A 55,565-nucleotide genomic window follows, 5' to 3' on the forward strand; every position below is an offset into this window, starting at 1 on the left:
GGCGGTGGCGGTGGCAGTAGCAGTGGCGGCGGTGGCGGCGGTGGCGGCGGTCACAGCTTCTAATCCCAAAGACCTGCCTTTTGCCGTTTTATACCGCTATTTCATAACCTGTAGGACCTGCCACCGGCAAATTCCTGCAGATGTCCGGAAATAGCAAAAATCCCATGGAGAATATTTCTGTTTTCCATGGGATTCTTTTTGACGTTTTTTATATTGATATTTTTTATACTGCTTTCTTTTCTAAATTTTTCATGATATTTAATTCACGCAGTGCATAGAAAATGGCAACGACAGCTGCAGCTGCATCTGCGATTGGTCCTGCATACATTACTCCGTCGATTCCCATAAACAAAGGGAAAATAAGAATCAGCGGCAGTAAAAACAGCACCTGCCTGGTCAGTGATACAACAATACCAAGTCTGGCTTTTCCAATGGATGTAAAGAAACTAGAAGACATTGGCTGGATTCCATTGATAAATGTCATAAACATAAAAATTCTGAAATACCGCTCTGCGAACTGGAAATATTCTGTACTTCCATCACCAAATACCGCCACCAGCTGATGTGGAAATATCTGAAACACAATAAAAAAAACAACACCCACCAGCACGGATATCTCAAAGGCACGCCAAAATGTTTTTCTTACTCTCCCAAAACTTCCCGCTCCATAATTAAAGCCCCAGATTGGCTGGCAGCCCTGGGAAATTCCAATACAGATTGCCATAAATACCATATTTACTTTTGAGATAATTCCAACGCAGGCAAGGGGGATATCTGTTCCATATACAGACATTTCTCCGTAATGACGCAACGTATTATTCATGGTAATCTGCACGATTGCCATGGCTATCTGGTTGATGCAGGAAGCCATTCCCAATGCTGCAATCGCTTTCATATATTTCACCCTTGGACGAAGCATGGAAAACCAAAGTTCCATTTTTCGGAATTTTACAAAATATATAATAACAAGCAGACCTGATACAAACTGTCCGATTACAGTCGCCCATGCGGCTCCTTTGATTCCCCAGTTAAATGTAAAAATAAATAACGGATCTAAAATCGTGTTGATAATTGCGCCCACAAGCATGCAGGTCATGGAATAGGTCGGGCTTCTGTCCGCACGAATCAGATGCGTTCCACCGGTTGTAGATACCAGAAACGGGATTCCAAAAGCTGTAATAAATGTATAATCCTGTGCATATGGCAGCACATCCGGTGTTACACCAAATAAATACAGCAGCGGATTTAAAAAAAGCAATACGATTGCTGCAATTATCACTCCACAGATAAACAGAAGACCCAGTCCTGTTCCTGCAATCTTATTTGCTTCTTCTACATTTCCTTTTCCGGTCTCCAGATTATAATTGGATGCACTTCCGATTCCAAGTAACAATGCCGTTGCCGTGCAGATAATGGATACCGGAAATGCAATATTTGTTGCGGCATTTCCAAGCATGCCAACGCCCTGTCCGATAAATATCTGATCTACTATATTATAAAGGGAACTTACCAGCATGCTGATGATTGCCGGTATTGCAAAGCGGACAATCAGTTTCCCGATTTTTTCTTCCGCCAGCGGATTCTTCGTAGTTTCTACTGTGTGTTCCATCACGGTCTCCTTTCTTTCTCCGGCGAAGGGGAAAGCTTATAACTTAATATATATAATCAATTGGTTATTCAGCAATTAACTGTTTTTTAACGGAAAATGCCAACAGTTCTTAGGTGCATGTTTTTCTTGATTGTAAACTGTCTTTTGCCTGCTTTGACTGGAATACTGTACTGTCCGCTGGATACGGATGCCACATAAGTCCTGCAAGGGGCACTAGGGAATTTCGATTTGCAATCTGCCCAGTCTGGCAACCGGCACAAATTCACATCCATGTTCATCTGTGCCTCGCTGGTACATCCCTGTACCAGCGTTGCCTGTTGCCAGACGAAATTCCAAGTGCCCCTAACAGTCCTTAAAATGCATCCGTATTTCAGCGAACGGTGCAGTATTACTGTCAAACATGGAAAAGACTGTTTTCATAGCAAAAAGAAAAACATGTACTTTAGAACTGTGGGATTTTCCAGTCCCAAACAGGCAATTGCTGAATAACCAATGATTTTGTATTATCTTATAAGCTTTCCCCATCACCTGCATAAAGCATTTCATACCGAACGATTGTAACACCCATTTTCTCCGAAGTCAAACCAGCGGTGGAAAAGATTTCACATGAAAAATATGTCTTTTACAACCATACCCAAAGAATGGTATACTTAGCATAGATATGGAGGTCGTATGATACAGACAGATAAATTGGTACAATTCTATTGTGCCCAGTATAAAACCTTTGCGAAAAAGAAGCATAAAAAAGCGATACCGGAAACAGGTCCCTATCCGAAGCGGATGCAGCGGCTTTCCAAGGAACTGCTGGCTATCCATTCTCCGAAGATAAAACAGCCGCAGCTGGAGAATTATCACCGTCAGCTCCGTAATCTTGCCTATTTTGTTTATCGGGATGCCAATCCCATTTATATTATGCAGTTTGAGACTTATCTTGTTGCTGAGCTGGTCCGTCTTGATATCAGTTCCCTGCGGGACGAGGAACCGGAATTAATTACAGAGCGTTTCTTAAACTTTTTATATCAGGAAATGCCCCTTGCAATCTGCCGGCGCACCTTAAAGGATTTGTGCCATCAGTATGGACAATTTGGAATGCGTCATCAGATTGTCGGGATGGTTCCGTTGAAACCGGAAACAGAATTTCCACAGACCAGAGGCATGCAGCGGCATTTTATCCTGCATGTTGGTCCTACCAACTGTGGCAAAACTTATCACGCATTAGAGCGTTTAAAAGAGGCTTCGTGCGGAGTCTATCTTGGTCCTTTGCGTCTTCTGGCGCTGGAAATCTATGAGAAAATGAAAGATGCTGGCATTGCCTGTACGATGCTTACCGGAGAAGAATGCATTCCGGAGGAAAACAGCCGGATTACTTCTTCTACCATTGAAATGTTAGACATGGAACAGCACTATGATATTGCCGTTATTGATGAAGCACAGATGATTGCAGACCGTGACCGTGGGCACTCCTGGACCCGCGCTATTCTGGGGGTAAAAGCAGATGAAATCCATATCTGCATGAGTCCTGCTGCCGAGGAAGTTGTTACCCACCTCATAGCCCTTTGCGAGGATACCTTTGAGGTTCGCCACTATGAACGGAAAACTGCACTGGTCTGTGAGCAAGAGGCATTTGTTTTTCCGGATGATGTCACAGAAGGTGATGCACTAATCACTTTTACCAAGCGTGCTGTCTTAGACATTGCCGGACGATTAGAACGTGAGGGAATTCGTGCCAGTGTCATCTACGGCAGTCTTCCACCGGAAATCCGCAGAAGACAGATTCGTCTTTTCTTAAGCCACGAAACAAAAGTAGTGGTTTCCACCGATGCCATCGGTATGGGACTGAATCTTCCGGTACGAAGAATTGTTTTTATCCAGACAGAAAAGTATGACGGCATTTCCACCCGCCCGCTTAATATTCCGGAGATACGGCAGATTGCCGGACGTGCCGGACGGTTTGGCATGTATGACACCGGTTATGTCAATGCCATGGGCGAGGATGCCAGAAATTATATTGCCAAACGTTTTGACCAGCCGGAACCAGTTATTAAGAAGGTAAGCCTTGGTTTCCCACATATCCTTTTAGATATGGACGAGCCATTAAATGCCATTTTAAAAATATGGAAATCCGTAGAGCCCTCTGCTCCTTTTGAGAAAATCAGCATTGACGAAATTCTCTTTCTATATGATAAGGCATATAAAGCCCGTAAAGAAATCGATGGGTTTGAGGATAAACATACCCTCTACCGGATGCTGACCTGCTCCATTGATATCAAAAACCGGGATATCGTTGATTTGTGGCTCTATTACTGTAAAACCTATACTGCTGATGTCTCCCTTCATTTTCCATCACTGATTATGTGTAATGACAAGGGACTGATGCGTTACGAAACTTTTTATAAAATGCTGGACTTGTACCATCAGTTTTCCACCAGAATGGGAAAAATTTCTGATAGCGAGCGATTAAACCGGGAACGGGAAAAGACAGAAGATACAATTATGAAGCTTCTTGCCAAAGATAAGAAGGATTATATCCGCACCTGTAAATACTGCGGCGTAACGCTGCCGGTAGGTTATCCGTTCCGGGTCTGTGAGAAGTGTTATGGACATAGGCCCTATAAAAAAATCTGATAACAGGAGGTAATCATTATGTTTCTTTCCATTGAATCCAAACACCCAAAATTTTATCAGGTCTTCCGGATTTTCATCGTATTTTTTGCATCGATTCTGTATGCATGGAACCTGCGTTGTTTTGCGAAAACTGCCGGATTATTTCCGGGCGGTTTTTCCGGAGTGTCCCTGCTCTTACAGAAAATCGGGCTGACCTTTTTCCATATTGATATTCCATATACCTTTTTCAACGTGGTTTTAAATATTTTCCCAATCTATATCGGTTTCCGGTTCCTTGGGAAAAAATTTACCTGGTACTCGATTCTTACGATTTTCTTATCCAGTATTTTCGTAGACCTGCTGCCGGCTTATGTATTTACACAGGATGTTCTTTTAATCAGTGTGTTCGGTGGTCTTTTAAACGGATTTGCCATCTGCCTGTGCTTAAACGTTGGAACTACTACCGGTGGAACCGATTTTATCAGTATTTATCTTTCCTCCCAGAAGGGAATTGATGCATGGAATTATATTCTCCTTGGCAATGTCATTATCCTTGCCATTGCAGGTGCTCTCTTTGGCTGGTCTATTGCACTTTATTCCATTATTTACCAGTTCTGCAGCACCCAGGTAATTCAGATGCTTTATAAGCGTTACAAGAAAGAGACTCTGTTTATTATTTCCGATAAATCCAATGAAATTTATCATGCGATCCGGGAAACCACCAACCATGATGCCACCCTCTTTCAGGGCATTGGCTGTTATGAAGAAAAAGAAAAGACGCTTATCTACTCCGTCATTAATACGGAGGCTAAGCGCCAGTTAATTCCTATGATACGTTCCATCGACCCACACGCATTTATCAATATTGTAAAGACGGAGGAATTGGAAGGCCGGTTTCACAATACTCCAAATGATTAATGCATCATCTGGTATACAAAACTACTTTTTCTGATACCGGTCATAAATTTTCTCCGGTGTCATCAACGAAACTTCATCGATGAAAACATTTCGGAATGTCATGGTACCGCCCTGACATTCCTTTGTTTTTTCTGCAGCTGCCTCGCCGCACAATCCGATAAAACTGCAGCAGGCTGCTGCCGCTTCTATGGTTGCTTCTGTTCCAAGAAATGCGCCCAGCATAACCGATGACATACAACCGCTTCCGGTAATATGTGCCATCATTTCATGGCCTCTTCTGCATTCAAAGACTTCTCCGCCATCCGTAATCACATCCACTGCACCGGATGCAATCAGTATGGTCTTCTGTGCTTTCGCATACTGTTTCATGCTTTCCACATCAACAGACTTATCCGATGCATCCACACCGGTTACGGTATTGCAGTCCTTTAACAGTGCACGAATCTCAGAATAATTTCCCCGAATGCAGGTCGGGTGAATTTCTTTTATCAAAGTCTGGCATTGCATCCGCCGGTAAGTAGAACCGGAAATTCCTACCGGGTCTAATACAATGGCATGTCCCATTTCATCCGCTTTCTTTCCGGCTTTTTCCATGGCTTCAAAATCCGCAATGGCTCCAAGATTACAGACTAATGCGGCTGCCCCTTCTGTTATCTCTTCCACTTCCAGCGGATGATGTGCCATGGTCGGCGATGCGCCTGCTGCCAGCAGAATATTGGCACAGTCATTGACGGTCACCGCATTGGTTATACAGTGAATGACCGGACGTTTCTTTTTTATCTCATGATGCAGTTCTACAATTTTTCCGGCTTCTAATTCCATATTCTAGTTCTCCAGACTGTCTTTCATTTTTGCTAACATTCCTGATTTCTTTAAAGGAATGGTAATAATCATTGCAATAATGGTTCCTCCACAGGTACTGATTAAGAATGGTACTACAAAAGTAAATAATGCAGCTGCTGTATTTCCCATTACCAGATAAGCAACCGGATAAGAAAGCATTCCACCGATAATTCCGGTTCCTACTACCTCACCGATATATGCAAATGGGAGTTTCTTTCCATATTTATAAAGGAGTCCGCCAAGAAGTGCTCCACACATACTTCCCGGAAATGCCAGTGGACTTCCCAATGCTAAAAGGTTACGGATTAAGGATGCAATAAATGCCTGGGCAAGTCCCCACCAAGGTCCTACCAGAACAGCACACAGTACGTTTACAAGATGCTGTACCGGGGCACACTTTGAGCCGAATACCGGAAATGAAAACAGGCTTCCTACGACTGCGATTGCTGCAAAAATTGCGGTTACGGTTAATTTCTTTAAGTTTGATTTGTGATTCATTTTGTCCTCTCTTCTGTTCCCATCCGAGAGGACGGGAACCTCTTAGTTTTTCTTTACTGCTTCTGCAACTTTTTCCACAATCACGCAGAGAATGACGGTAACCACCATATCCGGAAGTGTATTTCCAACCGGAGTATCAATGTGCATCAGCACACGGTAAAGCACAAATCCGATAAGCCAGACACCAAGATTACGCCACTGAAATGCCATGTCTTTTGCATTGGCTTTCTTTAAAATAAAGTAATCTGCAATCTGTACGGCAATCATCGGAGCAAAGACAGAACCGATAAGATATAAGAAATTTGTAATGTTATCCATTGGATATACAATTGCTGCAACAGTTCCGATTACCGTTACAATAATTGCTGCCCATTTCTCATTGATTTTCTCAGAAATGGATACACTGGAAACACCTGCAGAATAAGCATCCAAGAAAGTCGTTGTTACTGTTGAGAAAATGATAATCACAAGTCCTACGATACCAAATCCGGTCTTTAACATAATCTGTGCAATATCATATTCACCGGTAATAAGTGCTGCACCCATACCAATGACATACATGAAAATACTGACCAGACTGTATACAACAACGCTGACTGCGGTTGCTGCAAATGGTTTTTCTGCTTCTCTTGTATAATCACTGATTAATGGCAACCAGGAAAGTGGCATTGCTACCGCAAGCTCTACGGCTGCGCCAAAGGTAAGGCTTCCATCATCCACGATTGCCGGAATGGCTCCATTTCCAATAAAAATCACTTTAAACAATACCAGTGACAGGATAAATAATGCGGTCATTGCAATGGTATTGAGCTTTCCAAGATTGGTAAGTCCAATCAGAATCCAAAGGATAATGAGGACTCCGATAATAGCTGCCCAGAACCAGTTTGCTACCGGAATGACACCATTGGCTGCCAGTGCGCCATCATAAATCATTATGGCTGTCCATCCTACCAGCTGCAATACATTCAACGCTGCAAAAAGAAGGCTTCCCTTCTCTCCAAAGCTCATTTTTACGGTTTCCATAGCACTTCTTCGTTCTCTTGCACCAATCATCCCTGCTGCAAACATCATCAGTCCACCGATTAAGTGTCCTAATAAGATAGCTGCCATGGCTTTTCCAAATCCAAGCGGTGCAAAATAAGTTCCGGTTAAAATTTCAGCAATGGATACACCGGCTCCAAACCAGATTAATCCATTACTGAATACAGATGTCTTCTTCTCATTCATTGGTATATTCTCCTTCTATTGCAAATGCGTGATTCATCGGGCCGCTTCCCTTTCCCAGATTCAACATGGCTGCCAGTGCGCCGGATATGTAATTCTTTGCGTACTGCACGGATGTTTCCAGGCTGCGTCCCTTGGCAAGATTAGATGCTATGGCAGATGATAAGGTACAACCGGTTCCGTGGGTGTTTGGATTGTCAATTCTCTTTCCGTGGAACCATACCGGCTCTTTGTCCTTCTGCCAGAGCAAATCATTGGCATCATTTAACTGATGTCCGCCTTTTAACAGCACGGCACAACCGAAGGTTTTACAAATGATTTCTGCTGCTTTTTCCATATCTGCTTCTGTCTTTATCTCCATACCGGAAAGCACTTCCGCTTCCGGGATATTTGGAGTTATAACAGTTGCCAGAGGCAATAATTTAGTTTTCAATGTACCGATAGCGTCATCGCTGATGAGCTTTGCTCCGCTGGTCGCTACCATAACAGGATCCACGACTATATTTTTTGCGTGGTACGCTGTCAGTTTGTCCGCAATTGTCTCTATCAGAGCACTGGAAGAGACCATTCCGGTCTTCACTGCATCCGGATATATATCCGTAAAAATACGATCCAGCTCCTCTGCCAAAAATTCTGGAGTTACCTCCATAATGTCTGTTACGCCGGTTGTATTCTGGGCAGTAAGTGCCGTGATCGCACTCATGGCGTATACGCCATTGACGGTCATCGTCTTAATATCTGCCTGGATGCCGGCGCCTCCACTGGAATCACTTCCAGCGATTGTTAATGCTGTGTTCATACATTTGTCTCCTTTGCATTAATTTTGTATAGCGACCTAAGGTGGTGCCCCCAATCTGCCGCTGAATTGTTCAGATGAATCATTTTCTGATACGGGCTTCGGCTTGTCCTGAAATACCTTGTTCAAAAAAAGAATCCTCTGAAATTTATATAAGTAAGACTTTTTTATGTCCTATCTTATGCATGATTTTTTACTACCATATTTACTTTTTGCAACAGTTCTTTCGTTCCCTCTTCGATGTCCTCACATGCGAAGATTCCACTTACAACTGCTGCTCCTGCAATTTCGCATCCTTTTAATTTCAGGATGTTATCGTGGTTGATGCCGCCAATTGCGACTACGGGGATGGTGACGCTCTGACAGATTTCCTGCAGCAGGGTTAGTTCCATCGGCTTTGCATCAGTCTTGGTGCTGCTGCCAAATACGGCTCCGCTTCCTAAGTAATCTGCACCGGCTTTTTCTGCTGCTTGTGCCTGTTCTATTGTTTTCGCAGTCACTCCGATGATTTTATCTGTTCCAAGAATTTTTCTTGCACGGGTCAGCTCCATATCGGACTGCCCCACATGCACACCATCGGCTCCTATCCTTTCTGCCAGTTCCACATTATCATTGATGATCAATGGTACCCTATAACGGTGGCAGAGTTCCAAAAGGCTTCTGCCTTCTGCTTCGAATTCCGGCTCAGATAATTCTTTTTCCCGAAGCTGCACTAAAGTAACTCCGCCCTTTAATGCTTTTTCCACCTGCTCATATAAGGTCTCTCCCTTAAGCCAGCTACGGTCGGTAATGGCATAAAGAAGAAGCTGTTCTCTTGTAATATTCATATGTGATTTCTCCTCACTACCCGCAAAAACAAAAGTGCAGGACCTCTGTAAAAAAGATTCCTGCACACTAAGTAATCGCACCTGCGTTTCGTTATCTCCCTACGTTGGCATTATCCAAATCAGGTTCTGGGTTAAAGCTTCTGCTTACTCTCAGCCCGCCTGTGCGAGCACCCCGTTTTTCAACGATTTTCATTATACACATTCCCCACAAAAAAGCAAGCTATGTTTTCCATAAAATACCTTGAAAACCACAAAAAAATGGCTTAGAATTAGTTTAGCTTATTACATCATTGTACGAAAGAGAAGGATTAAGAATATCTATGAATTATGATGAAAATGTTTTTAAAGCCAAGGCCAATATCAAAGCCCGCAGAATCTGGCTTGTATTTTCCCTGCTGCTGACCGCTAACTATGGTGCCGATATGTCCAACGGTCTCTATCCATCGAAGCAGTATCTCTATTTTGTTCTGCTCTGCTGGATTCCATTTTTTATTGGAGAATTATTTCTAAAAATCAAAGGCAAAACTACTGACATCTATCGCTATATACTGGTGCTTGGTTACGGTATCTTTTATACTTATCTTTTATGTACCACAGCATCCCCAATTGCATTTACCTACATTCTGCCGGTAACCAGTCTTTTAATTATTTTTAAAGACCGGAAATTCATGCTGCAGTGCGGTATTGCAAATACTATCAGCGTAGCGATCAGTATTATTTACCGCTATATGGTATTAAGCTGCACCACTGCTACTGACGTAAAAAATTATCAGCTGCAGATATCCTGCCTGATTCTGTGCTATATCTGTTATATCATGTCCATCCGCCATTTAAACGAGGCTGACGGTGCACTGACAGACAGTATCAAGGATGATTTACATCGTGTGGTAAATACCGTAGAAAAGGTGAAAACTGCCAGCAATAACGTTATGGACGGTATCACCGTTGTCCGGGAACTGGCTAATGAAAATAAACACGGTTCTGACGTTGTCTTAAAAGGAATGAACAATCTGACCAACAACAATCAGGAATTACAGAACCGTACGACTTCTTCCCTTGATATGACAACTGACATCAATTCCCAGGTAGAACATGTCGGCTCCATGATTCAGGAAATGGTTTCTCTTACCAATGAATCCATTCATCATGCACAGGTCAGTTCTGCTGACTTGGAGAGTCTTGTTACAACTGCAGGAACCATGTCCAGACTTTCCAATGAAGTAGAACAGGTTCTGACAGAATTTACCTCTGAATTCGAAAAAGTAAAATCCGAAACCGGAACCATTGACAACATCTCCGGTCAGACCAATCTCCTTGCCTTAAATGCTTCCATTGAAGCTGCAAGAGCCGGAGAAGCAGGAAAAGGATTTGCTGTTGTTGCTGAGGAAATCCGTACCTTGAGCACTGAAACCAAGGCTTCTTCCAAACAGATCCAGGATGCGCTGATGCGTTTGGATGAAATCTCCGGCAAGATGACAAAATCCATTGAAGAGACCTTAAAACTTATTCAGCTTACTCTTGAGAAAGTCACACTGACCGGTGAAAATGTGAATAAAATTACCGCTGACTCATCTCAGATGGGTGAGCATATACAGGTCATTGACAATGCAATCAAAGAAGTGGAAACATCAAACCGCCAGTTAGTAGAAAATATGAAGTATATTTCTGAAATTGTCGATACCATGACACTCTGCATTCATGATTCTGATGATATCAGTCAGCGTATGGTAAGTAAATATGATGAAAGTGCTAACAATATTAACAGCATAGAAAATGAAATCCAGGCATTGATGTGCAAGCTTGGAATCGGCGGCTTCATGGGTATTGAGGATATCAACCCTGGTATGAAAGCAACCATCCGCCTGACGGAAAACCCTGACCATGTTTTCCATGGTGAAGTTCTGAAACAGTATTCCAACCAGATTATACTTTCTCTGGAAGAAAAGCTTTCTTTTCGTAACAACAAATCCTGTTCCATCCAGATTACTGTTGGGAATGTGCTTTACTGCTGGGATAATGTCTCCGTCCATGTAGATAAAACAACCTCTGATTTCGTCGTAGAAATCACCGGCAGTCCAAATATTTTAAACCGACGGAAATATCCTCGTGCCGACCTTTCCAATTTCTGTAATATTACAGTTAAGAACACCGGAGAAACCTTCCAGGGACGTATGGAAAATATCAGTGCCAACGGATTTGCTTTCCTTTGCGATGCACCGTTCTTTGCAGATAGCAAAGGGACTGATATTCTCTTAAATATCCTTTCCTTTGATTTACCGGATCAAGCTGCTTTGGAAGGTCATATTATCCGAAGTTCCGACGACGAAGGCATGTATATCGTCGGCTGCCAGATGCCGGAAGACAATATGGCAATTAAAGATTATGTAGATCAGTTGTTAGGATAAAACTATTTCAAGATATTTTTTAAGATATCGCTGCTTGCGAAAGAAGAAAACTCATAGCAGATTCCGTTTGGAATTTACTATGAGTTTTCTTTTTGGTCTGTATTTTGTATCCGTAATCTCCGTCTTTATTTTCCTGCTTCATTTAATGCTGCAGGATAAATGCTTCGATCTCCGATAAATCTTTGGAAATCAGCAGACGGTTAAAATCTTCTTTTGCTGCAAAGCCTGAGCTCTGCATTTCTTCGAAAAATGCTTTCAGTGGCTGATAGAAGCCATCAATATCATAAAGAATACATGGATTCTCATTGATGTGAAGACGCTGCAGGGATATGATATCCGATAACTCGTCTAAGGTTCCCGGACCACCCGGCAGTGCGATGTAAACATCTGCTAACTCTATCATTTTCGCTTTCCGCTCCGCCATATCTTTCGTATCTATGTACTCTGTCAAAAACTGGTGTCTGCGGTTTTGAATGGATTCCACCTGTGGCAGTACACCGATTACTTTTCCACCATTGGATAATACGGAATTGGCTATGGTTCCCATCAATCCGCCCCGGGCTCCACCGTATACCAGTGTGTGTCCGTTCTCTGCAATCCACATGCCAAGGGCTACTGCACCGATGGTATATGCTTCCTTACTTCCTGCGGATGAACCGCAATATACTGCTATATTCATATGCTCTCCTCTGCTACTTTTCCTGACGTTCTACTTCCATATTTTTAGGCAATACAAGATTTAAAATAATGGCAGTAAGGAATACAACTGCTACACAGTTTTCTGCAAAGATAGAACGGATAATGCCTGGGAAGATTGCAAATAAATCCGGCAGCTGGGTAAAGCCTAATCCGATACTTAAGGACAGTGCCGATATGGTAATATTTCTCTGGGAAAATCCACATTTTCCAATCATCTGCAGTCCACTGATTACAATAGTTCCGAACATCATAATTGTACATCCGCCCAGAACTGCACTTGGCAGTGTGGCAAGTACTGCACCTACTACCGGGAAAATTCCTGCCAGGATCATAATTATGGCCCCCGTTGCAATGACAAAACGGTTTACAACCTTGGTCATGGCAACCAGACCTACATTCTGGCTGAAGGATGTAATCGGCATACAGCCAAATACCGAAGATAATGCACTGACAAATCCATCACAGGCAAGTGAGCCCGCAGTCTCTTTCTGGGTGACATCACGGTTTAAGCCGGATGATGCCAGTGCCGAGGTATCTCCAATTGTCTCGGTTGCTGACACTAAGAATATCAAAACAAATGCGATAATAGCATCTGCATGAAATTCCATTTTAAATGGCATCAGATGCGGCAGTGCCAGAAGGCTTGTATCGGAAAGTGCTGAAAAATCTACCACACCCATACACAATGCCACAATATAACCTACAATCAGTCCAAACAGTACGGATAACTGTTTGAAATAGGATTTTGCTACAATATTAAATACGATACAGCATACCAGTGTCACAGTTCCAAGTATCCAGTTGGTTGCAGATCCGAAATCTGCACTGCTGCTGCCACCACCAAAGGAATCTGCACCTACTTCAAGCAGGGAAAATCCAATTGCTGTTACAACGGTAGCTGCTACAATCGGTGTTACCAGTTTCATCCAGTATTTGGACAAAAGTCCAAGGATACCTTCTACGATACCTCCAACAAGAACCGCTCCCATGATTGCTCCATAGCCATACTGTCCGCCAATGACACAGGCAATGGATACAAAGGTAAAGGAAATTCCCATGACAATCGGAAGTCTCGAACCGATTCTCCAGATTGGGAATAACTGAATCAATGTTCCGATTCCGGCAATCATCATTGCACTCTGAATAATCATTGCCGTATTCTTTGCATCCATTCCGCAGGCCCCTGCCACAATCAGAATCGGTGCAATATTGGCTACAAACATAGCTAAAATATGCTGCAAGCCAAATGGAATTGCATTTAAAACCGGCACTTTGCCATCCAGCGAATAAATATTATCTACGCTGGCTTTCTGACCTGCTGCCATACCATCTTTTGTGTTTTTTCTTTCTGAAAAACTCATTTTCTTTTTTCCTCCGTTATCTATTTCCGCAATAGCATTCCCGCTATCTTTTTTATCTTATGACGGAACAAAGGGGAGGTCAACTGCTTTTTACAATTTCCAGCCTGCTGCCTGAAGCTGTGTCTTTGCCATATGCCGGTAAACGCCATCCTTTGCTGTAAGTTCTTCCGGCGCACCCTCTTCGGCTACCACTCCATCTTTTAATACCACAATCTTATCTGCATCTGACACCGTACGCATGCGGTGTGCAATAATCATAACCGTCTTATCCTGAATCAACCGGGACAATGCCTCCTGAATCAGTGTTTCATTATCTACGTCTAAGGATGCGGTCGCTTCATCTAAGAATATAATCGGCGCATCCTTTAAAAATGCTCTTGCAATAGAAATTCTCTGACGTTCTCCGCCGGATAATTCGGAACCGTTTTCCCCAATCATGGTATGCCAGCCTTCCGGCAGTTTATCTGCAAATTCATCACAGTGTGCCAATTTTGCTGCCGCAATGACTTCCTCATCTGTTGCATCGGAACGTCCAATACGGATATTTTCCATAATCGTATTGTTAAAAAGTGTAACATCCTGAAAGACAATGGAATAAAGAGACATCAGTGTTTCTGGGTCAATCTTTGAAATGTCCATGCCGCCTACCGTAATCGTTCCCTTATCGATATCCCAGAATCTTGAGGCAAGTCTTGAGACCGTGGTCTTACCGCCGCCGGATGGTCCGATTAATGCTGTGACTTCGCCCTGTTTTGCGGTAAAAGTAACATCTTTCAGCACACTTTCCTTACTGTCATAGGAAAATCCCACATGTGAAAATGCAATATCATATCCGTCATATTTCATCTCGGTGCTTCCACTCTGTACCGAATGGGATAAAATTTCATCCAGCCGCTCGCACTGCACATCCACACTGATTATGGCGGCAAGGTTCTGCAGGGAAATCTGCATCGGGTCATAAAGTCTTGATACCAGTAATAAGAACATAAAGAAAGTCAGTAAATCAATACTTCCTTTCGAAAGTAAAATTCCGCCAACCAATGCTACCGTCGCAATTCCAAGCTTTAAAATCATCTGGGCACCGGATACAAAAACAGCATTTCCAAGTTCTGCCGCCACTGCATGTTTTTCTACTGCTTTAATTTTCTTCTCAAGTCCAGCCATATAATTTTCCTGCGCATCATTTGCCCATAAATCCCGGACCGTCTCTAAGCATTCCTGAATGCCATCTGTGCAGACCATTTTCAGTTTCATCTGTTTTCTGCTAAGATATCTTAAAAATTTTCTGGCACTCAGTACAATGAGGAATGATACCGGAAGTACCCACAGTGCAGCCAGTGCCATCCGCCAGTCAAAAAAGAATAAGCTGACAGCAATCATTGCGGTGGAAACACAGGCTCCAAAAAGCTCCGGAATATAGTGGGAGGATGCCGTTTCTATCGTGGCACAGTCCGCCATAATGGTGCTGGTCAAATCGGATAAATCCTTTTTGCCAAAGAAAGATAATGGAATCTTTCTTAATTTTTCTGCCAGCGTAATTCTTCGCACACCACTTTCCACATAGGTGGCAAGGAAGGTGCAGTTATACTGGATATACGTTGTCACTGCAATCAGAACCAGACAGAGAATACTTCCCACAAGGTAGAACACGCCTCTGCCGCTCAAGTTATCATTCAGATAATCCTCCACCAGAAAATACAGCAGTCCCACCGGAAACATCAACACAATATTGGAAACGGTTGCTGTCAGAAATGCCTTTATCATGTCATTTGCACCCTGCTCTGAAAGTGCATATTTATGTTGTAATTTTTCTTTCCAGCTCATATTACGCACCTACCTTCCACTGTACCGATTTGTTGTATTCTTCCCACATATGGGCATATACACCATTTTTCTGAAGTAACGTCTCATGGGTTCCCTCTTCTGCAATACTGCCATCCTTTAAAACGCAAATCCGGTCTGCGTCTACAATAGAGGACAGACGATGGGCAATCATAATTACGGTCTTGCCCTTAGACAGTCTGGAAAACGCTTCCTGCACCTTTGCTTCATTATCCGGGTCTGCAAAGGCTGTTGCTTCATCCAAAATCAGAATCGGTGCATTCTTTAACATGGCTCTTGCAATGGAAAACCGCTGGGCTTCTCCACCGGATACATAGGTTCCGCTGCTTCCGATTACTGTATCAATTCCATCTGGAAGCTTCGCAATAATATCTTCACACTGGGCTTCCTTTAACGCCTGCATGACTTCTTCTCTGGTTGCCTCCTTCTTTCCCATGCGGACATTTTCCAAAATGGAAGTTTTTAATAATTTGCTGTCCTGAAATACAAAAGACACCATATCCATTAACTGCCTGGAAGAGATTTCCTTCACATCCTTATTTCCAATCAGGATGCGTCCTTCCGTAGTATCAAAGAATCGTGCCACAAGGCTTGCCAGCGTCGTCTTTCCGCCGCCGGACGGTCCTACAAATGCCACATGCTCGCCCTCTTTGATGGCAAGATTAATCTGATGCAGTGCATCTCTTCCGGCATCTTCATAACGGAAGGATACATTTTCAAAGGTAATGGAGTTGTTCTCCGGCTCCTGTGCATGGGCGGTTTCCGGTAACGGTTTCTTTTCTAAAATACTTTCGATACGGGAAATTGCATCTGCTACAATCAGCTGATTTTCACTGGAATACATAATTTTATTCATGGTCACAGTGATAATCGGCGTAATGATAATATAGAATAAAAGATTTAATAAAAAGGTATTATCGGCTCCATTTCGTGTAAAGAAAAAGGTTGCTGCAATCAGCACTGCAAATACCGCATTGATAACGGTTGTATACACCGTCATTGGTATCCGCATTTCCTTCGTGTACGCAATCGTCCATTTTTCATATTTCCTGATAGAGGCCTGAAAGCGTTTGAATGAAAATACCGACTGTCCGAAAGTCTTTACTACCGGGATTCCACGGACATATTCCACTGCTTCGCTGGACATTTCGTCCAATGCATTCTGATATTCTTCCATCTTATCTTTCATACGCTGTCCGGTCATGGTTCCCATAATCAAAAATGCTGCCACCACAGGAATCAGGCTCAAAAGACCAAGCCGGAAATCAAATACCATAAGCAATACCAAAAGACCTGCCGGTGTTGCGATGGCTCCTGCCTGATCCGGTAACTGGTGCGCCAGATAGGTCTCTGTTGCTGCGCTGGATTCATTGACGATTTTACGGATTTTGCCGGTTCCGTCTTTATCTAAAAATCCCATTGGCAGTGTCAGGATATGCCGCATCAGGCTGGTGCGGATATTTGCCTGGACGCGGAATGCTGCCAGATGGGAACACATCAGTGCAAACACATAAACCAGCATGGATAAAATGGCAAATCCAACGGCTGCCCAGCCATATTCTTTTAAATGAGCTGCTTTGCCAAAATCCGGTGCCACAGAAAGCACTTCTTTCATAATTCTCCAGATGTAATAAAATGGTACCAAAGCCAGCCATGCGCTGACTACCGATAAAATCCAGGATGCTATAGTCAGATAACGGAATTTACCGGCATAGGCAAAAAGCTTTGATAAGGAACTTTCCTTTTTCACTTTTTCTTCTCCTCCTTTAAAAATAATTGATTCTTTCTTCTTATTGAAACGAAAACTGTTTTAAAAACTGCTCCCGGTGTGCTGCTGTCACATATTTTCACAGCCAAGTGCCACCTCACTGTTGGTATTCAGGCAGAAGAACTGACTTCTTGGATTCTGGAATGCACCTTTTTGATATTTCCATTGCATAGTGTCGTCTAATATGAATTAGGTTTAACTAACCAGCACTTTTAAGAAAAGACTGCTTCCTGCTGTTACAAGATAAGCAGTCTTACTATCTTTTACACTTCGAATTTTAAAATGGTATTCCAGCCTGCATAGTTGAATTTTTCCAGCATATGAACGTATTTCTGTGCAGTTTCTTTCTCCATCTTATGACGCACAACTTCAAACATGCTGTCAAATAATGCCCTTGTCATAATATGGATGAATTCTCCCGTCACTTCATTTTCCTCATCATTCTGAAAATGAATAACCTCCATGAACTTGTAGGTATATTCTGCCTCTACTTCTGCCAACTCTTCTACAAAATTCTGGAACTTCGTTCCATAGGACGCCTCCAGCAATAACTGAAATGCGGTAAAATTATCATAGATGTAATCCAGCATTTCATCCATTCCGGATATTACATAGTCATCCATTTCTTTCGGCTGCCGCTCCGGCTCTACTGCATGAAATTCTTCCTGCGTCTTCACAAAAAGATTCATCATATACTCTGCCACCGGTCCTACAATTGCTGCAAACAGCCCTTCTTTGTCTTTAAATCTGGAATAAATAGAACCTGTGGTTGTTCCCGCTTTCGCCGCAATGGTGCGAAGCGATGCATCGGAATAACCCTTTTCTAAAAATTCTTCCGTTGCGCAGGAAAGTATTCTTTCCGATACGCCTTCGATTGGTTTAGTCACTGATGCCTCCGTTTCATTTATAACAGTGTTATATAACACTGTTATAAATATAATTAGTTTTGGGTGAGATGTCAAGGGGTTTTTCGTTACCTTACCCTCTTAAAATACTGTATCAGTATATTCTTAATGTAATTATACCTTCTGGCATAAGAATTTTCCACCCGGAGTAACTCAAATCCATGTGCCCGGCAAATTGCATTTTTCTTCTCGTCTCTCGCCCGTACAATGGCATTTTCTTTATGTTCTTTTCCGTCTAACTCAATGGCGAGTATCGGCATGTCCTGTCCCCGGTATCCTTTTTCATATACCACAAAGTCAAATCTTCCGGTATAAAAAAGGTCGTCATAGGATTCATTTTCCTGAAATACGTGTGCAATGCTGACTTCTCTCTGCACAACGCAGCGGTTATTTGTATTCAGCACATTATCTAGTGCATGATTTAATGTGGTTAAAAATGCAGCCTCTGTCTGCGTGCTGTACGGCTTGATTCCCAATGCCCTGGAAGAAGTCTCTCTTGCTGTCACCTGCGCCTCACCGTTGGTCTGGACATAATCTACCAGCTCATAAATATCATCATCCCCAGCGGAATGCAAACGCTTCAGTTCCTTGATATCCGACAATATTACCAACTGGTCTTTTGCCCGGGAGGTTGCCACATTAATCAGTTCTTTATTATTTTTCAGCCAGTCATAAGTTCCCTGATAAGTCTGCTGGGTGATTGCCAGCGAAAAAAGCACAACATCTTTTTCATCTCCCTGAAATGCATGAACCGTTCCGCAGGGAATATTTTCCATCCCATTGTCTTTCAACGCCTTGTTAATCAGCTCTTTCTGATTGGTAAACGGAGTAATGATACCAATGCTCTTATCCGGATGTTCTTTGATAAACGAAATAATCTCTTCCACTTCCTGCGGCGCTGTATTCTTATAGTTGGTGGTATTTGCTGGAATATTCTTAAAAATCAGCGGATTAGCTTCTTTATCTGGACTATTGATAATCAGCTTGTTGTTATAATATTTTTTATTATTAAATGAAATAATTTTCTTATTGCAGCGGTAATGGTGGCTGAGCAGAATTTCCTCGCTGACTGCATCACATGCCAGATAGGTCTTATAAATGGAATTCTTTATATAATCATACTCATCTGTCACTCCATAAATCCGCTTAAGCTTCTCATTATCTATGGGATTCAGCAGAATTACCGGGCTCAACTGCTGCGGGTCACCTACTAACATAAGACTTCTGCCCCGGATAATCGGCACTAATGACATGGCAATATTTCCCTGGCTTGCCTCATCCATGATGACCATATCAAAATAAGTTCCCGGCTCACCAATCTTATGTGCCGATATGGATGTAGTTGCAATAATCGGGAAAATTCTCTGGAACTTCTTCAAATTTTCTTCCTGACGGATATAGGTATTAAACTGCTTGACTTTCTTTTCCTCATCCGGACAGTTTACAATCTCCATCAAATCCTGATTTTTCGGTTCCTTCAGACGCTGAATATATTTTGCAGACGTATAGTAGAGATATTTCTTAAACAGCTCCTCATCTTCCACTACAAGTTTCAATGCTTCTTCATCTGTAATCTCACCAATTTCTGCTAATTTTTTCCGTACCTCCTGAAGCTGAACACCCTGCAATTCTGTCTGAAAAGTCAGATGCTGATTAGTCTCTATCATTTTAAGAATCGCTTCTTCCCGCTCCTTTAATTCGATTCTCTCTTCATGTCTCTGTAAGAGCTTGGTCAGCTTCTCCGTCCTTCTCGTCTTATCATCCTTATTCTTCTCAAGGGTACTGTCAAATATGGAAATATCCTTTGTCCGCTTATACAAATCCCGAATATCGTCCAGTGCCTGCAGCACACATTTATCATTCCCAAGGCGGATAATTGGAAATGGTATCATCCCCTTATTCCGGTAAGGAATGGACTTTAATTTATCGCACACGCCATCGATGGGATGATTGTTATAAGATGCAAATAAGACCGTTTTCTCATTAAAGAAAGCAGTCACCATGGTATTTACGATGGTATTTGTTTTGCCGGTTCCCGGCGGTCCCTGGATATATGCCAGCGGATATTTCATGGCATTATGAATTGCCAGTAACTGGTCCAGATTGATTTTCCGGTCTAAAAGTGTTATCGGATAATTTTTCCTTCGGTCTACCTGTTTTAACAGTTCTCCGAAAAATGCTTTTATCGGAATGGTCACTTCATCTTTTTCATACATTTTATGAATTGCTTCATACTCCTGATGAAGATCCACCAGCAAATCCCTGCCGATTGCAATTACATATGGCATATCATCCACGCCGTTTATCTGGGGATTGGACTTCGTTATTTTATCTTTTATCAGTTCCTGATTCTTTTCAAAATCATTTAAAAGTTCATAGTCATCTGCATCTAAAAATTTCCGGATTCCAAATTTTGCTTCCGGCTTATTCTTCTCCAATGCAAACTCCATGCAGACGGTTATTTCTTCATCCTGCCTTAAGGTCTTCTTCTGCACATCCAGCCGCAGCTTTCGGTATACCAGCACATATACGCCTTTGGGCGTATGTATACTTAATACATTTATTGCCAGCTGCTTCATTTTCTTCTTGGAAGCGGCATCCTTTGCTCCATATTGAAACTTTGATACAATCTGCCTAAACTGCTCCGGTGTGAGCTTATAAGTCCCCTGCCATTCACCATCCAGATGCTCAATGAGTGCATAATCTGTTTTGTAAGGTACAGAATCCATTTTATTGCAGTCAACAAGATAATTGAGCACCTTCAGATTTGCAATATTATCAAAGATTCTCCGGTATTTTCCCTGATTATATGTAATATCATCTATCAGCTCCTGCTTTGTTTCAAAATAAGAGCCTTCTATTACTGCCGATGACAGTATGGATTCAATATAAATGTAAAGGCTCATTGTGGTATACTGCCCCAAATGCAGTCCCATTACATGCATGGATTTCCGGATAGGGTCTATCTCCATAATTCCAATCCAATATTTTGTTACTTCATCTTTTCCGTTTCTGTACTCTATACTGAGCCATTTTCTCTCATGAATGGCCCGGAAGATATCTCTGCAAATTGTGTTCATGGTTTATAATTGTTTGTTTTGTAATGTTTCGGGTCGATAGGTTGCTTTGCTTCAAGTATGGCTGAAATCTTGGTGGGTAGTTCATAGCAGGGTCTTGGGAAGCGTTTTGGAATAGAGGCGGCGGGAACTTTATATGGAAAATAAATCAGTTCTTTAGCATCAAGAATTTGTTCATAAACTATTCTTTCAGAAGTTTTATTTCATTTCTGTCAAAAAGTTTTCAACAAATATTCTTTCATCTTCTCCTTTTGAACATAATTAATTTCACTCCTGCATATGCTGCACTCCCTTTCTATCATATCTATATATTCATCTACATTCATATTTCTTGCTATAAATGCGTTTCTTACAATTCCTTTTATATCATCCTGATTTTGCACCTTATGCGACAACTCATTTATCTTAATTAAAATATATATTCCAAAAATATCCGCACGTAAATAACTTTTTTCCCTCATAAATGCTATAACAACCAATACATGCATGCCTGTTAACAAAAGACATCTAAGTGAAATCTCTAATTTTTCAGGAAAACTAGTTTGTCCTGCAAATGTTTTGTATTTCATATATTGGAGCCACTCGGCAATAGTCTGGCATTCTAATAATTCATCATGCTTTGACACTTCATTTATAATTGCTATTTGTGACGCCATATCATAATCATCTTGATATATACAATACATCACCTCATCTGAATTAGTAACACTGCTTTTTATTGTCCAAATATAAAACGCATCTAATATCCCGTCTTTACAAACAGTATTAAATAAATTTCCATTTGGACTGGCGTCAATATACTCCATCAACTTTGTATACATTTTCTTTTCAAACCGATGCCCTATGTTTGTATTTTTTATCTTCTGTATCACTGCTTCTTCATCACTTTTCATATCACCATGATAATTCCATAATACTCTTAACATCTTTATATTAAAAAATTCCCACTCCAATCGGAATCTATACAAAGAATAATACATAACAATATATGTAAATAAATATGTACAATTTTGTTTGCTTAACTGTTTTAATATTTCTTCTATATCAATTTTATTATAATAATCAATTCTATCTCTTATTATTTCTGTCAAATAGTCATTAAAATTTTCTTCATTTATGATTGTTCCAAATAAATCAATAACATCTTTTTGTTTTCTTTTCTCCTTAAATATATCGTTTACTTCCATTGTAATAAAACTTTTAAGGCACTCGTCACAATATGATGCATATAATTCTTGTCTATTACATATTTCTATATATAAGCGATGTATCAATGATTGTCTTCTTTCATCATCCATTTTTATATATATTTCTAATAATACTTCCTTCCACCCACTGGCATCAAATATACTATTATTCTCGTTCAACGACAAACTAATATACTTATTATAATTAATTTGATCATATCCTTCTAATTCAGCTCTCGAAATATTTTGTTTACATACATCCAGATAAAAATTCATAATTTTTTCTATATTTTCCTTATCTACCCGAAAATATTTTTCATCTATAATCTCTTGTAATAGAGATACTTCCTTTTTTGTATTATATATCCAATTTTTTTGATTTTTGAATTCTATATTATATTTTTTTCCCAAAGAGAATTCATGTTCTTTTTGTTTCCTATAATCTTCAAAAATAAACGAAATCAATTTGTCATATTTCTCTTGTAATCCATAATTATCATCATCTTTAATGGCATAATATAAACATCTAAAGTCTTTACGTAATAATTCTATATTTGTATATTTAATTCTATCTTTTACTGTTTTTTTCAAAAAAATTCTATTAATATCCTCCATCACAAACTCTTGCGTTTTTGCATCAGATAACATTTTTATTACTAGTACACTTTTCGTGCATTGATAAAAAATAATTACAAATAAAACAAAATATGTAATTGCAAATCCAAACCAAATAAAATTCATTATACTAATGGTTTTTATAGGAAGAACTGCCCTATAAATCGTTATAAAAGGCTTATACAAAATTTCCAATATAACTATAATGCCAAAACCTTTTTTTGATATAAAATTATTAAAAACTTTTATCTTTTTCTTTACAAAAAATTCTTTTATATTAATCCCTAAATACCTATTTATTCCTATTTCACTTCCCTGATATGACGCCACAAATTGGTAAAATGTTAGTAATATTCCATATATTGTAATTTGTCCAATTACTATGGTCAAAAAAGTTGCTTTATCAACATTTAAATTATTGTTCAAAATATATTCCCTTATTATTTGTACCCAATATTCTATTTTATCCATTGTACCTCCAATGCAATTCTAGTAGTATCTAAAACCAATTATGACTTTTTGAAATTTTTCTCTAATTGTTTTTTTCAAATTTTAAATACAAAAAAGCCCACAAAAAAGCCAACACCTTAAGCATTGTCTCTTTTGTGAACTTCTAAATTTTTTCTTATTATAATATCTGCTCTCATTTCTCATAACTCACTCTCCCAAATATGATATAGATATTATGCGACTATTTTTTACAAATTGCAACCCTTTTATTGACAAATTGTCTGATTTTTCTATCTATAAATAATATTTTACTACTGGATTCATCAATAAATATCAACGTGTAAAATTCTCTTGGCAAGTTCAATTGCGATATATAATTTGTCCACGTCATGATTTGCTGCCGCCAGCCCAGTTGCATCATAAATTGCCTGATCCAGCACATCGCCCGTAACCAGAAAATCATATAAATCCCAACCATAAAAATCACAGACTGCCTGAACTCCAGCCAATTCCATCTCCACTGCAATGCATCCTTCCTTTTTCCTTGCATCAAGCTTCGCTTTAGTTTCCCGATATATTGCATCCGTTGTCCAGACTTTTCCTGCCACATTAGGAAGTCCTAAATTGTCAAATATGGATTTCACAATCCGATAATTTCTGATTTTTATATAATTTGACGGTTTTGCATAGTGATAACTCATTCCCTCTTTCCTGTAACTTTCCGTTAGAATAACAAACTTTCCAGTTGTCTTATCTCTATCCAGTGAACCTGCTGAACCAAACATAATAAACCTGCTTGCACCCGTCAGCCAATTTGCATCTATCACATCACTCCCTGCCATTGCAGAACCTATATGGCTTAAGTATGCGGCAATTTTCATATTATCTATTTCAAAAACATATACCTTTGTAATTCCATTGCAGCACTTTATTGTACCAGCCTGCTCATGTGCATATGTTTTCAGCATATAGTCAAATATCTGCCCCGAAAAAACAATAATACACTTATCACACAACTGCCTTTTCTCCCCATAAAAATCCTCCGGTCTAATTTGCCTCTGAATTATCAAATGCCTCTGTTATCATTTTTCTGGCTCCTTAGGTCACTCTGCCTCATGATTTTTTACAAGTTTTTGTATACTCAACTAAAGTCATTTTTTCGTTTATAACTGTTTCATCGCCGACTCTGACAAATCCACATTTTTCATATAAATAGCAATTTTTTTCTTCTTGCTTAATAGTATCTAACCGCCATTCTATTGTATCAGAAGAATACATTTCAAATAATCGTTCTATTACAGCACTTGCTATTCCTTTATTTTGAAATTGTGGAATAACAAAAATAGGGGAAATCCACTTTACATTTCTCCCATTATGCCATTTAACTCTTACACCACCTACTCTCTTACCATTAAACAAAATAAAATAGAAATCCGAATTGTCTTCAATTATCTTCTGTGTTATTTTTTCAAGACTTTCTTTTGCCGGGCTTGTAATATCATCCCGATATTTTTCATATAACGCTATAAATGCTTCTACCTGCAATTTACGCAAACCTTCTGCTTCTCCACTTGTTATGAGTTCCAATTCTATTACATCATTCATTTTTTATCTCTCCTTCTTGTAAACCTATTTCCAACAGTTCTTTACAAATGCTCTTTCACCTACAAAACCTGCCACCGGCAGCTCCTTCCAGATGCCTGGTAGCATAAAAAAAATCGCACTAAACCCTCAAAGTCCAGTGCGATATTTCCAATCTAAGATATAAAATGTGTTAAATCATCTCTTATATTCTGGTTTTATGCACTAGACTAAAAGACCTACAAGCCATAAACTAATGCACTAACCTTGCATATTTATAGCTGTGTACGTCCGTAATACATGTACATATAACATCTTGAATATAAGTTCTGATTCATGTGTATGTTCTCCTTTTTTTGTTGGTAAATATACCATTATTGGCAATTCATGTCAACAATAGGCAACAATATATTTTTAAATATTATTTCACCATACTCTGTTTTTCTTCCATGCATACTACTCTGCTGTATAGATATGACTTCTTGTATTTGGGCACAAATACAATATAATACTTACAATTCCACTTTGTATGTGCCAAACTATTAACATTCATTTATGATAGTCTCCTTTGTTTTTAATATAGTTGGCAAACCTATACTTAGTATAACATTGGCGATTTTTTATTGTAAGTTAAAACGTTTGTTGGCACACCTGCACAGCTGATGATTCAATTATATCTTATACGAATAAACCAGTCTCACTTTTACATAAGAGACTGGTTTAAAGTCTTAACATATACTCTAATACATCTACATTTTAAATTCTGCGAAATTACCACTATATCTTACTTTTGTAATTTTTCTTTTAAATTCATTTCTGCGTTCAACTGAATCATATTCTTCAAGATACCACCTACTCGCTCTCATTTTTTTCGATTTTCTAAGTCTATCACATATTTCCTTAACATATGGCATATCTACATCTGAATATGATAAACCTACTGAATATCTGCTTTTTTCGATATCTTCAAAAAATTCTTTTTCATGAAATATATTTTGATTCGTATCTTTTATTAATCCCGTTTTAGCAATATGAATAGCATTTCTTATGTTTTCATCATTATAAAGTAAATTATGCTCTTTTAAATTTAATAATTTTTCCTCATATCCAATAATCAGTTTACTATAATCCTTGCCAATTGAAACCATATCCTTATGTTTTTGTTCTTCATAATTTATCTCTCTTATCCCATGTATATGACAGATATTATGTTTGCACACCCCATATATCCTTTCAAGCGTTTCAGAATAATCAAATATGGCTTGCGGGTGCTTAACTGTACCTGCTTTCACCCCACTATGAAAGGAGCTTTACCATGAGCAATCAACACAAACATCCAACTATAAGTTTTAGAATCAGCGATGCTGAACGCAAATAAATCGAAGCCCGCATTCTTACCAGTGGCATGATGAAGAAAGATTACTTTGTCCGTTCCTGCATCTATAACCGCATCTGCGTTGTCGGCAAGAAAGAAACTATATATCCTCTTGTGCAGACTGTTAATGCATTATATCTGCAATTACTTGAAATACAGAAAGCATTTACTAATTGCTGTAATCAACAAAATTTAAGCAATCTTCCTACCAATGATGAAATTAAGGAACTACATATAACAATATGCTTACAGCTATCATTGATCTGCTTGATGGTGCTAAGTATCTTTGGGAAGGAGAACACCATGAAACAAAATCGCCGCATCTTCATCTTCTCCTGATATCAGCTCAGCAATGCATTTATTCAGTATCGTTGCGATCTCAAGTCTTTCCTTTATCTTGCCCTCTCTGCTTATCAGCTGATACATTTCCTGATTCAGCTCCGTCATCGTCACGATAAACATAATGATCATGGAGATACCAACAGAAAACTCGATCAGCGACATTCCATACCAGAATGCCTGCACAGCTGCCGCCACTGCCGGAAGTACAACGCATGACAGCATAGAGAACAGGAGCTTCCGACTGACTCTCTTTTTGTACTGGAGCAGAAGCGTAAGATCAATGAGCAAGCCTGCTGCCGGAAGAAGAATTGACATAATATATAACGATGCCCGATGATAACAATTATCCCCATCTATGTAATAATACCAGTGAGTAAACTGCGAGATCACCACAAAAGCAGCCCCTGCGGCAGCAATAACATATCCGGTTTTTACTCTTTTTAATGTTCTCCGCTCTTTCTTCGAAAACAGATAAACACACACATAAATGTGAAAACACAGCGGGAATACGTCACTTAAAAAGAATACGAGAAAACTCGAAATACAGACCATCACACTGCCCGGAACTCCGGGATATCCGCTGAAAATATGCGCCATGGCATCCATCAGCAATAACAGGGAAGCAAAACTCTCCATCAGAATGAGATACCGACGCTTTTCCCTGTCATAATTACTGCTCAGAAATATACATAATGCAGCTATGGCACAAAATACACATCCCCATATAAGTATCGCTACCTGCAGTACTTTTTCATCCGGCATAAAAAACACTCATCACATTCGTCACTTACAATAAGTATTACACTTTACCGTGTAAAAGTCAACCTTCCCAAAAAATCCCGGAGTACATTGTCATACTCCAGGATTTTGTCGTCAACCGGATAAAAGCAACCGCATTCGCTACATAATTCTACACCAGATAACTGCTTCGCAGTTGATTCAGTTAAAACTCTTCCCCGCAGGATTCAATCACTTTTTTGTACCAGTAAAAAGAATCTTTGCGGATTCTGGAAAAGTCTCCAGTCCCGTCATCATTTTTATTTACATAGATAAGACCATAACGCTTCTTGTATTCTCCGGTGGAGGCACTGACAAGATCTGTACAGCCCCAGCAGGTGTAGCCGATCAGATCTACTCCGTCATGGATTGCTTCCTTCATCTGCTCTATATGGCGGCGCATATATTCAATACGGTAATCATCGTGAATCTTTCCATCCTCTGTCAGCTGATCCACCGCCCCAAGACCATTTTCCACGATCATGATTGGAATCTGATAGCGGTCATAGATCTGGTTCAGAACATAGCGAAGACCAGTTGCATCGATCTGCCAGCCCCAGTCGGAAGCTTTCAGATATGGATTTTTCAGATTGTCACTTCCATTTCCGGCCGTTTTCTCTCCGTCCTTTGTCACGCTGACACAGCTACTGGAATAATAGCTGATGGTGAAAAAGTCCACAGTACCCTTCTTGAGGATCTCTTTATCCTCCTGAAGAACCTCCAGCTGGATTCCGTGCTCCTCAAAGTATCTCGCTGCAAATCCCGGATAATATCCTCTTACATGAACATCACCGGCAATGGAATTGTGGATCTGCCCAAACTGCTGTGCATATAAGATATCATCCGGATGGCAGGTATATGGATAACCATTGTGATAAGCAAGCATACAGCCAAGCATAAACTCCGGATTGATCTCATGAGCCATGGAAACTGCAAGTGCACTTGCTACCAGCTGGTGATGCATTGCCTGATAACGGCTCTGCTCACATACATCCTTCGGGTCCAGCATTCCTGCACAGAATACTGCACCAAAGTCCTGCGTCAGCATATTGATCTCATTAAAAGTCAGCCAATATTTTACCTTACCTTTATATCTCTCAAATAAAACCTTTGCAAATCGAAGATAGAAATCGATCATCTTACGGTTTTTCCATCCGCCATACTCCAGAGAAAGATGAAGGGGATTCTCATAATGAGAGATCGTTATCAGCGGCTCAATGTTATATTTTCTCAACTCATCGATCACATTGTCGTAGAACTTAAGGCCTTTCTCATTTGGAGTTTCCTCATCCCCATTTGGGAACACTCTGGACCAAGAAATAGAAAAACGATATACCTTAAATCCCATCTCTGCAAAAAGAGCAATATCCTCTTTCCAGTGATGATAAAAATCAGTTGCCTGGTGATTGGGATAAAATTCTTCCGGTAACGGTGCCGGCGGTGTAAGACGACGTTCCTTATCCACACTTCCTCCTGTCAGGATATCTGCAATGGACGGGCCTCTGCCATCCTCATCCCAACCGCCTTCATACTGGTTTGCAGCAGTTGCTCCGCCCCAGAGAAATTTTTCCGGCATACGATTATAATTTTTCATTTTTTAATTTTCTCCTTTTTACAAACATCAGGCGGATCTGTTATCTCCGCCTGATGTTTCGTTGTTATTCTTATACAATAGTCAGAAATTTATCTCCTGCATTTACAGCTGCATCTTCTTTTTCCATGCATACTGCTTTGATATAATCAGAAATATTGGTCACAACAACCGGTGTGATCAGATCATATCCTTCTTTCTTAATGGCATCCATATCGAATTCCACAAGAAGCTTTCCTTTTTTTACCTTATCTCCCTCAGAAACATGGGATTTAAAATATTTACCATTTAAATTTACAGTATCAATTCCGATGTGGATCAGAATTTCTGCTCCACTTTCTGTCACAAACATGATTCCATGTTTGCTCTCCATGATATTTGCCACCGTACCATCTGCCGGTGCATAAACCTTTCCTTCTGATGGAACGATCGCTGCTCCGTCACCTAAAACCTTATCAGCAAAAGTTTTATCCGGAACATCGGAAAGTGCTTTTACAGTTCCTGCTACCGGTGCACAAAGCTCGATCTTATCTACAAGCGGAGCGTTCTGCTGTGCCGGCTGTTTTTCTGTATCTGTGTTCTGTACTTCATCCTCTGTCTCAGCCTTTACATCCTCAAATCCGAAGATAAGTGTAAGAACAAAAGCAGCTACAAAAGATACCACGATCATAATGATTCCATAAATCAGATTGCTTAATCCCTTCTCGCCGATAAACGCCGGGATCGCCATGATACAATTCTGTGCAATGTAAAGAGAAACCTGAAGAAGTCCTCCTACGATACCACCGATTCCGGCTGCGATGGAAGCTGCTACAACCGGTCTTTTCAGTTTCAGTGTAACACCATACAGAGCAGGCTCTGTGATACCCATAAGAGCGGAAACACCGGCTGCACTTGCCAGCTGTTTCATGTTGCTGTCCTTGGATCTTACAGCTACTGCAAGAGAAGCTCCGGACTGTGCAAGGTTAGAGCATACCTGAGATACAAAGATCAGTGTATCGCTACCACCGGTTGCAATGGCATTCAGTCCGATCGGTGTCAGCGCATGGTGCATACCTGTCATAACGATGAACGGGAAGGTTGCTGCAAGGATACCTACAATAATGAAACCAAGTTTTACGGACAGGAAGTTGATGGCTACCGCAAGTCCGTTACCAATAATTGTTCCGATCGGTCCAACTACGATCAGGGCGATCGGTGCACTGATCAGAATTACCAGTGTCGGGTTCAGGATCAGTTTTACCATTTTCGGTGTGATCTTATCAACCAGAATCTCAATATAATGTGTGATCCATACCATCAGGATAACCGGAATAACGGAATAAGAATAAGTTGCTTTTGTGATCGGCAGACCAAACAGTGTGATTGCCGCATCACCAGCTACCATAGTTACAAAGGTAGGGCTTAAGTAAACACCGGCAATAAACAGCGCCAGTGACTGGTTCACGCGGAAAACCTTGGCAGCATTTGCTGCGATCAGGAACGGCATGAAGTAGAAAGTAACATCTCCGATAAAACTGATCACCTGGTAGGTACTGCTTGTTTCTGATACCAGATGAAAAGTTGTCAGCAGGGTAAGTACAACTTTGATCATACCGGCTGCAGTCAGGGCAGGGATCATCGGGGTCATACATCCGGTGATGGCATCGATAACTTTTGAAACAACACTCTTTGAGCTGTCAGAGTTCGCTGCCGGTGCATCATCGGTAGGAACGCCTTTGTCTTCCAATGCCTTGTAAACAGCGTTTACTTCGTTTCCTGCGATAACCTGGAACTGATCTTCATGCCAGTTAACGCCGGAGATCTCAGAAAGCTTTAAGATCTCTTTCTCGTTGATCTTCGATCTGTCTTTCACATAGAAACGAAGCCTTGTCATGCAGTGGAACAGACGGGTGATATTATCTTTGCCGCCCAGCGCTGCAATCAGTGTGTCTGCAGTTTTTGCATAGTCCTTTTTCATTTGGGGACCTCCTTTAATAATAAATATTGAAATTTATATTAAAGGTCTTGCCTGAAAAGATACGCACATGGCACGTATTTCAGTAACAATCCATTAACACCTAATTTATAAAACAATCTCTTTTCACAGATTTTTCAGACGTTTATGGTCTTCTGTGATCTTCTGGATATGAATCGTCAGATACAGCATTTCGTCCTCAGTCATAGCGTATTTATATTCCTCTTCCATCATAAGATAGATCATTTTTACACAGCCGTAAGCTTCTCTGTACTGCTCCTTAATGATCTTGAAAAGCTCCTGATTCTCATCATAGTGAAGTTCTTTATGAAGGAATCTCTGGGCAAAATATTTCAGATGCGTGAGAAACCGCTGATAATACAGATTATCCTCCTGAAATTCCATATTGTCATAATACTTCTCCACGATGTCCAGGATCTGATGTACGATAATGGAAATCTGATAGCTGTCCGTCTTGCCGCCATCTTCCGCATTCACAAAATGCAATGCAAAAAATCCTGCTTCATCTGCAGAAAGATCTACCTCGAACATCTCATTTACCTTTTTCAGTAATTCCAAGCCGATCTCATATTCCTTATGATAAAGCTGCTTGATATCCAGAAGCAGCATATTCTGAAGGCGGATCCCGTTTTCAAGTCTGGAGATCGCACCCATGATATGGTCGCTAAGGGAAAAATAAATACTGTCATTTAATTTCATCCCCTCTTTTTCCTTCACTTCATTTACAAAAGCTCCCACAAAATCCAGATATTTTTCCGGAATAGCAGTCAGATAACCCTGTATCTCCTTGCTGATCTGGGCATTTTCCGCAGTAAAGATCTTCTCGATCCTGGACTCCTCCACTTGCTGTCCTTTCTTTTTCTGAAAGGCAATTCCGCAGCCCTTTACAATAACTTCATGTCCCTGTCCATCCTTGGACAGTATCAGATTATTATTCAAAATCTTATAGATAACCATATTCCTGTTCCCCCGCTGCCAGACAAATAAAAAAAGGCCATTACAGTATATAGAAAACCTATTCCTATACTACTATAAGGTCTTGCCTGACGATAAATAAATATTTCAGTAACAATCCTTCTGATTCGTAACTATTTAATAACTGCATGTAATAGTATCAGAAAAAATATATGTTGTCTATCTGGAATATTTAATAAAATATTTATAATATTTTTGTGAACTTTGACAAAATCCCCTGATGATCCTGCCATACGGATGATATGTACCCTCTTTCTCCATTAAAAAAAAAGACCCAAACATACCAAAAAATATGTTTAGGACTCTACCTATGACGGGATAATGAAGTTTACTAATTTCAGGATAATAGAGTTTGCTAATTTACAGTTTACTACTCAAACTCTTCCCAAGGAAAGTATCATCAAATCAAAAATGCTGATTTTATGCGGCATTCCACCGCATCTGTTTCATCTTATGTTACTCTTTTCATATCGTTTTCAAAAACTTTAGTAGCAAATTAGTTGCAATTATTCAATATTACTTCCACGAAATCCATGGCAGATATAATCTACTTTTACTACTAAAAACGAACAATATCCCATATTACCTCTGATTTTTTCAGTTCCACGACAACTCCCGGATGACGTTTATCTTCTTTTATCCGTTTTTCTAGTTCCCAGAACCTCTCTGATGCAGGCTTTTTATCATCATTCAGAAAATTTGCATACTCTTTAACAAGACCTTCCATATAATTTTCCTGCCAGCCTGATAATCTTTCTCGAAATAATTTCCAATCCTTTTTGCTTATGTCCATGATTTTGAACCTCCTCAGTCTCAAATCTCGTGAGACTTTGTTGAGACTAACTTTGAAATATTCGTTTTTCAGAAAGCTCTTTAATCGTCTCTCTTTAGAAAGCTTTTTCTTAGAATATTCTGATTTTAACCACTTGATTTTTCTCAAAATTTCTATGACATTTTCTATGACATTTCTACGACATTTTCTGTGACATTTCCCATCTTCATTATAAGCGTTACCTAAAACAAATTTGTGCCTTTAATCAATTCAATTTTTACCTTCTCCCTACTTCCATACATAGAGCTTTTACTTTCATCAATAGTCTATACCTGATGTTTATTCTATGAATACATACTTTCCCTTTCCTTTACCATTTACCACTTTAACAACTTTCATATCTCTAAGTTTTGTCATGACTGCTCTTGCTGTGGATGGTGAGCAATCAAGAATTTCTTTTATTTCTTTTGTTCCAAAAATCTGATTTTTCTCTATTTCATCATACACCTTAAGAATATTTGCTTTCGAAGGTTCATTATATTTTTGTTGCTCAACCGCCGATTTTTTATTGTCAATCGCCGGCTTTTGGTAATCAATCGACGACTTATTGACTGCAACAGCCAATTTTTTAAATGAATCAGCGGTTTTTTCAACAATAGTTTTTCCAACTTTTGAATTATAAATAACTGCCTGCAACATAAAAGCATTTGTATGATAAACAGGATCTTTTAGTCCCACCCGCTCCAACTCATTACGCAGTCTTTCATTAACGCTTTAAATGTTTCTTATTGACATTATGAATTTATCGTACTAACCTAAACTCGTAGAATATATTTCAATAAAGGTAATGTTTCGAAAACTTTTGGTTCCGATTATAATAGAGCAGCTTTTAGCATCTCTCATTGGAACCTGCCAGTGCAAATCTCTGCTTTGAGACGGTTCCCTTTATCACAATTACCAAGCCAATCTGCTGGGTACCATTCTTCATTATTCACAATTCTGTATAAATAAAGAACAACTCATGTGGGATTGGGGATATGCCTCACTCATTATTGGAATAAGAAAATAACTGCAAAGGAGATTTTTACTATGAAAGAAATAATTTTAGGAAATCACATACGAAAGGTTCCTTCAGTTGCTGTTGGATGCATGCGCCTTTCTGAAAAATCGAAGGATGAGATGAATCGTTTTATTCATGCAGCTCTGGAACAAGGTGCATATCTCTTTGATCACGCGGATATCTACGGTGATGGTATGAGCGAGAGCATATTCGGCGAAGCGTTCGCAGATGATTCATCCATAAAGCGTGAAGATATTTATCTTCAGTCAAAATGTGGCATCCGTCAAGGCTTCTATGATCTCTCAAAGGAGCACATTCTGAAATCTGTCGATGGCATTTTACAAAGGCTCCATACAGATTATCTTGATCTTTTGCTTCTTCACCGTCCGGATACACTCGTAGAACCGGAAGATGTTGCTGCTGCATTTGATGTTCTTTATGAAAGCGGAAAGGTACGCCATTTTGGAGTTTCAAACCATAAGCCGATGCAGATTGAACTGCTGCAGAAATATGTCCGCCAACCACTCGTTGTCAATCAGGTTCAGTTCAGCATCCCTGTTTCCAATCTTGTTGCAAATGGCATGGAAGTCAATATGGAAACCCCAGGTTCAATCGATCACGATGGAAGTCTGCTCGACTACTGCCGCCTCCACAATATCACTCTCCAGGCATGGTCTCCGTTTCAGATGCCGGCATGGAAAGGCTGCTTTCTCGGAAGCGACGAATACCCTGAACTGAATAAAAAACTTCATGTGATTGCCGAAAAATATAATGTCAGCGATACTACTATTGCGGCTGCGTGGATTTTACGTCATCCGGCAAATATGCAGATTGTTACCGGCACTGCAAGTGAAAGCCGCCTGAAAGAAATTATCGCGGCGTGCGATATTACTCTGACTCGTGAGGAATGGTATGAGCTGTACCTGGCAGCAGGTCATCTGCTTCCGTAGGGATTATCGATTACCAGCATTATTTTCAAAATGCTGGTAATCCTTAGAATTAGCAAGTTGTACAAAAGAATCTTCTCTTTTACGAAGTCTGGTCTCATAAACGAGATAAAGGTTCTGGCAGATGCAGAGCTTGTGTTGAGCAGATCAGAGTACACAACCTCAGACACAGTCACGCCAGCTTACTTATTAATCAGGGCTGTGATGCCTTGATGTTAGCAGACAGGCTCAGACATGAAAAGGTATCCACAACACTTAACACATACTCCCATCTGTTTCCACATAAACAGCAGGAGCTTGTGCATAGTCTGGAATCATTGCAGGCGACAGATTCGCCAACACCTGAACTGTTGTGATATAATAAATTTGTAACACCTTGTTCGAATAATATATTATAATATTACTCAAACAAGGAGGACGTTACTATGTCAGTACATTACACCGAAGACTTCAAAAAAGAAGCAGTTAAAGCCTATATGGCAGGCGACAAATCAATACCGCAAATTGCTGTTGAATTTAATGTTGCCAAAAGCTCCGTTAGCAAATGGGTTAACGAATACAAGGAAGAATGCCTCTATACCACCAGCACAACCGCAGAATCTAATGAAGCAAAGGAAATCAGAAGATTAAATCAGCTTCTTAATGAAAAAAATAAAGAGATTGCTTTCTTAAAAAAAGCGGCGGCATTCTTCGTGAAGGAAATCGATTAGTGGTATATCGATTCATCGATGACAATAAAAATATATTTGGTTTAAGATGGCTATGCCAGAAGTTTGGCATTAGTCCTAATTGTTATTACAACTACAAAAAGGATGCAAAGTGAAAATATCGTGAACGCTTAGCACATATCTTTGAGCTTATAAAGTATGTTTATTACAACAGCAATCGTGTTATAGGCTATAGGGTTATGCGCATTTTTATCAAACGATATGGCTATGAGTTAAGCAATATCACAATGCATAAATATATGAACAAGGGATTGAATCTTTGTGCAGTAATTATGCATTCTAAGCCAGGTTACAAGACTGGCAAAAAGAATAAAATCTTTGACAATCTCTTAAATCAGAATTTTACTGTCGACTGCAATAACAAAATATGGTACACAGACTTCACATATATGCGCCAGCCAAATGGAAAATTCAGATACAACTGTTCAATTATTGATTTGTATGACAGGTCTGCTGTCGCTTCGTTAAACAGTGATTATATCAACACTGATTTGGCAATAAGCACTCTCAAGACAGCCCTTGAAAAGGAAAACTACCCTAAAGTGATTTTGCATTCAGACCAGGGGGGACAGTTTACTTCATGGGAATTTGTAAATTATTGCAAAGAGAATAATATAACACAAAGTATGAGTAAGGCTGGCTGTCCTTATGATAATGCTCCCATGGAAAGATTTTATAACACTTTCAAAAGCAACTTTTATAACATAACTTCATTTTCAAATGTAGAGATGATGGATGAACTAACTATGAAATACATAAATTGGTATAATTATGTTCGCCCTCATTCATACAATAATTATTTAACACCAATGGAGGCTCGTTACAGGTAGGTATTTATCGAACAAAGTGTTACAAAAAAGCTTGACCACAACATATCAAAGTCCGCTTTTTGCGTAATAAGGAAATTTCGAAGCCATTCCTCCGCCTCTCTTTTGGTCACAAAACCTCTTTTGGTAGATTTCCGACGTTTTCCTTGCCAATCCGTATAACGCTACTGAATCAACCATTTTCCTGTTTTCTTGTCTTTTTCCGCTTTCATTCGACCACCTCCTACACACTGAAACCATACCAGCGTTTTTCAAAATAGCGTCTGGGAACTTTGCCCGCAATCACCAGAAAGCCTTCTTTTTCCAGTTCCTGATTCAGCTTGTAAGCATGACCTACAGAAACATCCAGCATTTCTGCGTGTTCATTTGCAGTAATATAAATCTTGTTGTTTTCTGCCATATATGCATCCTCCTTTTTTATAGCGTTATCGCTACATTTTTATTTTCTCATTATATGTAGCGACTTCGCTATTGTCAAGTATTTTGAAATGCTAGTAGAAAAATTTTTTAAAACATGGTATAATGTAGCCATCTCGATACATGGAGGACGATAAGAATGACCATAGGAGAAAAAATCAAATACTGCAGAAAGCAAATCGGAATCACGCAAGATAAACTGGCTGAGCTGACCGGCATCCATCCGGTTTCTATCCGAAAATACGAAACAAATAAAATGCAGCCACAACCTCCTCAGTTAGAGAAAATTGCAGCTGCACTCGATGTCAGTTATAATGCTTTGAATGGCAGTGATACTGCCGGACTTCGTCTGGAAACAGTCGGTGACCTGATGGGCGTACTTATGGTTCTTTGCAATTCCGGCATCCTCCAGATCAGCGGAGAGCGAGGGGAGGACAAGCTGTTAAAAGATGATACTGTATCCATCCATCTGAATCCGGTTCTCTCTTCTTATCTCGAAATCGGATACACCACCAGAGGGAAGGCACATACGCTGTCTTTGCAGGATGCATTGTTGAATATCAGAAGTTACAAGGTATTTAATGACCTGTTGAAATTGGAAAAAATGAATTACATCTACCAGAGTGTTTTGGAATCCGCTGGTGATAATCCAAATGAAGCTACAAAAGCAGCTATAGATGAAATAGCAGAGACGAAAGAGAAGGTAGAATTGGAATCGCAAAGGAGTCAGCTGTTGCTTGATACTTCTGATGAGGTTAAAGTAAAAGTAAATTCAGACTACTTTAATAACTAAATCTATAAACACAGATTCAGAAAGAAGATTTTCTATGGGAAACAGAACCGACAAACCAAAACAAACAGCTCAGCAACTAATTACAAAGATGAAAAACGAAAAAGGTATTAGTTTTAAATATACCTCTGAAAGCGATGCAGAAAACTACTTGGCAAATATTAATAATTATCTCCGAACAGCCGCATACAGAAAAAACTATCAAAAACATAAAAAAGGTATCAATAACGGCAAATACATCTGTTTAGACTTTGCATATTTGCAAGAATTATCTACTATTGATATGCATTTTCGTTTTATTGTTTCGAAAATGTGCTTGGACATTGAACACGACTTGAAAGTTAAAATGTTAAAAGACATTGAAAGCGATCCGTCTACAGACGGTTATGATATTGTAAAAAGCTTTTTAGCTCAAAACACTTATATTATTGGAAAACTCGAAGCCACCAGTTCTTCCCCCTTTACAAGTGATTTGATTCATAAATATTTTACTATTCAACGCATATATAATACAGCAAAGCAGAAAAAGGAAAATAAAATTGTTGCATATGATGATTGTCCTGCATGGGTTTTACTAGAGATGCTTACATTTGGAGACTTTATCAAATTTTATGAATTTTATTATTCTTCCAGAAGTTTTCCGAAGTTATCTACACCTGTAATAAATTTGGTTAAAAGCCTTAGAAATGGAGCTGCACACAATAATTGTATTTTAGCTGATTTGGCACACGGAACTTCAAGAGCTCCTCAAGAGATAAGCCAAGAGATTTCTAAAATTATCTCTATAAATTCAAATCAGCGACAGAAGAAATTGTCCTGTAGACCTATGTTGGAATTTACTTGCCTTCTTTATGTATACAAATTAGTAGTATCCGATAAGGTGAAGCATCATAGAATAAAAGAACTGAAATATTTGTTCTTTAATCGAATGCCAGAGAAAAAAAACTTCTTTAAAAGTAATGAATTAATCAAAAGCAATTACGAATTTGCATGCAAAGTTATCTCTGCATTTTTTTAATAAACACAAATGGAACAATTTGTCAAGAGTTTTTTTCATTAGATTATTGACAAATCGATACAAGGCGCATATAATAGTACCAGAATCATAAAAACCTATGTGTTTTTGTAAGGACGGCGTTGCGACGGCGTTCTATTTTTTTACCCAATTGAGGAGCTAAAAATGAGTTTTATTAAAAAATATTTCCATAAAATCCTGTTATTAAGTTGCATTATTTTGTCATTGCTCAACTTAATAAATTGTTGGATATTCAAAATTGAATACGTTTTCTTAAACGAAAATCAAATTCTTTATATATACTCATCTTTAGCCCAGGTAATAGGAGCCCTTCTTGGATTGACAATTGCTGGTTACAGTATGGTAGATTCCAAACTGAAAACACTTTCAGAAACAGACACTACCATTACTGAATATGTGGAAGATACAAGACATGACTACTATATCTCTTTAATGTATATTATTATCCTAAGTACTATTAATATTATTCTTTGTTTAATTGTTCTAGCTGTATATGACAATGTATTCAACCTATTAGCACCTTTTTCCATGACAGAGACAGTCATCATTTTTGTCTATATTATGATTGAACTAATACGATTTGTTTGCTATTTAAATCCGAATACAATAAAAGAAAAAGGCAGCCTTGACAAAGATTCTATTGATGCCGAATATAAAACCAAAACAGTGGAAAGTGAGCCTTCTGAAAATTTCAGTCCTTTTATAACAGATTATAATTTACTTGAAAAACTTTTAAAAGATTTTGCTTGCTTTTTAATAGAATCCCCAAATTCCACATATAAAATACAAATTTTCGAGGCACTAGATGTTCTGCTTCGCAATGAAATCATCAATCGCGAAACCTACAGCATCATAGATGAATTTCGTCGCTACAGAAATGCACTGGTACATAGTTTAGATACTGATAAATCTGTAAACACTTCAATTTATAGAAAGCTTAACGATGTATATATATTATTAAAATCTATATATAATGCACGAATTTCTGGGAATGATGATGAATTCAAGCAAAAGCAACACGAACTAATGTCCTATAGTAAAACACATGGGTACAATGAAATTGACAGAAAAATTATAGACTTTATTTTAACACACCCTAATACTTCATTACGTGAAATTTCGGAATACACAAACTATACGTCTGAATCTATTCGCCGTAGAATATCTAATCTCCAAAAGATTGGAGCTATTAGCAAAATAGGCGAAGGCAAACAAACCAGATGGCAAGTTAATTCTAATATTTTATAATTTTGTACTCAATCTGTACTCAAACCACATAGCAAGAGCCCGGAAATCCGCATAAACACTGGATTTCCGAGCTCCATTTTTTTACTCAAACTCGCAAATTTGAAATTGATTCTATACAGTTTTGTATAGGTGTTTTGGTTCTATTTTGTTTTATTTTTGTCCAACTATTCCGACCTTATGGTCTGTACCGAATGGTTTTATCAATTTGTTATCACTGCTTTGTTATCATTTTTATCAACGTCACTTCCCAAATCTTTAATTAACTCTTTCAAACTGTCATAACCTCTTATTTTGATTAGATGTTTCATGTTTTCTGAATAAAAATTTTCAATATCCTTTTTTTCTATTGACAAGGCGAAAGAAAAAATACCTTTTAAATGTTCAATTTTTGTATAATCTTTTACTTTCTGATCATACATATTAATAGCATCCCAAAAAATCTGATTCTTCAATTTTTTTCCAACACTAATATGCCTATAATTATTTTCATCTTTTGTAATACTAATTCCTGTGATTCTTACATGATTTGATTTATTCAAGGTATAGCTTTTCGTTTTTTTCTCATTCAAAGTTAAATGTACTTTCTTCAGCAAACTCTGAACTTCCGCTTTAATATTGTCTATCTTTTCGAAGTCATCCTTACCCGTTTTAAACGAAATAACGATATCATCTGCATAACGAGTGTAAATAGGGTTGTTTAATTCCATCTTTTTAAGCTTACCATACAATAATCCGTCAAATTCTTTCATATAAAGATTCGCCAATGCTGGAGATGAAACAAGCCCCAAAGGAAGACCCTTCTCACCAACACTACATTTACGCACAATATCGTAACATTCCTTCCTGCTTATCTGCGTATTCTTATTCAGTTCAAAAAATAAACATTCTGCCAAGTACTTATGATTTATATTCGGAAAAAAATTTTTTATATCCATTTTAACAAAAATATCATTATACATATGCGCTTTCGCATTTTTGTAAATAGATGATCTTGGTACATATGCTTTTGCAAAAATAGAATTTGTTGTATATTTCTCAAGATATTTTACAACTTCTTCATGGTATCGTCTTAATTCTCCATTTTCAGTATACGTTACAATTTTTCTTACCTTGTTTTTTGTTTTAATGTATTTTACTACTAGCTGTTCCTTCATCCTATCCCTCATACTATCTGCGTATCAATTGCGCATTCTATGCACCCCGAATATTTTTCATAGAAAAAATGTTTTGTTCCATCATGATAAGTGACCATCTTTCTAGTAATTCCAACTTTATTACTTTCCACATAATCTTCTGCCTTAACGATATCAATAAACCCCGCCGCTTGAAATAAATACAGGCACATTCCTATTATCCCAGAAATATATACACGCTTAATATTCATTTTTGCATGAATAGAACACCGTTCGAAATTCTCCCCCGTTTTTTCTCCAATAGTTTGAATAAACACTTCAAATAAACAGTCTTTTATATCCTCTATATATTCTTTCATTTCTTTTTCTTCAGCGCTAAAAATCTTTTTTGACAATTCACTAATATTTAATATGGCAGCAATACAATTTAAAAGTACCCTTGGCAATAAAGTTATTTCTAAAGTAGTATTTTTCTTTTTATAATGAATAAGCCCCTCTTTCACTTTTTCCATACTTTTTGTAAATTCAATCTTATAAATCAAATTTTCTCTTTCTAAAAACTCAAGAATTTGATTACCTAAATTTCTTCCTATCTTGTCATCTACAAAATAAGAATGCCAATACTTCACATCATTTGAAAGTATATTTTTTTCAATTCTAGGATAAAACTTTATTACTTCTGCCGAATTTGGCTCTTGTAAAAAAGCCAAACGAATAAACTGTCCTAACTTACTTTCTTCAATTGCCGTTTCATCTGGAAGTAATAAGCACGTTTTACTTAATGCACTCTGTTCACTCAAAAACAACCCCGTTTCAGCACCTGTAGAAATGCTTTCATGAATAATTATATTATTATCAGATAAATAATTTGTCACCATTTCTACCTGATATAAATCTTTCATATAAATATCGTCATATAGCAAAAAGCGAGATGTTTTATTTCTAAACATGAAATTATCTTCCAAAATAATTGGACAATAATTTGCATTTTCCTTTTTCAAAAATTCACGCAATACATTTCTTTTATCCTTTTTATTACTTCTTACGTAATGTGAACCACATAAGAAAATATATCGATATTCATTAGAAAATTCCTGTTCTTTAAAAATATATCGTTTCATTTTTTCTCCACAAAAAAGGATCCTACTTAAATTTGGTAACAGTTCTTTGTAACCAAGTTGATTTATTCTGGGGTTCTACTAATGGCGGCAAGCTTGCCGACATTCGTAGGTTCTCAGAATAAATTGACTTGTCACAAAACATCGACGCAGTCGAACAAATTTAACCAAATTTTAATTACCTTATCCTCAAACGCTGAGGGAGCAAAAAGCTGTACTAGGATCCAAGATAATTGTATCACAATACTCCTGACTTTTCAAATACTTCAAAATCAGAAAAGAATCCTCTTTTTTCATCTCGTTTATCAAGCGTATTATAATTAGAATAAATGTCCTCATCTACATTATATCCCATGTTTAATAAATACTTTCTTGCTTTCATATCTCCATAATAATAATATTTTATTAGAGTAATGTATTTTGATGTTGTATGTTTAAAAAAATTTGGTCTACTTGGCCATAATGGAGTAGACGCTTGATCTTTTGATAAAACTAGGTTTATCAAAACAAATAATTCATTAAACGAGATATCAACATCTTGTGGATTCATAAGAATCTGCTCATCTTCTATCTGAGGTATACCCTCTATTTCATACTTTTTCTTACCAATCCATATATAATATTTTTCAACACAACTTTTATATGCTATCTCCAAATTTTCAATAAGAGAAGTCATTGTATCCTTATTTTGAATTTGAAGTAACATGGTCAAAATATCAGCATCTGTAAAATGCACTCTACAACCATTCTTTATATACAAAAATCTCGTAAGTTTTCCCTTCCTAATTATGTAGTTCTCGTTTATACTTCCATACAATTTCACTCTAAGGGGAATATTACATACAAAAGTCTTATCTTCTTTCTTAATCCTGTTTTTCTTACGTTCTCTCCGATATCTTTCATCTAAGTCTTCTATAAAATTACTCATCCTTTTTCCTTCAGTGAATTTTGAATCCACAATAACTATTCAAATAATTTTGTAATGTCCCGATACCGATTTACCACCCGGTAAATCTCTACATACTCTTCTCCCACTTTATAAACAATCACATAATTCTCCCAAACTGCATACTTGTAATCTGTTCGGAAACTGACTCTTTTGGAGAGATCTGCACCTATCCCCGGAAACATCTGAATATTCTCGAATTTACCGTAGATTTCTTTAATCGTCTTTGCCGCATATTCTGCATTATCCTCAGCGATATAATCACGAATTTCTTTTAAATCCGTTGCAACTAATGGGTTAATTCGTAATTTCAGCATAATTTACTCCCCCACAAGGGCTTTTAGTTCGTCCAAGCTAAGCCAGCCTTCGCCATCTTTGACTGCCTCCTCTGCCTCCTGTAGCTTCATTAATAGCTTTTTCTCTGCACGATCACGCTCATAATCTTCTATATCAAGCACTACAAAACGCCCTCTGCCATTTTTCGTCAAAAACACCGGCTCTCCAGTCCGGCAATTTTTTAAAACTTCATTATAATTTCTCAAATCAGATACTGGTAAAATATTCGCCATATAGACCGGTCTCCTTTCTTGATGCACTGTTTTTTCTATATTTATTATATGCGAAAAAGCTGTAAAATTCAACTTAAAATTTTACAGCTTTCTTATTTTTCAAATAGTAACCATCAATTCTTCAATAATATCCCGACAAGGAATTCACCAATTATTATCAATCAAAACATCAACGATTCATTCTTGATTATATTTATCTAGATAAAACATTGCTATTTACATCTTTTTACACAAATAACGATATATAATCGTAGCTAATATATACTCTGCAACTGCAACACCGGCAAGAATACATACAATTAATGTACCTGCACGAAATAGTGCAGCAATAAACGAAGCAATAAAACACGCCACCATAGTAACTGCCCATGATATATATCCCGCACGATTACGAAGCTGTACCTTTCTTTCATCCTTTAAATTAATTTCCTGTTGGCGTACTTTTTTACGATATGCTTCTACATTTTCTGGTCTTGTATTGTGATAATATCTCACTAACTGCAAAATACTACTAAAAATCAATGCGAATCCCATGGCAAAAATCATTGAGGAATAATAATCTACTTGAATAGTAACTCCAATAATTACTAAAGCTATACCAATAACGATATAAATTGCTAACATGATTTTATTACTTTTCTTCATGTTTCTCCTCCTCATAAATAAATATTTCTTCGATACTCATACCAAAATACCTGGCAAGTTTAAAGGCTAACAAAATGGACGGATTGTATCTTCCATTTTCTAAGGAGCCAATGGTCTGTCTTGAAACCTCCATGGCAGACGCTAATTCTTCTTGCTTAATTCCTCTTTCCTTTCTTAATTCTTCTAATCTGTTTTTCATTGATTCTTTTCTCATCCCCTTTTCATTCGCGGAAAGTTAACTTTCCATATTTTGATTATACATGATTATGCAGAAATGTTAAGTTAGCTTTCCATAAAAGGAAATAAAAATGAACTCCTTATTTGATAATGACAAAAACAATGATATTCTTTCTTTTTCACTTCTTACCCATATATAATCTCTGTAAACACTATTGCCTCTACTGCAGTCCTTATTCCATTCATCCTTTGTACCCACAGCATCGGCTGTTATGCTTTAAACTGTTCTGTAACTCCCTGTTTTTCTGCTATCTGTGCTACCAGAATTTCCATCCACTCATGCGCTTTGCGATCCACTCTGTTCAGATGTTTATTAAGCTTCCCTTGCAACATCAACATCTGATAGTACGGTTTTCCTTGCTCCTTGAGATATGTTTTCCGGAGTACTTCATACTTCCCGTAATGTGCTTCTTCGTCCTCAGGCAATTCCATATCCGGCAGATAATAATCCCCATACAACGTGTAGCCCAGACCATTCTTTTCATCGTAAATATGCTTATCCATAACGTCAATCCTCCTTATCTTGCGTCTCGGTCATGCGACTGCTTATTTTCTTTTCTTCTGTTTTTCTCAGCCATCTCTCTGCTTTTTTCGTTTTGAATGAGATATTTGGAACGTTCTTCTCCAACTGCACGTTTTAATCGTCGATAATCCTTATTTTCTTCCCACAGAACGGAATTTTCATTCAACAATTCCTGTTTCTGCTCCGCTAATGTATGATTGGAATTTTTCAGTCTATCATACTTATAAACGACCTGATCTAACTGCTCTTTTATTTGAATATATTTCAGATACAAACCATACAGTAGCTCTTTCAGTTCACTGATTACCGGATATGCCTTTTTATCCCGGTAACTCTTGGCACTTTCCAGCATCCCAGCCTCTGGAAGTACCTCATCAACCGGTTTTGAGAATTCACCGGCATATTTCTGGAGCTCTTTTGCAATAGTTTTTGCTTTGTTCAGACTTTTCTCATATTTATCGGCAGCTGCTTTTGCCTGTTCTGCTTCCTTTTCTGCCTGGGCACGCTCTGCTTTCTTTTTCTGTAGCTCATCCCCAGTCTGCTTCAATTCCTCATGAAGATTACCCGCCAGTTCATGGCATGCAGCCGTTTCCTTCTGTAGCTGTGCTTTCTGCTCTTCCAGAGCTGCCACTTCCTGCTCACGCTGTTCCTTTTTGAAATTTAAGACATCCAGATGCTCCCGGTGTGTACCTTTTTGCTCCCAGATCATCCCATATCTTTCTGCGATCTTCGCCAGCTCTTGTTTCTCCGATTCCATCCACTGATTATATTCTGTATTTTCCCTGCCCTTTCCGACAAAGCCTCTGGATGCCAGTGCCTGTTTCATGGATACTCTGGTATCCGGCCCTCGTTTACTTCCAGTTACATACGGCACAAAATCAATATGAAGATGTGGTGTTGCCTCATCCATATGTAGATATATACCGAATACCCGGAACTGTGGGTTCCTCTTTTGAAAATATTTTGCAAAATCCAGTAATGCCAGTCTGGCAATCTGCCCTTCTCTACTTAAGCACCCGGTATCGTCTTTATTCCCAATTTGAAAAATTGCTTCGTGGAAAACTTTCTCCTGTTTCCCAGTTCGGATGTGCTCATAATAATCTTCAATTTTCCTGTCTTTCCGTTTTTGTTTTGCGTTGTACCGTTCAATTGCTTCATCAAATAATTCATGATAGACGTCCTTCACATTCTCTGACTGCAATACCACGTTTCGGATTGTCCGGGCAGCATCTACGTTTTCTGCAATAAACTTTCTCTCATTGTGGGCGATAGAACCTTTTCCAATCATACCGCTGATCGTCCTTTTCATTTCCACTATTCTCACCTCCCTCGCTTATAAAAATGCCGGATACGGCAAAAAGAAATATGCGCCGGATACGGCGGTTTTGTTACTTTTGTCAAAAGTAACGCAAAAGCACTTTCGACAGCCGTACCGTCCATCAAAAGTACCCTTGCGCCCTGCCGGGGGCAAGACGTCCGAGGGACGTCTGTTCTGCACCGACCGAAGCGGAGCGAAGACCTTTTCCTCCCTTCGGTCAGTGTGGCTGTGCCCGGTTATATCCTTGCCCGGATATATTCCAGATCACCACGGTAAGGTGTCCCCACCAGATACCAGTTCCGGGCAACATCCATTTCCATCCGGGTCTATACCCATTTGCCATCCATTAAAATCTGCAGGCATTCCCCACAGTGCAATCCGGTATCAATCCATAAGTCCGATGACAAGATACCGTATCTTCCGTTGCTACTGTTGTAACCAAGCCTTCCTTCTCTCATTTTCCAGTCCCCTTTCCAATCGGATTAAACTCAAAATCACTCGCGAAGGATGCCCTGAAACAGGGCTCCCTTTCCGCAATGCCAAAAACTTCCGTCCTCACATCTGCTGCTTTTCCTTGTCCGCCAACGATACAGGAGCGTGCCACGCGCCTGTCCTATCGTAGTCAGGAAAGAACTACCAACGGAAATCCTCCGGTATTCCACGCCTGTCCAGATACTCCTGCCGGGCTTTTTCCCGTTCCTCCTCCGTCGGGGCAGTTTTGGATCTCGTATATAATTCCCGTTCCACCATAGCATTCATTTTCTGCTCCAATCCGTTTTTCACTTCTTCCGTGCAGCTATCATCGTCAAGCAGATGATACCGAAGAAGTTTCATAAATAATTCCTGTGGAATCTGTACATTTTTCATTGCTTGCTCCTTTCAAGGTGGCAAGATGCCCTGTTCTTAAGAAATAGTCATCTTGCCATCTTCCTTTTATTCTGACAACATCCAGAACCATTGATTGCCACGTTTTACAGAATCAATCTCCAGTTCCAGTTTTGCATTTCGCAGTGTTTTCTTCTTAATCCCACGCTTTTCAGCTTCTTCTTCAATCTTTCTCTGAGCCATACCACCGTTAGCCAGTATCTCCAGCAAGAACTCTTTCTCTTTCCGGCTTTTTTGCCCTCTGCTGTCACCACTGAGCAGATCATCTGCGCTGATGTCATATTCCCCGATCCATTCAAAACCCGTCTCCTTATCCAGACGGAATGCTATAGACTTTCCTTCCGGTGCAAGGGAGCTTTTCACGTGACATACCACACGGATTTCCGGTTCATCCTTAATTCGCCCCACGATTAGCACGCTTCTGGCTGCAGCCTGAAAATCAATAGAACCTAAGCCACGATAAGAAGACTTTCCATTGCTGTTTTTGTTCATATGCCCGATCAAAATGATTGCACAGTGATATTTCTCTGCAAGCACCGCTACACGTTTCATTAACGGGCGGATTTCATTTGCCCGGTGCATATCCACCTCTGCACCAAGGAAGCCTTGTATTGGGTCTAATACCACCAGACGGGCTTTTGTCTGTACAATAGCTTCCTCCAGCCGGATATCCAGCATAGTAAGTGGCTGCTCCCGGTCATCAATGACCAATACTCTGGAACAGTCTGCACCAGCCGCCAAAAGCCTCGGCTTAATCGTATCGCCCAGTCCATCCTCTGCAGTCTGGTAAATGACATTCACAGGCTCTATTGGACTTTCCGATAATTTCATATCAGAATCAGCAGCCGTTTCTACTCCATCCTTTGCCTCTGCTGTATTTTCCTGCCTCGGAAGAATCTCCTCACCCTTGGTCAGCTTTGCAATGATCTGAAGTACCATCGTGGTCTTGCCTTCACCGGGATCTCCCTGAATAATCGTTACCTTCCCATAAGGGATAAACGGGTAAAACAGCCATTCAATCTGTTCCACCTCCACCGTTTCCATATTGATCAACTTCATATCCGGCTCCATCCTTTTTGTTTCTGTTTTCTTTATCTCTACTCTGTTTGTTTCCATCCGTTCCTCCTTATTTTCCCGTTGAAAGAAACAGGAGATTTTGATAGAATACCCATAGAAAGTTTTGGTCTGAGTATTCTACCAAATTCCTGCCTTTAGGTGTTTGCCGACACTTAAAGGCTTTTTACTGTCCATCTTTCATCCCTTTCATCATTACCGTAATCTGTTTAATCACATCCAATAAATCTTTTGGTACTTCCTCACCTCCTTTGATGCGCTGAAGCTCCTCCAGAACTTTTGCCAGTTCCATTTTCAGTGCTTTATACACTCTTGGATTCCCTACTACGACAATTTCTTTTTCCTGCAGGCGCCGGACAATGTATTCCTGCTTCGTAAGACCGGATAATCTGACCAGCGTTTCAATCAATTCATCCTCTTCCGGTGATACCCGGAAAGCTACGGTCTTATTTCTCCAACGTCCCTGACTGTCCATGTTTTTTGCTGACATCTGTTTTCCTCCTCTACTTCGCAATTTCTTCAGTCTCAAACATTACATCCATCCGTTCCTGATCCAATCGGTCTACCATCTCCGTCTGCACGGATGGGAATAAATGTGCATACCGGTAAGTGATCTTTTCTGCAGAATGCCCTACACGTTTTCCGATTGCAAGAGCTGTAAATCCCATATTAATCAGCAGGGAAACATGGCTGTGACGGAGATCATGTACCCGGATTCTTTTTACCCCGCTTTCTTTACAGCCACGGTCCATCTCGTGGGAGAGATAATATTTCGTTACCGGGAAAATCCGGTCATCCGGCTGCAGGCTGTAATACTGTTTGAAAAAGTCCTGCATCTCATCACATAAAAACTGGGGCATCTTTACAATCCGGTTGCTGTTCTTGGTCTTTGGGGTAGAGATCACATCCTCCCCCTCCAGGCGTTGATAAGACTTATTGATCCGCAGGGTTCTCTTCTCAAAATTGAAGTCCGAAGGAGAAAGGGCGAGAAGTTCGCCTTCACGGACTCCGCACCAGTAGAGCAGTTCAAATGCATAATAGGAAATCGGTTTGTCCATCATTGCCTCGGAAAATTTTAGATACTCTTCTTTCGTCCAGAATTCCATTTCCTTACTTTCCTCTGCACCCATTGTTCCTGCTTTCTGCGCCGGATTGGCTGCCAGATCATAGAATTTCATTGCATGGTTGAAAATCGCACTTAATTGTCCGTGAATAGTTTTCAAATACGTTGGGGCAATCGGTTTCCCCGACTTATTTTTCAATTTCCGCATGGCATTCTGCCAATCAATCACATCCTTGGCGGTAATCTCAGATACTTTCCTCTGACCCAGATAAGGGATGATTTTACTACGGATAATACTTTCCTTTGTCAGCCAGGTACTTCTCTTCATACCTGGCTTTACATCCTCCTCATATAATTTGCAGAAGCTTTCCATCGTCATATTGACACTTGCTCTTTTCTGAAGTTGGAACTGATTCTCCCATTCCATTGCCTCCCGCTTCGTTTTAAAGCCACGCTTGCATTTCTGCTTGCGCTCTCCTGTCCAGTCCTGATACCTTGTCATAACGTACCATGTGTTATTGCTTTCATTCTTGTAAACTGCCATTCTTAGCCCCTCCCATCATATGATTTAGTTCCATAGAACTGCTGGTAAAAATACTTGCGGTCAACTCGACCGGGGATAGTCTGGCATCCCATCGCTTCCAGCTCCCTGTTCAGCCTTTTAATCAGCTTGTACGCATAGGATTCGGAAACCTCCAATGCCTCCATCACTTCATCCACTCTCATAAACATTTTTTCCATTGATAAATCCTCCTTTGTTTTTACTATACATTTCTGTATTGGTTATATGTTACTATACTTTTTTGTATTGGTCAAGCATCCGTAAATAAAAATTCTATACTTTTTTGTATCAGTTCTCCTTGTCGGCACTATACTTTTATGCTATACTTTTTCTATCAACAACAGATAGGAGCGATAGTTATGGCGATTGGTGAAAGAATCCATCATTTCAGACTTCTGCATGGGTTCACGCAGAAGTACCTTGGACAGCAGCTTGGCTTCAGCGATATGCAGGCAGATGTCCGTATTGCACAGTACGAAAAAGGGGCACGCAGCCCGAAAGAAAAATATCTCAATGCACTGGCTGATATTTTCGAGGTATCTCCCCATGCACTGGCTATCCCGGATATTGACAGCTATGTAGGACTCATGCACACGCTGTTTGCACTAGAAGACCTCTACGGTCTGCATATCGGCGAGATTGATGGGGAACTCTGCCTGCGGCTTGATAAAACCAAGGGTACCACCTACCTTTCTATGTTTGATATGTTCCACGAATGGCAGGAACAATCTGCAAAACTGGAATCCGGGGAGATCACGAAAGAAGAATACGACCAATGGCGGTATAACTATCCCAACGTGAAAAAATAAAAAACCAGCAAAAAAGGCCTTACCAAACTGATTTCACTCAATTCGGTAAGACCTTTTTATGTTGGTCAAAAATAATATTTACCTGATAACCTCCGGCTCACGCAAGAATAAATGCATGGTTTCCAGTGTTATCATTTTGTTATCAAATAGAACCTTGATGTCTCTCAAACGCCCTGTTTATGCGGGTTCTCAGATTTTTTTCATTACTCAAACTCTTCCCAAAGGAAGTATCATCAAATCAAAAATGCTGATTTTATGCGGCATTCCACCGCATCTATTTCATCTAATGTTACTCTTTTCATGTCGTTTTCAAAAACTTTAGTAGCAAATTAGTTGCAATAATTCCATGTTGCATCTACGAAATCTATGGCAGATATAATCTACTTTTACTACTAAAAACGAATAATCAAATATGGCTTGCGGGTGCTTAACTGTGCCTGCTGCCACCACCACTATGAAAGGAGCTTTTCTATGAGCAATCAACACAAACATCCAACTATAAGTTTTAGAATCAGCGATGCTGAACGCAAACAAATCGAAGCTCGCATCCTTACCAGCGGTATGATGAAAAAAGATTACTTTGTCCGTTCCTGCATCTATAACCATATCTGCGTTGTCGGCAAGAAAGAAACTATATATCCTCTTGTACAGACTGTTAATGCATTATATCTGCAATTACTTGAAATGCAGAAAACATTTACCAACTGCTGTGAACATCAAGCTTTAAACAATCTCCCTACAAGCGATGAAATCAAAGAACTACAGACCAACTATAACAATATGCTTACAGCCATCATTGATCTGCTTGATGGTGCTAAGTATCTGTGGGAAGGAGAACACCATGAAACAAAATAACCCTTGTTACCTGTTTGGCATGTATGAACCTGATACAGATTCCGTTATTGTTAATGCCATCAATGATACATATACCGGCACGCCTCTTATTATCAGTTGTGAAAAATGTAATTCAGCTGTCTTGCTCGATACACCTGATGATATCGCGTATCTATACCGTCTGGCACAGGAGAATCCTCTGCTGTATGCTGAATTAGCTTGTAAACCTAATGGATTACAGGAATATGTGGATGCTATAAATGAATTCAATTAACAACATAATTCTTATCTCACCAGTTGCAGACTTCTTTTGCGACTGGCGAGATATATCCTATCCCCGTTATCATTATTTTAAATGCTCCCCATTATTCTAAGCCGATTAACTTTGCCAGCTTTTTTAACATATGAATCTGTTGCTGCCAGCACTTCTTGAATTCTATCTGGTATAGCTTTACTCTTCTTTATCCCCGGTTGCACTATGCAAATACATCCTCGTAATACTTTTCCAGATGTTTTTATCTCTTTTATCATGGTCTTAAAATTTCCACCTTTTTTCACTATACAATGCCCAGCATTATGACGACTCGTGAACTTTTCAAGTAACTTTCCTTTTGTCGTAAACCATGTTACAGACTTTATTGCTTGTCCAGATACTTCATATACATCACCAACACTATTGTTATAAGATGATGAACCCATTTTTTTGACATGATACAATTCGACAACCAACTCATTATCTGTCTCATAAATTGTGATATAATCCGCCATTTCACCTGAACCATGGTCGTATATAATATATTTAAATTTTTCATCTGCTTCTAGAATTTTATATAATGCATCCTGAATTGACACCCTCGTATCGCTGTCATTTTTTCTAAATTCCAATTTTAAATTTGTATCATAATGCTTCCAATCAATACCTTCTATTATATTACTGTCAAATAACTCGCTCTCAAAATCACCTTCAATTACATCAATGCCTGTTATCGTCATGTCCTTTACAGTTTTATATATTAGTGGTTGTTCCGTGAGAAATTTGTCCATTGATATTTCTTCTTTTCCTGAACATACAATAAATCTATTTCCCAAACTTCTATATCTGGCTTTTATATCACATTCCAAGTTCTCTGAAATTTCTCCGACCGAGACCTCAACTGACACTTTTGTCTTCTCACAATTTTTCACCACAACCATCGCATCCGTTAATCTGCAACACTCGTAATCCGACTCTTTTCTACGATACTTAATAACAGGATCACAACTATATGTTTCCGCAGTAAAATCTGCATAAAAGATATCTTCCGGATATTCTACAAGAGCTTTAGGCTGAGGTAAAAAATCAAAATTTGTATTTGTTTTTACTTTTATATCTTTATTTGCTATTTTCTTTCCCAACCCATCACACCACTGTATATAATCTTTTAAGTCTTTGTAAGCACTGCTCCAAACTTTCGAAGCACTACTATATCCAATTGTGATATCTCCTTCTGCATCATCTACTGCTTTACAAAATGCATGCCCCGCAGAATACATTCTACCCGAATCTTTATCAATTGCATCACTCACATCTGAACCTGCCATTATTCTATATGATTCTCCTGATTGCGATTGCTTACTCAGCATTCCTGAATTAAAAATCTCGAAGTTTTTGAGTTTTCCCAATACTTTATATATTTCTGATTTTGGTATCGGATCATAAGAATCACAAAATGATGATACCAATTCATCATACATTGCTTCTGAATGTTTCTGTGAATATATATGTACCATATGAGTTTGTGTTTGATAATGTATTATATATAAAATATATTCAAGATTGACCTTATCACCACTTCCCATCCAAAGTGGTGATACATATTCCAAGCCAATTCCTACTACCGTATTTTCTTGTTTATTTCTTAATATTCTTCCTGCCACGTTACACACCTCTGGAAATTCGGCATTTATATCAAAACTCATAGAACGATAGATTTTCACATGACAATTAGGTCTGATTGCATGAACAGGGACATTTTCAAGAATACGCTCATCTTCAACAACATATTCTTTATAATAATTTCTATTTTGCTGTTCACTTTTATTCTTTCCTTCACTCATTCCAATGATCATATCCTGCCATACAGCATCTTTAGAATAAAGTAAATTGTTTTCAATTTCTAATTCTTCATTATTTACCGCAATAAATTTTGCCTTTCCTATATTCTTTGCATTTGTCCGAGCAAATCTACCAATAAACTGTAATGTACTCGCAAGCGATTTATGAGGAACATGTATTGCTGCAATTTTAAGATTAGGAAAATCATAGCCTTCTCCTAGCATATCTACACACACAATTCCATCCAGTTCTCCAGAACGCAACAATTTCAAAATATGCTTAACCTTTGAATTACTCATTGAACTATCCACTTTTGAAAGTTTCAATGAAGTATTATCCTTATATAACTCCTCCAGTTTTTCAGCACTTACTTTAGTATCCGTACGTACCATCAGATAATGTTCATACCCAGCTTTTCTATCATTCAGCAATACCTCCTCAGCTCTTTTAGCAATGCACAAATCATTATCCATTCCACTTTCCACAGGAACATATTGTATTTCGCCAAAAATACCATCTTCGTATGCCTTTGAAAGAGGATAATCATATACTATTTCACCTGACAGCTCTTTTCGATCCAACCTAAACGGTGTTGCTGTAAACAGCACATGCGTTGCAGCAGATAAATTCACCAATATCTGTTGCCATGTTTTAGCTGGGGTATGATGAGCCTCATCAACTTCCACCAAATCAATATTCTCTTTCGCCCAATCAGATTCACTTAGGCTGAGTGCACAACTAGGTGTAGCAACAATAACATCTGCTTGCTCCAAGTCTTTTTGATACTCCTTGGTATACAAATGCTCCAGCTCAAAAACGTTAGGTTTTTTTATTGAAGTATTAAATACATTAGCTACACACAATGTCCTAAGTTCAGAAAAATCCTCTGCAATTTGTCCACAAACCATTTTACTCCGCGTAACAACTAATACTCGTTGTTTTCGTATTAAATATGGTGTCAACATAAGCACAGCTGTTTTTCCTGATCCTGTCGGCATAATGACAATAGCTGCATCCTTTTTATTAAGTGTAAAGAAAGACGATATTGCGTGAATTGCACCTAATTGAGCATTTCGTAATCCTCTGCTTTTTTCTGAATCTATGGGATATTTTATTGCATTGTAATGAATCTCAAAATAATTCCCCATATAATTTCCTTCCTGAACTAATATTATTTTCTCATATTAGTTCATTGTACCTCCTGAAACACTACCATTCTCTCTCATTAGCGGTTTTACAATATCATAATAAACTGCAACAACCAAAATCAGACACATAATTATATATATTAACCAAAAATACAATTTGTCCATAATAACAAGCATATACCCAATAGACGTTAGAAAATAAGTAAATATTGATGTATCCAGCGTAAATTTTTCTAAACAACGCATCCAGTGTGTTTTTCTGAATTTCTTATTACGAATAAATTTATCTATAATTTTTATAACTGCCACAATAAGTATCAACGCTAAATAACCTAAAATAGCCACGATTTTATTGAGAACATCTTGATTCAAGTATATTAACGGCAATGTAATCAACGAAAGAATATAATATACTACAAACAAAATATTATTCATCAAAGGAAACACACTTTCATAATATAAGGGAGCATCCCAAAGTTTGTGTAAACCTCCAAACTGATGTAAGATAAAATTACTCAGTTTGGAGGTTATTTT

Annotated in this window: 51 protein-coding genes and 5 pseudogenes; 14 read left to right on the forward strand and 42 right to left on the reverse strand. The window is 38.9% G+C overall.

Features of this window, described 5'->3' with window-relative positions; all coding sequences use genetic code 11:
- Positions 1 to 223: 223 nt before the first annotated feature.
- The gene (locus tag OCV43_RS10310) at positions 224 to 1,609 is read right to left on the reverse strand and encodes an MATE family efflux transporter (protein WP_262624044.1); all 1,386 of its coding nucleotides are present in this window, start codon (positions 1,607 to 1,609) and stop codon (positions 224 to 226) included.
- 672 nt (positions 1,610 to 2,281) lie between these two features.
- Between OCV43_RS10310 and OCV43_RS10315 the strand changes: the two genes are divergently transcribed.
- Both OCV43_RS10315 and OCV43_RS10320 read left to right on the forward strand, forming a co-directional pair.
- Positions 2,282 to 4,234 (forward strand): helicase-related protein, encoded by a 1,953-nt coding sequence (locus OCV43_RS10315; protein WP_262624045.1) that lies wholly within the window; start codon positions 2,282 to 2,284, stop codon positions 4,232 to 4,234.
- Between the two features lie 18 nt (positions 4,235 to 4,252).
- Positions 4,253 to 5,131: a YitT family protein gene (locus tag OCV43_RS10320; protein ID WP_262624046.1), complete on the forward strand. Its 879-nt coding sequence runs from the start codon at positions 4,253 to 4,255 to the stop codon at positions 5,129 to 5,131.
- A 21-nt stretch (positions 5,132 to 5,152) separates the two neighbouring features.
- On the opposite strand, the gene thiM is transcribed toward OCV43_RS10320, so the two are convergent.
- From thiM to thiE, 5 genes are all read right to left on the reverse strand, one after another.
- Complete coding sequence (gene thiM / locus OCV43_RS10325; RefSeq protein ID WP_262624047.1) at positions 5,153 to 5,953, reverse strand: hydroxyethylthiazole kinase; 801 nt, start codon at positions 5,951 to 5,953, stop codon at positions 5,153 to 5,155.
- 3 nt (positions 5,954 to 5,956) lie between these two features.
- Positions 5,957 to 6,472, reverse strand: coding sequence for an energy coupling factor transporter S component ThiW (thiW, locus tag OCV43_RS10330; RefSeq protein WP_022243897.1), 516 nt, complete (start codon positions 6,470 to 6,472; stop codon positions 5,957 to 5,959).
- A 42-nt stretch (positions 6,473 to 6,514) separates the two neighbouring features.
- Complete coding sequence (gene cytX / locus OCV43_RS10335) at positions 6,515 to 7,699, reverse strand: putative hydroxymethylpyrimidine transporter CytX (protein ID WP_262624048.1); 1,185 nt, start codon at positions 7,697 to 7,699, stop codon at positions 6,515 to 6,517.
- On the reverse strand, positions 7,692 to 8,495 hold the full coding sequence (gene thiD, locus OCV43_RS10340) for a bifunctional hydroxymethylpyrimidine kinase/phosphomethylpyrimidine kinase (protein WP_262624049.1): 804 nt from the start codon (positions 8,493 to 8,495) through the stop codon (positions 7,692 to 7,694). Before thiD ends, cytX begins: the two co-directional genes overlap by 8 nt.
- Positions 8,496 to 8,671: 176 nt before the next feature.
- On the reverse strand, positions 8,672 to 9,319 hold the full coding sequence (thiE, locus tag OCV43_RS10345; protein WP_262624050.1) for a thiamine phosphate synthase: 648 nt from the start codon (positions 9,317 to 9,319) through the stop codon (positions 8,672 to 8,674).
- Between the two features lie 320 nt (positions 9,320 to 9,639).
- Between thiE and OCV43_RS10350 the strand changes: the two genes are divergently transcribed.
- Positions 9,640 to 11,724 (forward strand): methyl-accepting chemotaxis protein, encoded by a 2,085-nt coding sequence (locus OCV43_RS10350; RefSeq protein ID WP_262624051.1) that lies wholly within the window; start codon positions 9,640 to 9,642, stop codon positions 11,722 to 11,724.
- A gap of 142 nt (positions 11,725 to 11,866) precedes the next feature.
- On the opposite strand, the gene OCV43_RS10355 is transcribed toward OCV43_RS10350, so the two are convergent.
- The 11 genes and pseudogenes from OCV43_RS10355 to OCV43_RS10405 all read right to left on the reverse strand — a co-directional run bounded on the left by OCV43_RS10355 (position 11,867) and on the right by OCV43_RS10405 (position 26,501).
- Positions 11,867 to 12,403, reverse strand: coding sequence for an LOG family protein (locus OCV43_RS10355; RefSeq protein ID WP_262624052.1), 537 nt, complete (start codon positions 12,401 to 12,403; stop codon positions 11,867 to 11,869).
- A gap of 13 nt (positions 12,404 to 12,416) precedes the next feature.
- Positions 12,417 to 13,748, reverse strand: a complete 1,332-nt coding sequence (locus OCV43_RS10360; protein ID WP_416906627.1) for a uracil-xanthine permease family protein — start codon at positions 13,746 to 13,748, stop codon at positions 12,417 to 12,419.
- A 126-nt stretch (positions 13,749 to 13,874) separates the two neighbouring features.
- A complete protein-coding gene (locus tag OCV43_RS10365) occupies positions 13,875 to 15,608 on the reverse strand; it encodes an ABC transporter ATP-binding protein (protein WP_262624054.1) in 1,734 nt (577 codons plus the stop codon).
- Between the two features lies 1 nt (position 15,609).
- Entirely contained in the window at positions 15,610 to 17,376 is a 1,767-nt protein-coding gene (locus OCV43_RS10370) for an ABC transporter ATP-binding protein (RefSeq protein ID WP_262624055.1), read from the reverse strand.
- A 281-nt stretch (positions 17,377 to 17,657) separates the two neighbouring features.
- The gene (locus tag OCV43_RS10375; RefSeq protein ID WP_262624056.1) at positions 17,658 to 18,281 is read right to left on the reverse strand and encodes a TetR/AcrR family transcriptional regulator; all 624 of its coding nucleotides are present in this window, start codon (positions 18,279 to 18,281) and stop codon (positions 17,658 to 17,660) included.
- Positions 18,282 to 18,367: 86 nt separating this feature from the next.
- Positions 18,368 to 21,379, reverse strand: coding sequence for an AAA domain-containing protein (locus tag OCV43_RS10380; protein ID WP_262624057.1), 3,012 nt, complete (start codon positions 21,377 to 21,379; stop codon positions 18,368 to 18,370).
- Positions 21,380 to 21,588: 209 nt separating this feature from the next.
- Positions 21,589 to 23,649 carry a hypothetical protein gene (locus tag OCV43_RS10385; protein ID WP_117946315.1) on the reverse strand — a complete coding sequence of 687 codons (2,061 nt, stop codon included), beginning with the start codon at positions 23,647 to 23,649 and terminating at the stop codon, positions 21,589 to 21,591.
- 302 nt (positions 23,650 to 23,951) lie between these two features.
- Positions 23,952 to 24,644 carry a nucleoside phosphorylase gene (locus OCV43_RS10390; RefSeq protein ID WP_262624058.1) on the reverse strand — a complete coding sequence of 231 codons (693 nt, stop codon included), beginning with the start codon at positions 24,642 to 24,644 and terminating at the stop codon, positions 23,952 to 23,954.
- A gap of 97 nt (positions 24,645 to 24,741) precedes the next feature.
- Positions 24,742 to 25,233, reverse strand: coding sequence for a GNAT family N-acetyltransferase (locus OCV43_RS10395; protein WP_117841274.1), 492 nt, complete (start codon positions 25,231 to 25,233; stop codon positions 24,742 to 24,744).
- A gap of 433 nt (positions 25,234 to 25,666) precedes the next feature.
- Positions 25,667 to 25,762: pseudogene (locus tag OCV43_RS10400) on the reverse strand (IS200/IS605 family transposase); the annotation flags it as partial.
- A 196-nt stretch (positions 25,763 to 25,958) separates the two neighbouring features.
- Positions 25,959 to 26,501: a bacteriophage abortive infection AbiH family protein gene (locus OCV43_RS10405; protein ID WP_262624059.1), complete on the reverse strand. Its 543-nt coding sequence runs from the start codon at positions 26,499 to 26,501 to the stop codon at positions 25,959 to 25,961.
- 23 nt (positions 26,502 to 26,524) lie between these two features.
- Between OCV43_RS10405 and OCV43_RS14135 the strand changes: the two are divergent.
- A pseudogene (locus tag OCV43_RS14135) lies at positions 26,525 to 26,904 on the forward strand (plasmid mobilization protein); the annotation flags it as partial.
- Here OCV43_RS14135 and OCV43_RS10415 read toward each other — a convergent pair.
- From OCV43_RS10415 to OCV43_RS10440, 6 genes and pseudogenes are all read right to left on the reverse strand, one after another.
- Positions 26,861 to 27,688 (reverse strand): hypothetical protein, encoded by an 828-nt coding sequence (locus OCV43_RS10415; protein ID WP_262624060.1) that lies wholly within the window; start codon positions 27,686 to 27,688, stop codon positions 26,861 to 26,863. The pseudogene OCV43_RS14135 and the gene OCV43_RS10415 overlap by 44 nt on opposite strands.
- Before the next feature lie 181 nt (positions 27,689 to 27,869).
- Positions 27,870 to 29,297, reverse strand: coding sequence for a glycoside hydrolase family 1 protein (locus OCV43_RS10420; protein ID WP_262624061.1), 1,428 nt, complete (start codon positions 29,295 to 29,297; stop codon positions 27,870 to 27,872).
- 70 nt (positions 29,298 to 29,367) lie between these two features.
- On the reverse strand, positions 29,368 to 31,254 hold the full coding sequence (locus OCV43_RS10425; RefSeq protein WP_022242328.1) for a beta-glucoside-specific PTS transporter subunit IIABC: 1,887 nt from the start codon (positions 31,252 to 31,254) through the stop codon (positions 29,368 to 29,370).
- Between the two features lie 123 nt (positions 31,255 to 31,377).
- The gene (gene licT / locus OCV43_RS10430) at positions 31,378 to 32,229 is read right to left on the reverse strand and encodes a BglG family transcription antiterminator LicT (protein ID WP_227700485.1); all 852 of its coding nucleotides are present in this window, start codon (positions 32,227 to 32,229) and stop codon (positions 31,378 to 31,380) included.
- Positions 32,230 to 32,812: 583 nt separating this feature from the next.
- Positions 32,813 to 33,040 (reverse strand): annotated as a pseudogene (locus tag OCV43_RS10435) (hypothetical protein); the annotation flags it as partial.
- Between the two features lie 318 nt (positions 33,041 to 33,358).
- Positions 33,359 to 33,757: a hypothetical protein gene (locus tag OCV43_RS10440; protein ID WP_262624062.1), complete on the reverse strand. Its 399-nt coding sequence runs from the start codon at positions 33,755 to 33,757 to the stop codon at positions 33,359 to 33,361.
- A gap of 351 nt (positions 33,758 to 34,108) precedes the next feature.
- On the opposite strand from OCV43_RS10440, the gene OCV43_RS10445 reads away from it, so the two are divergent.
- From OCV43_RS10445 to OCV43_RS10460, 4 genes are all read left to right on the forward strand, one after another.
- Complete coding sequence (locus OCV43_RS10445; RefSeq protein ID WP_181968746.1) at positions 34,109 to 35,029, forward strand: aldo/keto reductase; 921 nt, start codon at positions 34,109 to 34,111, stop codon at positions 35,027 to 35,029.
- 185 nt (positions 35,030 to 35,214) lie between these two features.
- Positions 35,215 to 35,382, forward strand: a complete 168-nt coding sequence (locus OCV43_RS14050) for a hypothetical protein (RefSeq protein WP_262624082.1) — start codon at positions 35,215 to 35,217, stop codon at positions 35,380 to 35,382.
- A 69-nt stretch (positions 35,383 to 35,451) separates the two neighbouring features.
- Positions 35,452 to 35,736 carry a transposase gene (locus OCV43_RS10455; protein WP_262624063.1) on the forward strand — a complete coding sequence of 95 codons (285 nt, stop codon included), beginning with the start codon at positions 35,452 to 35,454 and terminating at the stop codon, positions 35,734 to 35,736.
- A gap of 137 nt (positions 35,737 to 35,873) precedes the next feature.
- A complete protein-coding gene (locus tag OCV43_RS10460) occupies positions 35,874 to 36,584 on the forward strand; it encodes an IS3 family transposase (RefSeq protein WP_262624083.1) in 711 nt (236 codons plus the stop codon).
- On the opposite strand, the pseudogene OCV43_RS14055 reads toward OCV43_RS10460, so the two are convergent.
- Together OCV43_RS14055 and OCV43_RS10470 are read right to left on the reverse strand one after the other, a co-directional pair.
- Positions 36,575 to 36,730 (reverse strand): annotated as a pseudogene (locus OCV43_RS14055) (Arm DNA-binding domain-containing protein); the annotation flags it as partial. The gene OCV43_RS10460 and the pseudogene OCV43_RS14055 overlap by 10 nt on opposite strands.
- Before the next feature lie 74 nt (positions 36,731 to 36,804).
- Positions 36,805 to 36,981, reverse strand: a complete 177-nt coding sequence (locus OCV43_RS10470) for an ICEBs1 excisionase (protein ID WP_262624064.1) — start codon at positions 36,979 to 36,981, stop codon at positions 36,805 to 36,807.
- Between the two features lie 156 nt (positions 36,982 to 37,137).
- On the opposite strand from OCV43_RS10470, the gene OCV43_RS10475 reads away from it, so the two are divergent.
- From OCV43_RS10475 to OCV43_RS10485, 3 genes are all read left to right on the forward strand, one after another.
- Positions 37,138 to 37,791 carry a helix-turn-helix domain-containing protein gene (locus tag OCV43_RS10475; RefSeq protein WP_262624065.1) on the forward strand — a complete coding sequence of 218 codons (654 nt, stop codon included), beginning with the start codon at positions 37,138 to 37,140 and terminating at the stop codon, positions 37,789 to 37,791.
- Positions 37,792 to 37,825: 34 nt separating this feature from the next.
- Positions 37,826 to 38,806 carry an Abi family protein gene (locus OCV43_RS10480; RefSeq protein WP_262624066.1) on the forward strand — a complete coding sequence of 327 codons (981 nt, stop codon included), beginning with the start codon at positions 37,826 to 37,828 and terminating at the stop codon, positions 38,804 to 38,806.
- A gap of 162 nt (positions 38,807 to 38,968) precedes the next feature.
- Positions 38,969 to 40,072, forward strand: a complete 1,104-nt coding sequence (locus OCV43_RS10485) for a winged helix-turn-helix domain-containing protein (RefSeq protein ID WP_262624067.1) — start codon at positions 38,969 to 38,971, stop codon at positions 40,070 to 40,072.
- Positions 40,073 to 40,272: 200 nt separating this feature from the next.
- On the opposite strand, the gene OCV43_RS10490 is transcribed toward OCV43_RS10485, so the two are convergent.
- From OCV43_RS10490 to OCV43_RS10560, 15 genes and pseudogenes are all read right to left on the reverse strand, one after another.
- On the reverse strand, positions 40,273 to 41,226 hold the full coding sequence (locus OCV43_RS10490) for a reverse transcriptase domain-containing protein (protein WP_262624068.1): 954 nt from the start codon (positions 41,224 to 41,226) through the stop codon (positions 40,273 to 40,275).
- An 8-nt stretch (positions 41,227 to 41,234) separates the two neighbouring features.
- Positions 41,235 to 42,326, reverse strand: a complete 1,092-nt coding sequence (locus tag OCV43_RS10495) for a hypothetical protein (RefSeq protein WP_262624069.1) — start codon at positions 42,324 to 42,326, stop codon at positions 41,235 to 41,237.
- Between the two features lie 235 nt (positions 42,327 to 42,561).
- Complete coding sequence (locus OCV43_RS10500; RefSeq protein WP_262624070.1) at positions 42,562 to 43,251, reverse strand: hypothetical protein; 690 nt, start codon at positions 43,249 to 43,251, stop codon at positions 42,562 to 42,564.
- Positions 43,252 to 43,286: 35 nt separating this feature from the next.
- Complete coding sequence (locus tag OCV43_RS10505) at positions 43,287 to 43,586, reverse strand: type II toxin-antitoxin system RelE/ParE family toxin (protein ID WP_262624071.1); 300 nt, start codon at positions 43,584 to 43,586, stop codon at positions 43,287 to 43,289.
- Positions 43,587 to 43,589: 3 nt separating this feature from the next.
- Positions 43,590 to 43,838 (reverse strand): type II toxin-antitoxin system prevent-host-death family antitoxin, encoded by a 249-nt coding sequence (locus OCV43_RS10510; protein ID WP_168933414.1) that lies wholly within the window; start codon positions 43,836 to 43,838, stop codon positions 43,590 to 43,592.
- A gap of 216 nt (positions 43,839 to 44,054) precedes the next feature.
- Positions 44,055 to 44,483, reverse strand: coding sequence for a hypothetical protein (locus tag OCV43_RS10515; RefSeq protein WP_262624072.1), 429 nt, complete (start codon positions 44,481 to 44,483; stop codon positions 44,055 to 44,057).
- The gene (locus OCV43_RS10520; protein WP_055195188.1) at positions 44,470 to 44,682 is read right to left on the reverse strand and encodes a helix-turn-helix transcriptional regulator; all 213 of its coding nucleotides are present in this window, start codon (positions 44,680 to 44,682) and stop codon (positions 44,470 to 44,472) included. Before OCV43_RS10520 ends, OCV43_RS10515 begins: the two co-directional genes overlap by 14 nt.
- Positions 44,683 to 44,930: 248 nt before the next feature.
- Positions 44,931 to 45,224, reverse strand: a complete 294-nt coding sequence (locus tag OCV43_RS10525) for a TnpV protein (RefSeq protein WP_317246663.1) — start codon at positions 45,222 to 45,224, stop codon at positions 44,931 to 44,933.
- Positions 45,225 to 45,238: 14 nt separating this feature from the next.
- On the reverse strand, positions 45,239 to 46,552 hold the full coding sequence (locus OCV43_RS10530; RefSeq protein WP_262624084.1) for a plasmid recombination protein: 1,314 nt from the start codon (positions 46,550 to 46,552) through the stop codon (positions 45,239 to 45,241).
- Between the two features lie 245 nt (positions 46,553 to 46,797).
- Positions 46,798 to 47,019, reverse strand: a pseudogene (locus OCV43_RS14060) (DUF5348 domain-containing protein).
- A 175-nt stretch (positions 47,020 to 47,194) separates the two neighbouring features.
- Positions 47,195 to 47,428: a complexin-2 gene (locus OCV43_RS10540; RefSeq protein WP_262624073.1), complete on the reverse strand. Its 234-nt coding sequence runs from the start codon at positions 47,426 to 47,428 to the stop codon at positions 47,195 to 47,197.
- Positions 47,429 to 47,494: 66 nt separating this feature from the next.
- The gene (locus OCV43_RS10545) at positions 47,495 to 48,562 is read right to left on the reverse strand and encodes an AAA family ATPase (protein WP_262624074.1); all 1,068 of its coding nucleotides are present in this window, start codon (positions 48,560 to 48,562) and stop codon (positions 47,495 to 47,497) included.
- Positions 48,563 to 48,686: 124 nt separating this feature from the next.
- On the reverse strand, positions 48,687 to 49,010 hold the full coding sequence (locus OCV43_RS10550) for a plasmid mobilization protein (RefSeq protein ID WP_262624075.1): 324 nt from the start codon (positions 49,008 to 49,010) through the stop codon (positions 48,687 to 48,689).
- Positions 49,011 to 49,023: 13 nt separating this feature from the next.
- Complete coding sequence (locus OCV43_RS10555; RefSeq protein ID WP_262624076.1) at positions 49,024 to 50,127, reverse strand: site-specific integrase; 1,104 nt, start codon at positions 50,125 to 50,127, stop codon at positions 49,024 to 49,026.
- A gap of 2 nt (positions 50,128 to 50,129) precedes the next feature.
- Positions 50,130 to 50,324: a nucleoside/nucleotide kinase family protein gene (locus OCV43_RS10560; RefSeq protein ID WP_132094110.1), complete on the reverse strand. Its 195-nt coding sequence runs from the start codon at positions 50,322 to 50,324 to the stop codon at positions 50,130 to 50,132.
- Between the two features lie 180 nt (positions 50,325 to 50,504).
- On the opposite strand from OCV43_RS10560, the gene OCV43_RS10565 reads away from it, so the two are divergent.
- From OCV43_RS10565 to OCV43_RS10575, 3 genes are all read left to right on the forward strand, one after another.
- Positions 50,505 to 50,954, forward strand: a complete 450-nt coding sequence (locus OCV43_RS10565) for a helix-turn-helix domain-containing protein (RefSeq protein ID WP_262624077.1) — start codon at positions 50,505 to 50,507, stop codon at positions 50,952 to 50,954.
- A gap of 471 nt (positions 50,955 to 51,425) precedes the next feature.
- A complete protein-coding gene (locus OCV43_RS10570; protein ID WP_262624078.1) occupies positions 51,426 to 51,809 on the forward strand; it encodes a plasmid mobilization protein in 384 nt (127 codons plus the stop codon).
- Complete coding sequence (locus OCV43_RS10575; RefSeq protein ID WP_262624079.1) at positions 51,796 to 52,062, forward strand: hypothetical protein; 267 nt, start codon at positions 51,796 to 51,798, stop codon at positions 52,060 to 52,062. Before OCV43_RS10570 ends, OCV43_RS10575 begins: the two co-directional genes overlap by 14 nt.
- A 77-nt stretch (positions 52,063 to 52,139) precedes the next feature.
- On the opposite strand, the gene OCV43_RS10580 is transcribed toward OCV43_RS10575, so the two are convergent.
- Complete coding sequence (locus tag OCV43_RS10580) at positions 52,140 to 55,031, reverse strand: DEAD/DEAH box helicase (RefSeq protein WP_262624080.1); 2,892 nt, start codon at positions 55,029 to 55,031, stop codon at positions 52,140 to 52,142.
- A gap of 36 nt (positions 55,032 to 55,067) precedes the next feature.
- Positions 55,068 to 55,565: hypothetical protein (locus OCV43_RS10585; protein ID WP_262624081.1), on the reverse strand; the 498-nt coding region annotated here is incomplete at its 5' end.

The organism is Roseburia amylophila, from assembly GCF_025567465.1.
Classification (GTDB): domain Bacteria; phylum Bacillota; class Clostridia; order Lachnospirales; family Lachnospiraceae; genus Roseburia_C; species Roseburia_C amylophila.

Coding starts and splice junctions, on each gene's coding strand:
- OCV43_RS10500 (WP_262624070.1), bottom strand. CDS start 43,251: ATGAGTAATTTTATAGAAGACTTAGATGAAAGATATCGGAGAGAACGT.
- licT (WP_227700485.1), bottom strand. CDS start 32,229: ATGGTTATCTATAAGATTTTGAATAATAATCTGATACTGTCCAAGGAT.
- OCV43_RS10470 (WP_262624064.1), bottom strand. CDS start 36,981: ATGGCAGAAAACAACAAGATTTATATTACTGCAAATGAACACGCAGAA.
- OCV43_RS10530 (WP_262624084.1), bottom strand. CDS start 46,552: ATGAAAAGGACGATCAGCGGTATGATTGGAAAAGGTTCTATCGCCCAC.
- OCV43_RS10515 (WP_262624072.1), bottom strand. CDS start 44,483: ATGAAGAAAAGTAATAAAATCATGTTAGCAATTTATATCGTTATTGGT.
- OCV43_RS10580 (WP_262624080.1), bottom strand. CDS start 55,031: ATGGGGAATTATTTTGAGATTCATTACAATGCAATAAAATATCCCATA.
- OCV43_RS10420 (WP_262624061.1), bottom strand. CDS start 29,297: ATGAAAAATTATAATCGTATGCCGGAAAAATTTCTCTGGGGCGGAGCA.
- OCV43_RS10555 (WP_262624076.1), bottom strand. CDS start 50,127: ATGGCAGTTTACAAGAATGAAAGCAATAACACATGGTACGTTATGACA.
- OCV43_RS10540 (WP_262624073.1), bottom strand. CDS start 47,428: ATGAAAAATGTACAGATTCCACAGGAATTATTTATGAAACTTCTTCGG.
- OCV43_RS10505 (WP_262624071.1), bottom strand. CDS start 43,586: ATGCTGAAATTACGAATTAACCCATTAGTTGCAACGGATTTAAAAGAA.
- OCV43_RS10455 (WP_262624063.1), top strand. CDS start 35,452: ATGTCAGTACATTACACCGAAGACTTCAAAAAAGAAGCAGTTAAAGCC.
- OCV43_RS10350 (WP_262624051.1), top strand. CDS start 9,640: ATGAATTATGATGAAAATGTTTTTAAAGCCAAGGCCAATATCAAAGCC.
- OCV43_RS10310 (WP_262624044.1), bottom strand. CDS start 1,609: ATGGAACACACAGTAGAAACTACGAAGAATCCGCTGGCGGAAGAAAAA.
- OCV43_RS10475 (WP_262624065.1), top strand. CDS start 37,138: ATGACCATAGGAGAAAAAATCAAATACTGCAGAAAGCAAATCGGAATC.
- thiE (WP_262624050.1), bottom strand. CDS start 9,319: ATGAATATTACAAGAGAACAGCTTCTTCTTTATGCCATTACCGACCGT.
- OCV43_RS10525 (WP_317246663.1), bottom strand. CDS start 45,224: ATGGATAAGCATATTTACGATGAAAAGAATGGTCTGGGCTACACGTTG.
- OCV43_RS10560 (WP_132094110.1), bottom strand. CDS start 50,324: ATGGAAAAAATGTTTATGAGAGTGGATGAAGTGATGGAGGCATTGGAG.
- thiM (WP_262624047.1), bottom strand. CDS start 5,953: ATGGAATTAGAAGCCGGAAAAATTGTAGAACTGCATCATGAGATAAAA.
- OCV43_RS10315 (WP_262624045.1), top strand. CDS start 2,282: ATGATACAGACAGATAAATTGGTACAATTCTATTGTGCCCAGTATAAA.
- OCV43_RS10395 (WP_117841274.1), bottom strand. CDS start 25,233: ATGAATGATGTAATAGAATTGGAACTCATAACAAGTGGAGAAGCAGAA.
- OCV43_RS10415 (WP_262624060.1), bottom strand. CDS start 27,688: ATGCCGGATGAAAAAGTACTGCAGGTAGCGATACTTATATGGGGATGT.
- thiW (WP_022243897.1), bottom strand. CDS start 6,472: ATGAATCACAAATCAAACTTAAAGAAATTAACCGTAACCGCAATTTTT.
- OCV43_RS10485 (WP_262624067.1), top strand. CDS start 38,969: ATGAGTTTTATTAAAAAATATTTCCATAAAATCCTGTTATTAAGTTGC.
- OCV43_RS10365 (WP_262624054.1), bottom strand. CDS start 15,608: ATGAGCTGGAAAGAAAAATTACAACATAAATATGCACTTTCAGAGCAG.
- OCV43_RS10385 (WP_117946315.1), bottom strand. CDS start 23,649: ATGGATAAAATAGAATATTGGGTACAAATAATAAGGGAATATATTTTG.
- OCV43_RS10380 (WP_262624057.1), bottom strand. CDS start 21,379: ATGAACACAATTTGCAGAGATATCTTCCGGGCCATTCATGAGAGAAAA.
- OCV43_RS10510 (WP_168933414.1), bottom strand. CDS start 43,838: ATGGCGAATATTTTACCAGTATCTGATTTGAGAAATTATAATGAAGTT.
- OCV43_RS10320 (WP_262624046.1), top strand. CDS start 4,253: ATGTTTCTTTCCATTGAATCCAAACACCCAAAATTTTATCAGGTCTTC.
- OCV43_RS10550 (WP_262624075.1), bottom strand. CDS start 49,010: ATGTCAGCAAAAAACATGGACAGTCAGGGACGTTGGAGAAATAAGACC.
- OCV43_RS10490 (WP_262624068.1), bottom strand. CDS start 41,226: ATGAAGGAACAGCTAGTAGTAAAATACATTAAAACAAAAAACAAGGTA.
- thiD (WP_262624049.1), bottom strand. CDS start 8,495: ATGAACACAGCATTAACAATCGCTGGAAGTGATTCCAGTGGAGGCGCC.
- OCV43_RS10565 (WP_262624077.1), top strand. CDS start 50,505: ATGGCGATTGGTGAAAGAATCCATCATTTCAGACTTCTGCATGGGTTC.
- OCV43_RS10425 (WP_022242328.1), bottom strand. CDS start 31,254: ATGAAAAAGGACTATGCAAAAACTGCAGACACACTGATTGCAGCGCTG.
- cytX (WP_262624048.1), bottom strand. CDS start 7,699: ATGAATGAGAAGAAGACATCTGTATTCAGTAATGGATTAATCTGGTTT.
- OCV43_RS10545 (WP_262624074.1), bottom strand. CDS start 48,562: ATGGAAACAAACAGAGTAGAGATAAAGAAAACAGAAACAAAAAGGATG.
- OCV43_RS10520 (WP_055195188.1), bottom strand. CDS start 44,682: ATGAAAAACAGATTAGAAGAATTAAGAAAGGAAAGAGGAATTAAGCAA.
- OCV43_RS10445 (WP_181968746.1), top strand. CDS start 34,109: ATGAAAGAAATAATTTTAGGAAATCACATACGAAAGGTTCCTTCAGTT.
- OCV43_RS10355 (WP_262624052.1), bottom strand. CDS start 12,403: ATGAATATAGCAGTATATTGCGGTTCATCCGCAGGAAGTAAGGAAGCA.
- OCV43_RS10480 (WP_262624066.1), top strand. CDS start 37,826: ATGGGAAACAGAACCGACAAACCAAAACAAACAGCTCAGCAACTAATT.
- OCV43_RS10570 (WP_262624078.1), top strand. CDS start 51,426: ATGAGCAATCAACACAAACATCCAACTATAAGTTTTAGAATCAGCGAT.
- OCV43_RS10495 (WP_262624069.1), bottom strand. CDS start 42,326: ATGAAACGATATATTTTTAAAGAACAGGAATTTTCTAATGAATATCGA.
- OCV43_RS10360 (WP_416906627.1), bottom strand. CDS start 13,748: ATGGCAGCAGGTCAGAAAGCCAGCGTAGATAATATTTATTCGCTGGAT.
- OCV43_RS10575 (WP_262624079.1), top strand. CDS start 51,796: ATGAAACAAAATAACCCTTGTTACCTGTTTGGCATGTATGAACCTGAT.